The organism is Pseudomonas sp. S3_A09 (genome assembly GCF_054668065.1).
This window is the reverse complement of sequence record NZ_CP162752.1, coordinates 224292-281128: the sequence shown is the minus strand read 5'-3', so window position 1 is coordinate 281128 and position 56837 is coordinate 224292. Positions and strand designations below refer to the sequence as shown.

The following is a 56837-nucleotide window of genomic DNA, read 5'->3' as shown; positions in this document are numbered from 1 at the left end:
CATCGATCTGCCCATGCAGGCTGATCACTGCGCCTTTGGGGCGCATGGCCGCGGTGTCATCCAGTACCTTTTGCACATCGCGGGCCACGCCGCCGAGGTCGCGGCCTTGCACGTTGGCGTACAGGTCCAGGGTCGGTTCGATGTTGTAGTGGGTCACTACCGCGGGGCTTTCCACCCTGGAAATACTTGCCACACCGCCGAGGATCTGCGACTGACCACCCGCGCCGGTCACCGGCAAGGCTTCCAGTGACGGCAAGCTGTCGAGACGGTATTGCGGCGTCGCGGCGACGATTGAATACGACACGCCGTTGGCCGGATTGAGCCAAAAGGTCGGGGCCACTTGGGAGCTGCCGGCCAGGGAGGCGACCATGCTGTTGGTCACGTCACGCTCGGTGATGCCCAGGCCATTGGCGCGCAGTCGGTCGACGTTTACCTGCAGGGACGGATATCCGGTGGACTGCTGGATTCGCAGGTCGGCAATGCCCGGTACATGTTGCAGTCGTCGCTCCAGTTCCACCGCATAGGCCCGGTTTTCTTCATCGCTGCGCCCGGATATTTTCACGTCCAGCGGGGCCGGGGCGCCGAAGTTGAGGATCTGGCTGCTGATGTCTGCCGGTAGAAACGCGAAGTGGCTGCCGGGGAAACTTTGCGGCAGGGCTTCACGCAGCTTCTTCACGTAGTCGGCGGTGGGCGCGTGGTCTTTTTTCAGCGTGACCTGGATATCGCCGTCCTGCGGGCCGATGGTGCCGCTGCTGCTGTAGGCCATGTCGATGCCGCTGAGCGGGATGCCGATATTGTCGACGATAGTGTCGAGTTCCTCGGCAGGAATCACCTCTCGAATCCGCGCTTCGATACGGTCGAACGCGGCTGCGCTTTCTTCAATGCGCGTGCCCAGCGGCAACCTCACGTGAAGGGCCAGGGCGCCGGCGTCGGTGGCCGGGAAAAAGTCTTGGCCCAGACTGGGCAGCAGCAGGAACGACGCGAGCACGCAGGCGAGGAAACCGACGATAAAGCGCTTGCGATTGCCCAGCGCCAACGTCAATAGGCCATGGTACGTGTCGCGGATATTCGAGAAGTGCCGCTCGAAGCCCTGCTGGAAGTTCAGCACCCCTTGCAGCACGGCATTGCGTTGTTGGGTGTGCTGCTCGCCCTCGTGGTGGTTGATGAATTCATCTTCCGGGTGATGGCCCGCGCCTTGCTCCGGTACATGGGGCTTGAGCAGGAACATCGCCAGGGTCGGCACCAGTGTGCGCGAGAGAATGAACGAGCTGGCCATGGCAAAGATCACCGCCAGGGCCATCGGCCGGAACAGGTAGCCGGCGATGCCTTGCAACAGGAACATCGGCACGAACACGATGCAGATACACAGCAGCGAGACGAACGCCGGTCCGACTATCTGCGCGGCGCCGTCGAGGATCGCGGTCTTCACCGCCTTGCCTTGCTCCAGGTGCCAGTTGATGTTCTCGATGGTCACCGTGGCATCGTCCACCAGGATCCCCACTGCCAACGCCAGTCCGCCGAGGGTCATCACGTTGAGGGTTTGCCCGCTGACCGCCAGCAGCGCGATGGCCGACAGCACTGCCAGGGGAATCGATGCGGCGATAATGATCGTGGAGCGCCAGCTGCCGAGGAACAGCAGGATCATCGCACTGGTCAGCAACGCCGCGATGATACCCTCCTGGGCCACGCTGCCCACGGATTGCTTGACGAACACCGAGGCGTCACCCAGCAACGAGGTCTTCAGCGACGGCGGCAGGGTTTCGTTGATACGCGGCAGCATCTGGCGGATGCCGTCGATAATCGACAGGGTGGAGATGCTGCCGTTTTTCAGTGCCGGCATCAGTACCGCACGGTGACCGTCGACGCGCACGATATTGGTCTGTGGCGGCGAACCATCCCGCACGTGGGCGACTTGGCCGATGGTGATCAGCGCGCCGTCGACGGTCTTGATCGGCAGGTCATTGAGCTCATCAATGGCCTTGGGGCTGTTGTTGAGCAGGATCGTGTATTCGTTGGGGCCGAGTTTGGCGGTGCCCACCGGGATGATCTGGTTCTGCAACGCCAGGGCGTTGCCCACGTCCTGGGCTGACAAGCCTTTGGCAGCCAACGCCTGTGGGTCGAGGTCCAAGGTGATCTGGCGTTGCTTGCCACCCATCGGTGTGGGCATGGCCAGACCGGGCAGGGCGCTCAGGGGCAGGCGAATGTTGTTCTGCACCAAGTCGCGGATCTTTGCTTCCGAGAGGCTGGGGCTGGAGAACGCCATTTGCAGGATTGGCACCGTGGAGGCGCTGTAGTTGAGGATCAGCGGCGGCGTGATGCCTGGCGGCATCTGCTTGAGCACGGTTTGTGACACCGCCGTCACCTGGGCGTTGGCGGTGCGGATATCCACGCCGGGTTGGAAGAAGATCTTGACGATGCCCATGCCGGGCAGGGATTGCGACTCGATGTGTTCGATGTCGTTGACGGTGGTGCTCAGGGAGCGTTCGTAGGTATAGATCACCCGACCGGCCATGGCGTCCGGCGACAGGCCGTTGTACTGCCAGACCACGGCAACCACGGGGATGCCGATGTCCGGGAAAACGTCAGTGGGGGTACGCAGGGCCGCCATCGGCCCGATGATGCAGATGAATATGGCCAACACGATAAACGTGTACGGCTTTTGCAGTGCGGTCTTTACCAGCCCGAGCATGCGTGAAACCTCCGAAAGGAGCAGGATTGCAAACCTCGGCAGTCTCACGCGACCCACCTAACACGCACCTTTCAGTCAGGTGAAGGAACATTTAGGAAGGGGCTGAAGATCGTTTCATATGTATTCATTTGTTCTACACAGGGTGGCTCCTCAAGCTTGTAGCCCACCGGACACATAGTCCTTCTTTGGAGCCCTGCCATGTCACTCAAACCTCTTTTGTTGATCCCCGCCCTCGGTGCTGTGCTGTTGTTGTCGGCGTGCGCCGGCCCGATCCCCAAGGCGGACCCGAGCGAAGCGTGGATCGGTTTGAAAGAAGAAGCCCCCAACGACCTGATGGCTGAGCGCGTGGACGGTCATCGCGTGGATGACGGACGTTTCTTCGAAGTGACGCCGGGAGACCATCGCCTGGATGTAACGCTGTTCGAGGAAGAGCCAGGCGACGACAACCAGCAGGACTGCCAAGGGCGGGTCGAGTACAAGCACTTCAAGGCGGGTGAGCACTACACCCTGGTGGAGTCGAGCCTGGGCACCACCGTGCGCGCATCCTTGATGGATGGTCACGGCAAGGAAGTGGCGGCGACTCAGGACTTCAATTGCATGCCTGGCTAGGCGTGATGCGCTGCCACCTTATGGGGTTTGGCGGGTGCAGCGGGTCTGACCTGGGGGTGATGGTGCCGACGGGTGATGCGCAGCACCCCCCACAACATGGCGCCGGCCACCGCCAGCCAACCGCAGATCAACAGGACAATCGTTGTTGCAAGGCTCATTCGGGCCTCCTTTCGCCCCCTCGGGGCACACACAGTCTTCTCAATGGACAGTCTAGCTACCTGACGGTTGCCTGCTATTGACCAATGGTCGTGTCTGTCCAACTTCTTTGCTATATCCACGACCTTTGTAGGCGCGAGCTTGCGCGTGAAACACGTCAACGGTAAGGCGGGCTATCTGGATTGACCCGGCACCCTCAGGTTTTTCGCGAGCAAGCCCGCGCCTACTTAAACGTGATTGGGCTATGATCAGGCCCCTTACCGGCAGTTGATCAAGAGAGTCGAAAATTGCGGTTACGGTCGAACCTTAAAACATCCTTGTTCCTCGCGTGTGCCCTGGGCCTTGCGGCGTGTTCCTCCACCCCGTCCAGACTGGCGGGCCTGCCGGAGCGTGTCGAGCTCACCGGCGTGCCGACTTTTCGCAGCGAGGCATATCAGGGCGGTCCAACGTCTTTAGCCAGCATGCTGTCGCAACAAGGCATTGTCATGACACCGGGGCTATTGGATAAACCGCTGCATTTGCCGGGCGGCGAAGCGGACCTGGAGCGCAACATGCAGGTGTTGGCGCGTGAGTACGGCCTGATGGTGTATCCGCTGGATGCCAAGCTGACGGCAGTGCTGGCCCAGGTGGCGGCGGGATATCCGGTGATGGCGCGGGTTGGCGGTGGGTTGTGGTCGGATGCGCACTATGTGGTCGTGGTGGGGTTCAACCAGCAAAAAAGCACAGTGTTGCTGCGATCGGGAATGGATCGGCGTCTGTTGATGAGCTTCAGCGACTTTGAGTCCAAATGGAAAAGCGCCGGCAGTTGGGCAATCCTCACCCAGCGCCCGAGCCAGTTGCCAGCCAATGTGGATGCACAACGGTGGCGGGACTCGGCGAATGCGACGGCTCAAGCCGGTCAGGAGCGGGCGGCGGCGCAGGCGCTGAAGGTGTTGGCGGAGAAAAAGTAACAGCCAGCCCCGAGGTGCCAATGTGTGCACCGGAACCTGTGGGAGCCGGGCTTGCCCGCGATGCAGGCACTGAGGTGGTTCAGTTACACCGCCGTGATGCTATCGCAGGCAAGCCAGCTCCCACACAAGCCAGCTCCTGCATTAAGGTGGCTGCGGTTAGCGGCGTACTTCGGCGGCGTTGGGACGATTCTTCAGGTTCTTGTCAGCCTTGTAGCGCAGCGCCACATCCGGCACCGAACCGCTCTTGCCGGTCTCGACCCAATTGCGGATACGGCTGGCATCGGCAAAGTGGGTGAATTTGCCGAAGGCGTCCAGGATTACCAAAGACACCGGGCGGTTGCCCATGTTGGTCACCAGCACCAGGCAGTGGCCGGCTTGGTTGGTGAAGCCGGTCTTGGTCAACTTGATGTCCCAGTTGGCGCGGTTGATCAGGTGGTCTGTGTTGGAGAAGCCCAGGGTGTAGTTGGGCTTGCGGAACGACACGGTCTTTTCCTTGGTGGTGCTCAACTGGCTCAGCAACGGGTAGTGACGCGCGGCGGCGAGCAGTTTGCTCAGGTCACGGGCAGTGGACACGTTGTGGATCGACAGGCCAGTGGGCTCGACGTAATGGGTGCTGGTCATGCCCAACGCCTTGGCTTTGGCATTCATCGCCGCGATAAATGCCGGGTAACCACCCGGATAGTGGTGCGCCAGGCTGGCGGCGGCACGGTTTTCCGAGGACATCAGCGCGATCAGCAGCATCTCTTTGCGCGGCATCTCGCTGCCGATCTTCACGCGGGAAAACACACCTTTCATTTCCGGCGTGTCCTTGATGTTGATGTCGATGTATTCATCCATGTTCTGCTTGGCTTCCAATACCACCAGACCAGTCATCAACTTGCTCACCGAGGCGATGGGGACGACCACGTCCGGGTTGCTGGAATAGATGACCTTGTTGGTTTGCAGGTCCACCAGCATGGCGCTGCCGGAAGCGATTTGCAGTTTGGACGTGTCACGCGGGGCCTGGGTGGTTTCGGCGGCGTGCGCAAAGGTGCCTGTGAAAGCAAATAATAGGCTGACGAGAGAAAGACGAATTTTCACGCGGATGAACTCGCTAAAAAGTAAGGAAATACCGTTCGGGAACGGTTTTTTGATAAATGCCGTTACATTTTAGGAGTATGGATCAGAAACTGTCGAATGTTCTTCTAGAACCCGATGAAAGTTCTTAAAAACTAAGAAAAACAGGATTTATTGCGGGCAATAAAAAGCCCTGCGATAAAGCAGGGCTTTTTCAGTACGGCTGGTTATTAAGCGTGCAGGGTCTCTGCGGCGTACAGAGTGTTTTCCAGCAGGCAAGCGCGCGTCATCGGGCCGACACCACCGGGTACCGGGGTGATCCAGCCAGCGCGGGGCAGGGCGGTGTCGTACACCACGTCTCCCACCAGCTTGCCGTCATCCTGGCGGTTGATGCCCACGTCGATGACGATCGCACCTTCCTTGATCCATTCACCTTTGACCAGTCCGGGCTTGCCGGCGGCAACCACGACCAGGTCGGCGCGGCCGACGTGGCCTGCCAGGTCTTTGGTAAAGCGGTGGGTGACGGTCACGGTGCAGCCGGCCAGCAACAGCTCCATTGCCATCGGGCGGCCGACGATGTTGGAGGCGCCGACCACTACTGCATCGAGGCCATACAGGTCGACACCGGTGCTTTCCAGCAGGGTCATGATGCCTTTTGGTGTGCACGGGCGCAGCAGCGGAATGCGCTGGGCCAGGCGGCCAACGTTATAAGGGTGGAAACCGTCGACGTCTTTGTCGGGCCGAATGCGCTCCAGTAATTTGGAGGCGTCCAAATGCTCGGGCAATGGCAGTTGCAGCAGGATGCCATCGATCTTCGGGTCGTCGTTGAGGCCGTCGATCAGGTCGGTAAGGGCCTGCTGGGTGGTCTCGGAAGGCAAGTCGTAGGCCTTGGAAATAAAGCCGACCTCTTCACAGTCTTTACGCTTGTGCGAGACATAAACCTGAGAGGCAGGATCGCTGCCGACCAGGATCACCGCGAGGCCCGGCGTGCGCAGACCTTGCTGGCTGCGCTCGGTGACTCGTTTGGCGATCTGCTGGCGCAGGCTGGCGGCGATTGATTTGCCGTCGATAAGTTGTGCAGTCATTACGCGTGATTAACCATCGAGAGGGGGAAGAAAAGTGCGCGCATTCTCGCATGCCAGGACGTTAGGGCAAAGGCGCTTGGTCTGCAAATTGCCCTAACCCCTTAAATAAAATGAATTTTTTTCAAAAAAGATTTGACGGGTTTCGAGGGCGTCTATACTATTCGTCGCACTTGTCGGGCACAGCCTAGCACTGGTTAAGAAGGTCGAGCAGAATAACGTGTTGTTCTGTAAGGCTGGAAGCACTTAGTTTGTAATCCTCCAAGAGTACAGATTAATAAGGCGCCCGTAGCTCAGCTGGATAGAGCATCCGCCTTCTAAGCGGATGGTCGCAGGTTCGAGTCCTGCCGGGTGCGCCATTAGGCAGCTTTGGCACAAGTAGCGCTATATGGTGGGCGTAGCTCAGTTGGTAGAGCACGGGATTGTGACTCCCGTTGTCGAGGGTTCGATCCCCTTCGTCCACCCCATATTTTAAAAGGCGCCAGATTAATCGTCTGGCGCCTTTGCTTTAAGAGCTTCAAGCGCGGATGTGGTGGAATTGGTAGACACACTGGATTTAGGTTCCAGCGCCGCGAGGCGTAAGAGTTCGAGTCTCTTCATCCGCACCAAATAAAGCCTGGCCCTGTCGAAACGCAGGGTAGGGCTCAACAAAGAAGTGGTTTGGTTTCTTTGTTAACGCAATATGGTGGGCGTAGCTCAGTTGGTAGAGCACGGGATTGTGACTCCCGTTGTCGAGGGTTCGATCCCCTTCGTCCACCCCATATTCGAAAGGCGCCAGATTTAACAGTCTGGCGCCTTTTTTGGTTTCAGCGGTTCGAAATATCCAGCGGCTGCAGGTAATGAGGCGCGACGGCAGGGCGTTTCGTCGTATTTATGTATCTCGATGATGCTGCGCTGCCTGCCAGCCCTGTTTGCGGGGTTGGCCGTCAGGGAGATGCATGACGACTTCTTCTATATATAGAAGGGGCGGCGCAGAGCCCTGGCGTGATGGGTTGTATTTGTCACCGGGGCGAGGTGCAGCAGTGCCTTCGTACCGATAAATTGCCGGCTGTTTTCGGGCGTATTTCCAGTAGGGTGACTTCTTGAGTTTGACCCACTAGAATGCATGCCCTTGATTGGGGTCGGAAATGGCCGGCTAACGTCTGTGCAACGAGGAATATCCATGCAAGTTTCTGTTGAAAATACTACTGCTATCGAGCGTCGCCTGAGCATCACCGTGCCGGCCGAGCGTATCGAGACTGCGGTCAACAAGCGTCTGCAGCAGACTGCCCAGAAGGCCAAGATCGCTGGTTTCCGTCCAGGCAAAGTGCCAATGAGCGAAATCAAGCGCCGCTTTGGTGCCGATGCGCGCCAGGAAGCTGTAGGTGACGTGATCCAGGCTTCTTTCTATGAAGCCGTTGTTGAGCACAAGCTGAACCCAGCGGGTTCGCCTTCGATCGAACCTAAGTCCCTGGAAGCTGGCAAGGACCTGGAATACGTTGCAACGTTCGAAGTGTTCCCTGAATTTGAAGTGGCCGGTTTCGACGGTATCGAAATCGAGCGTCTGAGCGCCGAAGTGGCTGATTCGGACCTGGACAACATGCTGGAAATCCTGCGCAAGCAGAATACCCGTTTTGAAGTGGCCGACCGTGCTGCCCAGAACGAAGACCAGCTGAACATCGATTTCGTTGGCAAGGTTGACGGCGAAGTATTCGCTGGCGGCTCGGCCAAGGGTACTCAGCTGGTGCTGGGTTCCAACCGCATGATCCCCGGTTTCGAAGACGGCCTGGTTGGCGCCAAGGCCGGCGAAGAGCGCGTTCTGAACCTGACGTTCCCTGCTGACTACCAGAACCTGGACCTGGCTGGCAAAGCCGCCGAGTTCACCGTGACCGTCAACAGCGTTTCCGAGCCTAAGCTGCCAGAGCTGAACGAAGAGTTCTTCGCTCAATTCGGCATCAAGGAAACCGGCATCGAAGGCTTCCGCACCGAAGTTCGCAAGAACATGGAGCGCGAGCTGCGTCAGGCCATCAAGTCCAAGGTCAAGAACCAGGTCATGGACGGTCTGCTGGCCGCCAATGCGATCGAAGTGCCTAAGGCCCTGCTGTCCAACGAAGTGGATCGCCTGCGCGTACAGGCTGTTCAGCAGTTTGGTGGCAACATCAAGCCTGATCAGCTGCCCGCTGAACTGTTCGAAGAGCAAGCCAAGCGCCGCGTCGTGCTGGGCCTGATCGTGGCTGAAGTGGTCAAGCAGTTCGACCTCAAGCCTGACGAAGACCGCGTTCGCGAAATGATCCAGGAAATGGCTTCGGCCTACCAGGAGCCTGAGCAGGTCGTGGCTTGGTACTACAAGAACGATCAGCAGCTGAACGAAGTGCGTTCGGTTGTGCTGGAAGAACAAGTTGTGGATACTGTTCTGCAGAAGGCTAAGGTGACCGATAAAGCGGTCTCTTACGAAGAAGCAGTCAAACCGGCGGAAGCAGCACAAGCCGACTGATTGTCCAACTCGTTGGAAATTCAACCATAAGCCAGCCTCGCGCTGGCTTATGCGTTTTCAAGACATGACTATTTGGGAGTAACTGCAGAGCATGTTCCGTAATTCCTATATTCAGCAGAACTCTGATATCCAGGCCGCTGGCGGCCTGGTCCCGATGGTTGTCGAGCAGTCCGCTCGTGGCGAACGCGCCTACGACATCTACTCGCGCCTGCTTAAGGAGCGAGTGATCTTTCTGGTAGGCCCCGTAGAGGACTACATGGCCAACCTGATCTGTGCGCAGCTGCTGTTCCTTGAAGCGGAAAACCCGGACAAGGACATCCATCTCTACATCAACTCCCCAGGCGGTTCGGTGACCGCAGGCATGTCGATCTACGACACCATGCAGTTCATCAAGCCGAACGTGTCGACCACCTGCATTGGCCAAGCCTGCAGCATGGGCGCATTCCTGCTGACCGCCGGTGCCCAAGGCAAGCGTTTCTGCCTGCCTAACTCGCGCGTGATGATTCACCAGCCACTGGGCGGTTTCCAGGGCCAGGCGTCGGACATCGAAATCCATGCCAAGGAAATCCTGTTTATTCGTGAGCGTCTCAACACGCTGATGGCCAAGCACAGCGGGCGCACCCTGGAAGAAATCGAGCGCGATACCAACCGCGACAACTTCATGAGTGCCGAAGCCGCGCAAGCCTATGGCCTGATCGACGCAGTGATCAATCAGCGCCCCGCTTAATATAAGCCGCTCAAAATAGGGCTGGTCGGCATGTCCGACCACCGGCGGGCTTGAAAAAGCCCGCATAAGCCTTCATCTTGTGTTGCAAGCCTATCGGATTTGGATCGAACGAATGACTGACACCCGCAACGGCGAGGACAACGGCAAGCTGCTCTATTGCTCCTTCTGTGGCAAGAGCCAGCATGAAGTACGCAAATTGATTGCCGGCCCCTCGGTCTTTATCTGCGACGAGTGCGTCGACCTGTGCAATGACATCATCCGTGAGGAGGTGCAGGAAGCCCAGGCCGAAAGCAGCGCGCATAAATTGCCTTCGCCTAAAGAAATCAGCGGCATCCTTGATCAGTACGTGATTGGTCAAGAGCGTGCAAAGAAGGTTCTGGCCGTAGCGGTGTACAACCACTACAAGCGCTTGAACCAGCGTGACAAGAAAGGCGACGAAGTTGAACTCGGCAAGAGCAACATCCTGCTGATCGGTCCTACAGGCTCGGGTAAGACCCTGCTTGCAGAAACCCTCGCTCGCCTGCTGAACGTTCCGTTCACGATCGCCGACGCCACCACCCTCACCGAGGCTGGCTACGTGGGCGAAGATGTCGAGAACATCATTCAGAAGTTGCTGCAGAAGTGCGACTACGACGTAGAGAAAGCCCAGATGGGTATTGTCTACATCGACGAAATCGACAAGATTTCGCGCAAGTCGGACAACCCGTCGATCACCCGGGACGTTTCCGGTGAAGGCGTGCAGCAGGCCCTGTTGAAACTGATCGAAGGCACGGTCGCTTCCGTACCACCACAAGGTGGTCGCAAGCACCCGCAGCAGGAATTCCTTCAGGTCGATACACGCAACATCCTGTTTATCTGTGGTGGTGCGTTCTCCGGTCTGGAAAAAGTCATCCAGCAGCGTTCGACTCGCGGCGGCATCGGTTTCAGTGCCGAAGTCCGCAGCAAGGAAGAAGGCAAGAAGGTTGGCGAATCCCTGCGTGAGGTCGAGCCCGACGATCTGGTCAAGTTCGGTTTGATCCCGGAGTTCGTGGGTCGTCTGCCGGTCCTGGCCACGTTGGACGAGCTGGATGAGGCTGCTCTGATTCAGATCCTCACCGAGCCGAAAAACGCCTTGACCAAGCAATACGCCAAGCTGTTCGAGATGGAGGGTGTAGACCTTGAGTTCCGTACTGACGCTCTTAAATCGGTGGCCAAGCGGGCACTGGAGCGCAAGACCGGTGCACGTGGCCTGCGTTCGATTCTGGAAGGCGTGTTGCTCGACACCATGTACGAAATCCCCTCGCAGTCCGAGGTGAGTAAAGTGGTGATCGACGAAAGCGTCATAGAAGGTAAGTCCAAGCCACTGTATATCTACGAAAACAGTGAGCCGGCTGCCAAGGCTGCGCCCGACGCGTAAGCGTCTCGCAGTTTCGGTATAAACAAGGGGCCTTCAGGGGCCCCTTTGTTTTTACAACGTTTTTTGCCCCGAAGCGTTTACTGCGTTTAACTGCTGGCAATAAGCTTGTTTTTTTTGCATGCAGCCCCCATCTTGGCTTCAAGCTTATTTTTCATCTGTCATAGAGGCGAAATCATGAAGACCACCATCGAATTGCCTCTCCTGCCGTTGCGTGATGTCGTCGTCTATCCGCACATGGTTATCCCGCTGTTCGTGGGGCGCGAGAAGTCTATCGAAGCCCTCGAGGCCGCGATGACGGGCGACAAGCAGATCCTGCTGTTGGCCCAGAAAAATCCTGCTGATGATGATCCAGGCGAAGACGCCCTGTATCGCGTTGGTACCATTGCTACCGTGCTGCAATTGCTCAAGCTGCCTGATGGCACCGTCAAGGTGCTGGTGGAAGGTGAGCAGCGTGGTGCGGTTGAGCGCTTCATGGAGGTGGATGGCCACCTGCGCGCTGAAGTGGCGCTGATTGACGAAGTCGAGGCCCCTGAGCGCGAGTCAGAAGTGTTTGTACGCAGCCTGCTCTCGCAATTCGAGCAGTATGTGCAGTTGGGCAAGAAAGTCCCGGCTGAAGTCCTGTCGTCCCTCAACAGCATCGATGAGCCAAGCCGCCTGGTCGACACCATGGCGGCGCACATGGCGCTGAAAATCGAGCAGAAGCAAGACATTCTCGAAATCATTGATCTGTCGGCGCGTGTTGAGCACGTGCTGGCGCTGCTGGATGCCGAAATCGACCTGTTGCAGGTCGAGAAGCGCATCCGTGGTCGCGTGAAGAAACAAATGGAGCGCAGCCAGCGCGAGTACTACCTGAATGAGCAGATGAAGGCCATTCAGAAAGAGCTCGGCGACAGCGAGGAAGGCCACAACGAAATCGAAGAGCTGAAAAAGCGCATCGATGCCGCTGGCCTGCCGAAAGATGCCCTGGCCAAAGCCACTGCCGAGCTGAACAAGCTCAAGCAGATGTCGCCGATGTCGGCCGAAGCCACCGTGGTGCGCTCCTATATCGACTGGCTGGTACAGGTGCCGTGGAAGGCCCAGACCAAGGTGCGTCTGGACCTGGCCCGGGCTGAAGACATTCTCGACGCCGACCATTATGGCCTCGAAGAAGTCAAAGAACGCATCCTCGAATACCTCGCCGTGCAAAAGCGCGTGAAGAAGATTCGTGGTCCGGTGCTGTGCCTGGTCGGGCCGCCTGGCGTGGGTAAAACCTCCTTGGCTGAGTCCATTGCCAACGCCACCAACCGTAAATTCGTGCGCATGGCCCTCGGCGGTGTGCGTGATGAAGCGGAAATCCGTGGTCATCGCCGGACTTACATCGGTTCGATGCCAGGAAGATTGATTCAAAAGATGACGAAAGTCGGCGTGCGCAACCCGCTGTTCCTGCTCGATGAAATCGACAAAATGGGCAGCGACATGCGTGGCGATCCGGCGTCGGCGTTGCTCGAAGTGCTCGACCCCGAGCAGAATCACAACTTCAACGACCATTACCTGGAGGTCGACTACGACCTGTCCGACGTAATGTTCCTGTGCACCTCCAACTCCATGAACATCCCGCCAGCGTTGCTGGACCGGATGGAAGTGATTCGTCTGCCGGGTTACACCGAAGACGAGAAGATCAACATCGCCGTCAAATACCTTGCGCCCAAGCAGATTTCGGCTAACGGCCTGAAGAAGGGCGAGATCGAGTTCGAAGTTGAGACGATCCGCGACATCGTGCGCTACTACACCCGCGAGGCCGGTGTACGGGGCCTGGAGCGCCAGATTGCGAAGATCTGCCGCAAGGCGGTCAAGGAGCATGCACTGGAAAAACGCTTCTCGGTGAAGGTGACGGCCGACTCCCTGGAACACTTCCTGGGCGTGAAGAAATTCCGCTACGGCCTGGCTGAGCAGCAGGATCAGGTAGGGCAGGTGACTGGCCTGGCGTGGACCCAGGTGGGCGGCGAATTGCTGACCATCGAAGCCGCGGTGATCCCTGGCAAAGGCCAACTGATCAAGACCGGTTCCCTGGGTGACGTGATGGTCGAATCCATCACCGCCGCGCAGACCGTGGTGCGCAGCCGCGCCAAGAGTCTGGGGATCCCCCTGGACTTCCACGAGAAGCACGACACCCACATCCACATGCCGGAAGGGGCGACCCCGAAAGACGGCCCTAGCGCTGGCGTAGGCATGTGCACGGCCCTGGTGTCGGCATTGACTGGCATTCCGGTGCGTGCCGATGTCGCCATGACCGGGGAAATCACCCTGCGCGGCCAGGTATTGGCCATCGGTGGTCTGAAAGAGAAATTGCTTGCCGCACACCGGGGTGGTATCAAGACGGTGATCATTCCTGAAGAGAATGTTCGCGACTTGAAGGAAATTCCTGACAATATCAAGCAGGATCTGCAGATTAAACCCGTTAAATGGATTGACGAGGTCCTGCAAATTGCGCTGCAATACGCGCCGGAGCCCTTGCCGGATGTGGCTCCGGAGATAGTTGCTAAGGACGAAAAACGCGAGTCTGATTCCAAGGAAAGAATTAGCACGCATTAATGTGTTAAAGCCTGGGAGCTTCCTTGACAGCATTTTAGAGCCCTTGTTATAAAGCGGCTCTTAAGTGTCTGTAGGCCATTCAGCACTGGTTTTTGCTTTCATCAAAAAACTTAGAATCATACTCAATAGATATATAAGGGGACTTAGAGTGAACAAGTCGGAACTGATTGATGCTATCGCTGCATCCGCTGATATCCCGAAAGCTGCTGCTGGCCGTGCGCTGGATGCAGTAATCGAATCCGTCACTGGCGCTCTGAAGGCCGGCGACTCCGTGGTACTGGTAGGCTTCGGTACTTTCTCTGTGACTGACCGTCCAGCTCGCACTGGCCGTAACCCACAGACTGGCAAAGCACTGCAAATCGCTGCTGCCAAGAAACCAGGTTTCAAAGCCGGTAAAGCCCTGAAAGAAGCTGTTAACTAAGCTTCGATCCAGCCTTACCTACCCGGGTCGAACGTAGGTTCAACCTGGGAGCGGAGCGGCAGCAGACCCATGTATGCATCGGGTCGCCAAGCCGGGGGGAGAACCAAAGCCCCCGTCCGCTCCGCCAGTTGCGAGAAGGCGCATCCTTGGATGCGCCTTTCTTATATCCGTACTCTACCCACGCTCCACGGTTGCCTATTATTGAAGTTCAACCGTTTCTGGGGGACGCATGCTGCAAAATATCAGGGACAATTCACAAGGCTGGATTGCCAAGACCATTATCGGGATCATCGTCGCATTGATGGCGTTCACCGGTATCGAGGCCATTTTCCAGGCTTCGGGTAACAGTAAGCAGGACGTGGCCAAGGTCAACGGTGAAGAAATCACCCAGACCGAGCTGAGCCAGGCCGTCGACATGCAACGTCGTCAGCTGATGCAACAGCTGGGCAAGGATTTCGATGCCTCCCTGCTGGACGAAAAACTGCTGCGCGAAGCGGCCCTCAAGGGGCTGATCGATCGCAAGCTATTGCTGCAAGGTGCTGCCGACTCCAAGTTTGGCTTCTCTGAAGCTGCACTGGACCAAGTGATCCTGCAGACGCCGGAATTCCAGGTGGACGGCAAGTTCAGCGCCGAACGCTTTGACCAGGTGATCCGTCAACTGGGCTACAGCCGTATGCAATTCCGTCAGATGCTGACCCAGGAAATGCTAATCGGCCAGGTTCGCGCAGGTATTGCCGGCAGCGGTTTCGTCACCGATTCCGAAGTGCTGGCATTCGCGCGTCTGGAAAAACAGACTCGCGACTTCGCCACCGTCAACATCAAGGCCAACCCTGCCGCGGTGAAACTCACCGACGACGAGGTCAAGGCTTACTACGACCAGCACGCCAAAGAATTCATGACCCCGGACCAGGTGGTCATCGACTACCTGGAACTGAAGAAGTCTTCCTTCTTCGACCAGGTCAGCGTGAAGGACGAAGAGCTGCAGGCGGCCTATCAGAAAGAAACCGCCAACCTCGCTGAACAGCGTCGTGCGGCGCACATCCTGATTGAAGTCAACGACAAGGTCACCGACGCGCAAGCCAAGGCGAAGATCGAAGAAATCCAGGCGCGCCTGGCCAAAGGTGAAAAATTCGAAGCCCTGGCCAAGGAGTTTTCCCAGGATCCTGGTTCGGCCAACATTGGCGGCGACCTCGGTTTTGCTGGCCCTGGCGTCTACGATCCAGACTTCGAAACCGCCTTGTACGCGTTGAACAAGGACCAGGTCTCGGCACCGGTACGCAGCACTTTCGGTTGGCACTTGATCAAGCTGTTGGGCGTTGAGGCACCGCAAGTGCCGACGTTCGCTAGCCTTAAAGACAAGCTGACCAAGGAGCTGAAGACCCAACAGGTTGAGCAGCGTTTTGTTGAAGCGACCAAGCAATTGGAAGATGCGGCGTTCGAAGCTTCCGACCTGGCCCAGCCGGCGTCCGACCTGAAACTGACCGTGCACACCTCCGCGCCGTTTGGCCGTGAAGGTGGCGAAGGTGTTGCGGCCAACCGTGCCGTGGTCACCGCTGCGTTCAGCCCGGAAGTGTTGGATGAAGGTGCCAACAGCACCGCCATCGAACTGGATCCGGAAACCATCATCGTACTGCGTGCCAAAGAGCACCTGAAACCTTCGCAACTGCCGCTGGAAAGCGTCAGTGCGGCGATCCGTACGCAGATGGCCAAGGAGCGCGCCAGCGCGGCTGCCAAAGCTCATGCTGACGAACTCATCGCCAGCCTGCGTGATGGCAAGACTCCACTGAACCAGCCGGTCGACGGCCAGGCATGGAAGGTCACTGAAGCGGCTACCCGTAGCCAGGAAGCGATCGATCCTGCCGTGCTGCAAGCCCTGTTCCGCATGCCCAAGCCTGCGACCAAGGACAAGCCGACCTTCACCACGGTGACTCTGGCGGATGGTAGCCTGGTGATCGTGCGCTTGAACGGCGTCAATGAAGCCGCTGCCCCAACGGACGAAGAAAAGGCGCAATATCGCCGTTTCCTCGCCTCCCGTGTCGGTCAGCAGGACTTCGCGGCTTACCGCAAGCAGTTGGAAACCAAGGCCGACATCAAGAAGTTCTGATGGCGGCTTGAAAGAGAAGCCCCCGGCCTGAAAAGACCGGGGGTTTTTTTATGTGCGCTAGACTGCGCGTACGTTATCGCCGACCAGGGAGTTTCAAGCGTGTCTATTCATGGAAGAGAGGACTGGATAATCCGTCGTGCCAGCGCATCGGACGCCCCGGCAGTGCTGCAAGTGTTTGACGAGGTGATTGCCTGGTTTGTAGGGATAGGGAATACCGCCCAATGGGGCACCGAGCCCTGGTCGGCATTGCCCCGGCGAGTGGCGCAAGTCACAGAAGCGTGTGCGATGCCGGATGCGTGGGTGGTCGAGGCTCCCGAGGGGCGGGTCCTGGCGGCACTTGTGCTGGGCGAGCCCATGCCTTACGTGCCGCCAGCGTCCGGGCCGGAGGTCTATGTGCGATTGCTGATTGCCGCACGTGATGCGCGTGCGCGTGGGTTGGGCCGGCATCTGTTGGCCTTCGCCGATGAGCGGGCCCACGCTGCCGGGGTGGGGCGCCTGCGCGTGGATTGCTACGCCGGCGGCACGGGTGACCTGGTGCGTTTTTATGAGGCTTGCGGGTATCAGCGTATTTCAACGTTCGATCTTGAAGGGTGGCCGGGCCAGTTGTTGGGGCGCTGTCTGTAACCCACCGGCCACAGCCAGTAGCATCAGCAATACAACGGCCCAGGCAAATGCGCAGGCCCCCCAGCCCTGAAGTAACACGCCACCTACCAGGCCGCCGCCTGCGATGCCCAGGTTCCAGACGGTCACCAGCATCGATTGCGCGGCATCGGCCGACTCGCCCGCCGATTGGGCCAGTGCCGTTTGCAGCAAGGCAGGTAACCCGCCGAACGCCAGACCCCATAACGCCACGGCGACGTAGATGACCGCTGGCAGGTTGATCCAGAACGCCAGCGCCAAGGCGATCAGGCCAAACATCGTGCAACTGATCAGCAGCAGTACGCGCAGCCATCGATCAATCAGCACACCGGCCATCCAAATGCTCAACAACGCTGTAAGGCCGAACACCAGCAGCACCTGATCAATGTCGGCAGCAATCCCTGCCGGCACCAGCAGCGGTGCGATGTAGGTGTAGAGAATGTTGTGGGCCAGTACATAGGTGAAGGTCACCCACAGCACCGGACGAATCCCCGGCAAGGTCAGCACTTGATGCAATCCCAGGCGTTTTCCTGCCGGCTCGCCCGCAAAGTCCGGGAGTTGCCAGCGCGCCCATGCCAGTAGCACCAGTGTCAGTCCAGTCATGATCGCAAAGCTCAGGCGCCAGCCAACAGCGGCCCCGAGGAAGGTGCCTGCTGGTACACCCAACGACAGCGCCAGCGGTGCGCCAAGCATTGCCACCGCAATTGCCCGGCCTTGCAGGTGTGGCGCAACCATCCGGCTGGCATAACCGGCCAGCAGCGCCCACAGCAGTCCGGCCCATACACCGGCTAAAAAGCGCGCCACCAGGGTCAACCCGTAATGACTGGAAAGGGCGGTCACGCTGTTGACCAAGGCGAAGCCGCCAATGGCTAACAGCAACAAGGGGCGTCGTCGCCAGCCACGGGTCAGCAGCGTCAGTGGAATGGCTGCCAGCAGTGACCCCAGGGCATACACCGTGACCATTTGACCGACTAAAGCGGGTGATACGCCCAGCCCTTCGCCTATTTGCGGCAGGAGCCCGGCGGGCATGGCTTCGGTGAGGATGGTGATAAAACCGGCGCTGGCCAAGGCCAGTAAGCCGCTCAACGGCAAGGTGTCCCGCCGGTCTGTCACTGCGGGGTCGGTAAGGGAGGTCATCGCGCTCTATCCATGCAAAAGGGTAAGCAGGCAGGGTAGGGGGCTGTGGTCAGCGGAAAAACAGGCTAAGGTTCCGGACTTATCGGACTTAAACGTCCGTAATCATCAAGGACCCTTCCATGGACAGTCTGGGCAGTCTTTCCGTATTCGTGCAGGTGGCGGAGACCCGTAGCTTCACCGCCACCGGGCGGGTGCTGGGCGTCTCGTCGTCGGCCGTGGGCAAAAGCATCGCACGGATGGAAGAGCGCCTGGGTGTGCGGTTGTTTCATCGCAGCACCCGCAGCATCACTTTGACCAGCGAAGGCGCGCTGTTCCTTGAGCGTTCGCGGCGCATCCTGGCCGAGGTCGAAGCTGCCGAGCAAGAACTGAGCGACGCCAGCGCAACCCCTCGGGGCAAGTTGCGTATCAGCGTGCCGCAAGTGCGCGGCTTGCTGATGCCGGTCCTCAGCGACTTCATTCGCGCCTACCCGGACATCGAGTTGGATGTGGATTTTTCCGACCGCATGGTGGATGTGATCGAAGAAGGGTTCGACGCGGTGATTCGTACCGGCAAGCCGGAAGATTCGCGGCTGATGGCCCGTCATCTGGGGCATTACCAGTTGGTGCTGGTGGGTACGCCGGGTTATTTTCGCGAATATGGCACACCGCAACAGCCGCAGCACCTGAGCGACCATGCCTGCCTGCGTCACAAGTTCTGCGCGACCGGCAAGCTGGAGCCCTGGCCTTTGCGGCGTGCACCGGGCGCCCCCGAGTCCATCTTGCGTGGGCCGTTCGTCAGCACCACCATCGAGTCCCTCAACCATGTCGTGCACGAAGGCTTGGGCATTGCTTGCCTGCCGGACTATATGGTCAACCAGGCTGTCGCCGAAGGGCGTCTGCAGAGGGTGCTGGATGATTACCTGGAGCATCGCGGCAGTTTCTGGATGCTCTGGCCATCAAGTCGCCACGCCTCGGCCAAACTGCGCGTGTTTATTGATCATATGTGCGCAGGGCTGTTTCCTACAGGTGGCGTCGTGTAAGGCTGTGACGTTTTACCGACAGGAATGCGCGCGCCAAGGCAGCGTTCTGTTGCACAATACCGCCCGGACTGTTTTCCTCAGGATTTTCAATGTCGACATCATTTCACTTGCGTAGCCTCGGGCTGGCGCTGGTGCTGGCGGGCGCCGCGGGCTGCTCGTCACCCAAGACCGCCATTTATGAACATGAGAATTTCGACGACTCCGGTACGTTTTCCCGGGATTACCCCGTCACTGACGTCGCCGCGTGCGAAGCCGCGCGACGCGCCTTGCTGAGCCAGGGCTACATCATCACCAGCAGCGATCCGAAACTGGTGGTGGGTAACAAGAGCTTCCAGCAGACCGGCGAGACCCATCTGCAGATCAGCTTCAACGTGGTGTGTGCCGATGATGGCAAAGGCACCAACCATTCGACGATGTTCGCCAACGCATTGCAGGATCGCTACGCGCTGAAGAAGGTCAACAACTCCGCGAGCCTGGGTGTGGGCGTGCTGGGCTCGGTGTCGATGCCGATCGGTTCCACCGATGACTCCATGGTGAAAGTAGCGAGCGAGACCGTGTCCGCGCCGAAGTTCTACGAGCGTTACTTTGCGCTGGTGGATGTGTTCCTACCGCAGGAAGTGAAGAAGGCCGAGCATATTCCCGAGCAGCCGAAAGCCGAGTTGGGGGTGCCGGAACCCAAGGCAGCTCCGGCTGCCGAGAAGGTTGAGCCGCCGAAGGAAGAGCCTGCGGTCTCCCAGCCTGTCGCTCCACCTGCCGAGTCCGCGCCAATTGCGCCGCAGGCAGAGCCCGCTCCAGCCACCAGCAACCCGGACCTGCCACCGCCGACAGAAGCGATTCCGCCCCTACCGGCGCCGTCGCAGTAACTTAGACCGCTACGGGGTTGGCCTTGTCGACGTTGATCCCGTAGCGGCTGATGGCTTCACTGACTTTCTCGCGTCCGATCACGCCGTCATCCGCCAAGGCCTTCAAGGCCGCCAGCACGATGAAATGCCGGTCCACTTCGAAGAACGCCCGCAAGGTTTCACGGGTATCCGATTGCCCGAAGCCGTCCGTGCCCAGCGCCACAAAGCGCCGGCCGGGTACGAAAGGTCGGATCTGATCGGCGAACAGCTTCATGTAGTCCGTCGCCACCACCACCGGCCCCGTTTCACCGGCCAGGCATTGCTCCACGTAGCTCACCCTTGGCTCGCTCTGCGGGTGCAGCAGGTTCCAGCGCTCCACTGTATGACCGTCACGGCGCAATTCGGTGAGGCTGGTTGTGCTCCACACATTACTGTGCACGCCGAAGTCCTCCTGCAGCAGCTCAGCCGCCGCGATCACTTCGCGCAGGATTGAGCCACTGCCCATCAATTGCACCTGGGCCTGCTGGCTGGTACTGAGCCGGTACATGCCCTTGAGAATGCCGTCTTCCACGCCTTCGGGCATCGCCGGGTGCGGGTAGTTTTCGTTGAGCAGAGTGATGTAGTAGTAAATGTCCTCTTGTTGCTCATACATCCGCCGCATGCCCTCGCGAATGATCACCGCCAACTCGTAGGCGAACGTCGGGTCGTACGACACGCAGCACGGGATCACCGACGACAGGATATGGCTGTGCCCATCGTCATGCTGCAAGCCTTCGCCCATCAACGTGGTGCGGCCGGCCGTGGCCCCCAGCAAGAAGCCGCGCGCGCGTGCATCGCCTGCTGCCCAGGCGAGGTCGCCGACCCGCTGGAAGCCGAACATCGAATAGAAGATGTAGAACGGCACGGTCATCAGACTGTGGTTGCTGTAGGACGTACTCGCCGCGATCCACGAGGAAATGGCGCCGGATTCATTCAGGCCTTCCTGCATGATCTGTCCGTCCTTGCTTTCCTTGTAGTAGCTCAATTGCCCTGCGTCCTGTGGAGTGTAGAGCTGGCCTACGGCGGAGTGGATGCCGATCTGACGGAACAGGCTTTCCATACCGAAGGTGCGCGACTCATCCGGTACGATGGGCACGATCAGTTTGCCCAGGTGCGGGTCCTTGAGCAGGGTGCCGAGGATGCGCACGAAGGCCATGGTGGTGGAAATCGCCCGTTCGCCGGTGTCCTTGAGCTGTGTGGCGAAGGCGGCCAGTTCGGGAATCTGCAAAGGCTCGACCGCACTGTGGCGCGCAGGTACGTAGCCGCCCAGGGCCTGGCGGCGTGCGGCGAAGTAGCGGGCTTCTTCGCTGTCGGCGGCGGGCTTGAGGTAGGGGATGTCGGCGAGCTGATCGTCCGCGACGTCCAGGTCAAAGCGATCTCGGAAAGCTCTTACCGCATCGGCGCCCATTTTCTTCAGTTGGTGATTGATGTTCTGGCCTTCGCCTGCTTCACCCATGCCAAAACCCTTGACGGTTTTCGCCAGGATCACGGTGGGCTGGCCGTTATGGCGCACGGCCGCCGCATAGGCGTTGTAAACCTTGTCCGGGTCATGCCCGCCCCGCGAGAGTTTCCAGATTTCGTCGTCGGACATGTCCGCAACCAGTGCGAGTAATTCCGGGTATTTGCCGAAAAAGTGTTCGCGCACATAGGCGCCGTTCTGCGACTTGTAGTTCTGATAGTCGCCGTCCACGCATTCCATCATGCGTTGGCGCAGCAGGCCGCTCTGGTCTTTGTCCAGCAGGGCGTCCCAGCCACTGCCCCAGATCACTTTGATCACGTTCCAGCCGGCAGCGCGGTACAGGCTTTCGAACTCCTGGATCACCTTGGCATTACCACGCACCGGGCCGTCCAGGCGTTGCAGGTTGCAGTTGACCACGAAGATCAGGTTGTCGAGTTTCTCGCGCCCGGCCAGGGAAATGGCGGCCAGGGATTCCGGCTGGTCCATTTCGCCATCACCGAGGAAGGCCCAGACCTTGCGCCCTTGGTGCTGTTTGAGGCCGCGCAATTCTAGGTAGCGCATAAAGCGCGCCTGATAAGCGGCGGTGATGGGGCCGAGGCCCATGGACACGGTAGGGAATTGCCAGAAGTCCGGCATCAGCCTTGGGTGTGGGTAGGAGGAAATACCGTCGCCACCGGCCTCGCGGCGGAAGTTGTCGAGTTGCGCTTCGCTGATGCGGCCTTCCAGGTAGGCGCGGCCATAAATGCCGGGGGAAGAGTGGCCTTGGATATACACCAGGTCGCCATCAAAGCTGTCGGTGCGGCCACGAAAGAAGTGATCGAAGCCTACGTCGTAAAGTACTGCGGCTGACGCATAGGTCGCGATGTGCCCACCGACCCCCGAGTGTTTGCCTGCACGCAACACCATCGCCATGGCGTTCCAGCGGATAAACGCGTTGGTACGCCGCTCGATAACGACGTTGCCGGGGTAGGGCAACTGACGGTCCACCGGGATTGTATTGACGTAGGGCGTGGTCACCCGCCCGTAGAAATCGCCATGCCGCGCCACGTCGAAATCCAGCAACTGATCGATCAGGTAGTGGGCGCGCGGGCGGCCTTCGGTGGACAGCACCGATTCGATGGACTCCAGCCACTCGCGGGTTTCCTGTGGATCGTCGTCGCGTCTGACTGCGTTGTTCGGGGTCATGTGAGGCTCCAGGGTAGGCGGATTTCAAGCGGCGTGCTCCTTGTGGGAGTGCCGGCAAATGTAATTGCAATTGCAACTACATGGCCGAATCTAGCGCGGGATGAGCTACTATTGCAACCTTCTTGAAATTGCCCGGATGGTGTTGCATGTCGTCGAAAGAGCCTGATGTCTGGTTTCGGTTTGTCAGGGCCCACAGGACGGTCATCCGCGAGATCGAGCGGCGCCTGGCAGAGGCGGACCTGCCGCCCTATGCCTGGTATGACGCGTTATGGGGCCTGGAAAGCGGCCCCGACGGTACTCGCCGCATGCACGAATTGGCTGATGTGCTGGCCATCGAGCGCTACAACCTCACGCGCTTGGTCGACCGCCTGGAAAAGGACGGCCTAGTGGTGCGCTCCCGCTCCGACGGCGACGGCCGTGCGGCATTTGCCTCGATCACCGGGTCGGGCCGGGAGCTGCGTAAAAAGATGTGGAAGATCTACGAAAGCACGGTGGATGAGCTGTTCCTGTCACAGATCGAGCCTGAGCAGCGCCAGGCTTTCGCCGACGCGCTGGAGCGCACCGCCGGGCTGGCGATGGAGGCGGGCGCCCAGACCCGCAGCCGCCGCAAAGTCTGAAGGCCCTCGACAAAACCTTGTAGGCGCCGGCAAGCCCGCGCCTACAGTCCATCGTATACCAATGCATAGCGATTCATCGCTGCCTCCACTTGCAGTGCATCGATGCACCCTTCATCCGCCAACGCCCTGAGCGCAGCCACCACAATCCAATACCGACTCGGCGCCGACGCCTGCACCGAGCCCGCGCCCAACGCTACGAACCGCGCATCCACGTGTGCCCCTAACTGGTCGACAATCGCTTGCGGATAGCCGGTCACCGCAATCACCGGTGCTGCACTTCCGGTCAGACAATTGCGCAAATGACAGCTGCGCTTGGGCACTCCGGGGTGCAGGCGATTCCAGCGTTCAACCGCAGCAGCCTCGCGGGCCAGTCGTGTGTAGCTGGGGCAGCTCCACAGTTGCGCGGTGATGTTCCAGTCCTGTGCCAATAAGCGCTTGGCCTGCACCACCTCTGCAAGCGCCCGGCCTGCGCCGAGCAATCGCACATCCCCCCGCGTGTCCTGCTGCAGCGGGTACATGCCCTCGAGCACGGCTTCACGGTCCTGCTCGCTCAGGGGCGTTGCGCCTTCATGATCATGCAGGGCCAGGTAATAGAACCCGGGCTTGCCGTCGACGTACAGGCTACGCAACGCCGCCAGCACAATCGCACGGGCCTCTTCGCCCGAGGCCGGGTCATACGGCGTACAACACGGGTGGGTGGCCAGCCACAACGGTAAGGAAGGTTGCGCACCCTTGGGCCAGCGGGAGGGCTGGTTTTCAATGTCGTTGCACAGAATGCCGCGCTGTTGGGTGACGTCCGACAGCGCACTCAGTTGCGCGGACGATTGCGCACTGTGCAGGTACAGCAAAGGTTTTTCGGTGGTATTACGGGCGAACCAGCCAGGCCAGTTACCCATGCGCCGGGAGCTTGACTGGCCGCGGATCACCCAGGCCTGGCGGCTGAGTTCAAGGGTATTGGCCATGTTGATGACGGTGTACAGCGGTGAGTGGCGGGTGGGGGCGGCTGTGCTCAAGGCGTTGATGCAGAGCTGCGCGGCGTGTGCGGTAGCGGCGGTCATGGAGAGGATCACCTGGCGACGAATGTCATTACCTTAACGGAAACTTACATATGATTGCAATTGCAATGATTGCAATAGTTCCTCTAAGGCCAAGTGCTAAATCCATATGGCGCTGCTACGTTTAATCCTTGAGTGCAGGAACGTCATGACGTCGACATTTTTTCGTCATCACGGCACTTTAGGCTGGTGATGCAGGTCATTTATCTGCAGCCACTCTTAACTCAAAAAGGAGTCCACCATGGACGATTACCAGGAAGAACTGCTCGAGTACCACGCGATTGAGTTGGACCCGCTGGAACCGGCTGACGATGCCACTGAGCTGTAAGACCGACTTCAGGCGGAATGCCGCTGACTGCGGCGAAATTCCCCTGGGGTCTGGTTGTTCCACCGCCTGAAGGCCCGTTGAAACGCCTGGGCCGAGGCAAAACCGAGCAAGTAGGCGATCTCGCCGAATGCCAGTTCCGTATCGCGAATGTAGGTCATGGCCAGGTCGCGGCGGGTGTCGTTGAGAATCGCGCGGAACTGAGTGCCTTCGTCGGCCAGTTTGCGGCGCAGCGTCCAGGTGGGCAGCTTCAAGCGTGCCGCCACTTCTTCCAGGTCGGGTTCCCGGCCGCCATTGAGCATAGGCCCGAGCAACCGGGTAATGCGCTCGCGCAGGCTGCGGGTGCGCGTCAATTGCTCCAACTCTCGCTCACAAAGTTGTAACAACAGGTTCCAGGTACTCGGGCAGTGCTGCGGGTTGCGCAGGGCCAGGGTCTGCTGGTTGAGGCGCAACTGGTTGGCCTCGGCACCGAAGTGGACGTCGCCCAGCACGCTGTATTGATCGCTGTACTCCGGTGCTTCAAATTCGATGTCGATGCGCTGCGCCTCCACCGGTTGCTGGGCCAGGCTCGACAACTGGTGCAGCCAGCCGGCGATGATCGAGTCCACCACAAAGCGGTTGTAGGCGTTGTAGGGGCTGATGGAATAGAAGCGCAGCCAGGCGCCTTCGGCATCTTCGACAAAGCTCGACTGCCCGCGATAATTGGAGCCGTACAGCGCTTCGAAGCGGGTGAGCGCGCGCGCAGCTTCGCGCACGTTGGGGGCTTGAGCGGCGGTCACGCCCGCCAACCCGCCTTGGCTCAAGCGGCTGAGCTGGCCCATGCGCAGACCCAGGCCCGGGTCGCCGGTGAGTTGGATAGCGGCATGGCCAAGACGCATGTAGCGCGGGATCGACAATCGTGCACCGGCCTCGGCCAGGCGCGCCGGGTCGAGGCCGTATTGCAGCAGCAGTGGCTGCGGGTCCAGGCCGTGGCTGTGGATGGCGTCGGCCAGGGCGTGCACGAAGCCCACCGACAAATCCCCCAGCCGTACGGGCTTCACAGCCAGATATTCAACAAGCGCGCGCCACGGGCTTCGCCATCGGCGCTGACTTGCCCGTTGCTGCTGAGAAAGCTGTGCCCGGCAGTGCCCAGGTCCCAGAACTGGCCGCGCAGGAACACGCTCATGCCGGCGCTGGCCTGGCTGATGGGGGGCTGGCTGATCAATGTAAGACGGCGCCAAGCCTCGCCCTCGCTGAGTTCTTCGGGCTTGAGGCTGATTTCTGTCGGGGTGGACACGCTTTTGAATCCACGCCAAGGACGGTCCCAGGTATCACGGCCAAGCACGAAGGCCGGTACCGCGATCAATTGCGCGCCTTGTTCGTTGAGTTTGCGGTAGTTGTCCGGGTACCAGCTGTCGCTGCCTACCAGTACACCCAGTCGACCAGCCGGCGTGTCGACCACGCTGACGACGTTTTCATCACCGGGCTCGATAAAACCGCGTTCATCGTAGATCGGGTAGAGCTGGCGCTGCGGATCGCCGATCGGCAAGCCATCGGCGGCAAACACCACGCTGGCGTTATACAAGGCACCATGGCCGACGTGCAGCTGGCCTTGGCTGACACTTGGGTTGGGCAGGGTGATGGAGCCCGCCACCAGCGTGACGCCGAACTCCTTGGCGAGGCCGCCGAACAGCACTTGGTAATCCCGTGCCATGCCGTCGGCTTTCATGCGCAGGTAGGCATCGTCGGTGCGGTTGTCGCCAGTGGCGCTGATCCAGGCGCGGGCGAACAGCAGCGGATTGCTCACCGACAGCCAGTTCATCGCATCTTTAGCGTGGAGAGCCTGGTACACCTCGTTCTTTTCGCCGGTCAGCATCAGCCAGGTACCGATGTGCTCAGGTAGCACCACGATGGTCTTGTCGTTGATCAGCCCCTGGTCGCGGGCGTTTTGCAGGTAGGCCGCAAGCTTCAGGTGCAGGCGTTCCAGGCTCTGGTAGTCGGCGGGGAACAGCTCTGGCTGGATGCCCAGCAAGTTGCCACGGTCGGCAGGCAGGCCTTCGTTGACGGCAAGGGTAATACGCAGGTCCGACAGGTAATGCGCCACGGGGCGCTCCTGGGTCCAGACCAGATACGCGGCGACGGCGGCAACCAGGGCCATGGTGACGGTAAAAGCTAGAAGTTTACGCATGGGGGAACAGACAACAGACCGGGTGCAGGGTTCGCCGACTAGGGTAGGGCCCATGGGCCGGCTTGCCAAGGGGGGCTGTGCATTTGGATCAATAACTTGTCAGTTTCAGTCATTGAGCCGTTGTCCACCGCCTCTTAGTCTGTGGGACATAAACCGATGGCAGGCCATTCGAGCCTTCCACGTCCCGTGATGATCCGTTGTGGAGCTTGACCATGACCGCTGTTGCCTACCCGCACCTGCTGGCCCCGTTGGACCTGGGTTTTACCACCTTGCGCAACCGTACCCTGATGGGGTCGATGCACACCGGCCTGGAAGAAAAGCCCGGCGGTTTCGAGCGCATGGCGGCCTACTTTGCCGAGCGCGCCCTGGGCGGCGTCGGCCTGATGGTCACCGGCGGCATCGGCCCGAATGACGAGGGCGGTGTGTATGCCGGTGCGGCCAAGCTGACCACCGACGAAGAAGCACAAAAGCACAAGATCGTGACCAAGGCCGTGCACGAAGCGGGCGGCAAGATTTGCATGCAGATCCTCCACGCCGGCCGGTATGCCTACAGCCCCAAGCAGGTTGCGCCCAGTGCGATCCAGGCGCCGATCAACCCGTTCAAACCCAAGGAGCTGGACGAAGAGGGCATCGAAAAGCAGATCCAGGATTTCGTCACCTGCTCGTTGCTGGCCCAGGTCGCCGAGTACGACGGCGTGGAAATCATGGGGTCCGAAGGCTACTTCATTAACCAATTCCTGGCAGCTCACACCAATCATCGCACCGACCGCTGGGGCGGCAGCTACGAAAACCGTATGCGCCTGGCCGTAGAAATCGTGCGCCGTGTGCGTGAAGCCGTGGGCCCGAACTTCATCATTATCTTCCGTCTGTCGATGCTCGACCTGGTGGAAGGCGGCAGCACCTGGGAAGAAATCGTGCAACTGGCCAAGGCCATCGAGGGCGCCGGTGCGACCCTTATCAACACCGGGATTGGCTGGCACGAAGCACGCATCCCGACTATCGCCACCAAGGTGCCCCGTGGTGCGTTCAGCAAAGTCACCGCCAAGTTGCGCGGTGCGGTGCAGATTCCGCTGATCACCACCAACCGTATCAACACCCCGGAGATCGCCGAGCAGATCCTCGCTGAGGGCGATGCCGATATGGTGTCCATGGCTCGCCCATTCCTGGCCGATCCGGACTTCGTCAACAAGGCCGCCGCCGGGCGCGCCGATGAGATCAACACCTGCATCGGCTGCAACCAGGCCTGTCTGGACCACACCTTCGGCGGCAAGTTGACGACCTGCCTGGTCAACCCTCGAGCGTGCTACGAGACTGAACTCAATTACCTGCCCGTCAAACAGATCAAGAAGATTGCCGTGGTGGGTGCCGGCCCTGCGGGCTTGGCGGCGGCCACTGTGGCGGCAGAGCGCGGACATCAAGTGACCCTGTTCGATTCCGCCAGTGAAATCGGGGGCCAGTTCAACATTGCCAAACGTGTACCGGGCAAAGAAGAGTTCTTCGAAACCCTGCGCTACTTCAAGCGCAAATTGCAGACCACTCACGTCGAGCTGTGCCTCAACACCCGCGTTAATGTGGCGCAACTGACAGCAGGCGGTTACGACGAGATCATCCTGGCCACCGGTATCGCACCGCGTACCCCGGCGATTCCAGGCGTCGACAACGCCAAGGTGCTGAGCTACCTGGATGTGATCCTCGAACGCAAGCCCGTGGGCAAGCGCGTCGCGGTGATCGGCGCGGGCGGTATCGGTTTCGACGTGTCGGAATTCCTTGTGCACCAGGGCGTGTCCACAAGCCTGGACCGCGAAGCGTTCTGGAAGGAGTGGGGCATCGACACCCAACTGCAAGCCCGTGGCGGCGTGGCGGGGATCAAAGCCCAGGTGCATGCTCCGGCGCGTGAGGTGTTCCTGCTGCAACGCAAGACCTCCAAGGTCGGTGACGGCCTGGGCAAGACCACCGGTTGGATCCACCGCACCGGTTTGAAGAACAAACAGGTGCAGATGCTCAACAGCGTCGAGTACCTGAAGATCGACGATGAAGGCCTGCACATCCGCATCGGTGCCGAGGGCGAGCCCCAGGTGCTGGCGGTGGACAACATCGTCATCTGCGCCGGCCAAGACCCACTGCGCGAATTGCAGGACGGCCTGGTGGCGGCCGGCCAGAACGTGCACCTGATTGGCGGCGCCGACGTGGCGGCCGAACTGGACGCCAAGCGCGCCATCAACCAGGGCTCGCGACTCGCGGCCGAGCTGTAAGACCCGAAGCGGGGCGGTGTTAGACTACCGCCCCGTTTTTCATGCAGATTCCTCCCGATGGGTCCCTTCGATTGGCTTCCCCACGCCCCGCTTGAACCTTTGCGCCTGGACTGGCTGAGCGGTGTCGAGTTGGCCGTGCTGCGCCTGGACCGCATCGACCCGCTGATCAGCGGCAACAAGTGGTTCAAACTCACAGGGCATCTGGCGCAGGCGCAAAATGCTCGCGGCATCATTAGCCTGGGGGGCGCGTACTCCAACCATCTGCACGCGCTGGCGGCGGCGGGAAAGCGGTTTGGTTTTCCTACCGTCGGCCTGCTGCGCGGACATCCCCAAGACACCCCAACCGTCCTCGACCTGAAAGCCTTCGGCATGCACCTGCATTGGCTGGGTTATGGCGGCTATCGTGCGCGGCATGAGCCGGCGTTCTGGCTACCTTGGCGCGAGCACTATCCGCATCTTCATCCCGTGCCCGAAGGCGGTGGCGGGCTTGCCGGCGCGAGTGGCTGTGGTGTGCTGGTCGAACAGGCTCGCGCGCAGTTGCAAGCGCTGGGCTGGGCTGATTACGACGCTTGGTGGTTGGCGGCGGGTACGGGGACCACGTTGGCGGGGTTGGTGCTTGCAGAGGCGGGGGCGCATCCGGTTTACGGCGCCTTGGCCGTGCCGGATGATCACGGTGTGGCACAGAACATCGGTGCCATCGTACAGGCGGGCTATGAGTTGCTGGACGCCAGCCGAGGTGGCTTCGCCAAAGTCGATCCCGTGCTGCTCGACTTCATCGACACCACGCAGCAAACGTGTGGCCTGCCCTTGGAGCCGCTCTACACCGGCAAGGCGTTAATGGCCTTGAAGGCGCAGGTCGAGGCCGGGCGCTTCACCCCCGGCACTCGCCTGATCTTCGTTCACACCGGCGGCCTTCAGGGCCGTCGAGGCTTCACGGGTTAGCGCGCTTGCCCGGCATCATGCGCAATGCCGTGTTGTCCCGCAGGATGTAGTGGTGGGCGATCCCCGCCAGTGCATGCAGCCCGATCAGCCAATAACCGACCTTGCCAAACCACACATGCCACCCCTCGATCTGTTTGGCCAGGTCCTTGTTCTCGCCGATCAACGGCGGTAATTCCATCCCGTAGAACATCACCGAATGACCCTCGGCACTGACAATCAGCCAACCCGCAATCGGCATGCCGATCATCAACGCGTACAGCGCAACGTGCATCAGGGTCGCCAACAGGGTTTGCCATTGCGGCGGCGCCGGCACGATCTTCGGCGCCACGCCCAGGCTGCGTGCGAACAACCGCAGCCACACCAGCACAAACACGGTGAGGCCGAACATGAAGTGCATCTCCACGATCAACGTTCGCGCACCGCTGCCTTTGGGAAACTGGCCGCGTAATTCAATGCAGGCGTACACCACCGCCAGCAGCACCACCATCAACCAGTGCAGCGCGATCGACATGCTGCTGTAGCGTGTATCGGAGTTTTTCCACGGCATCGCTGGGTTCCTCACTCATCAGGGCAAACCTCCATTCTTGGGTGATGGAGTCCTTTTACTGTATGCCGGTTTTGAGCGGTTTGCCTGGCGTAAGTGGCGTAGTTTTGACCTCGATCAGTAGCTCTGTGGCATTTCTCCACGGGCCAGCCGTGCATTGATGTCGAGGATGACCGCAGGCAGGTCATTGATCGTGTCGATCAGGTAATGCGGGCGCGAGCCTTCGAACATCGCCTCGATACGCTTGCGTTCGCTGGCCAGGGCGGCGCCGTCCAAGGCGCGGAACTGCTCGTAGGTCAGGCCCAGGGCATTGCCGGAGCAGGTCAGGGCCACGGTCCACATCCCGGCGCGGCGGCCTTCGAGGATACCCGGCACGGTGTCGTCGACCTTCACGCACGCCGCCACATCGTCAATACCCAGCGCAATCACGTTGGCCAGCGCCTGGGCTGGCCATGGGCGGCCATTGGGCACTTCGTCGGTAGCGACCACATGGTCGGCGATATAGCCGTTGGTGGCCGCCAGGGCGACGACTTTATCCATGACTTGCTTGGGGTAGCCGGAGCAGGAGCCGATCTTGATGCCTTGCACGCGCAGCCGGGCAATGGTGTCGAGGGCGCCGGGGATCAGCGCCGAGTGTTCGGCGATTTTCTCGATCTGCAAGGGCATGAAGCGCTGGTAGATGGCAGTCACGTCGTCATCCGTGGGCGTGCGGCCGAAGGCTTTGCGGTAGCGTTCGGCGACCTGTGGCTGGTCGCAGAGGGTGCGGATGTGGTCCCACTTGCCCATGCCCATCGGGCCACGGGCTTCTTCGATGGAAACCTGTACGTCGAACTCGGCAAAGGCCTCGACAAAAATCTGCGTGGGGGCGAAGGAGCCGAAGTCGACCACGGTGCCGGCCCAGTCAAGGATGACGGCCTGGAGGGTGTTGGGGGTTTGATAGTTCATCATTCAGATCCTGTGGGTTATGGGGAAATCAAATGTCCAACACTTCCATTTCTTGCAGCACGTCGGCGATCGCTTTGACCGCCGCTCGCATCCCTGCCGCGTCGACATGGCCAATGCAGCCCACACGGAAGGTTTCCACCTGGGTCAATTTGCCGGGATACAGAATGAAACCCTTGGCCTTGACCCGCTCGTAGAAGTCTTTGAACTGATAGCGCGGGTCTCTCGGTGCATGGAAGGTGACGATGATCGGCGCCTGGATGTCAGCCGGCAGGAAGCTGCGCAGTCCCCGTTCGGCCATGCCGTCGAGCAACGCCTGGCAGTTGCTGGCGTAGCGTTTATGCCGCGCGATCAGGCCGCCTTCCTCCTGGTACTGCAGCAGCGCTTCGTGCAGGGCGGCGACTACATGGGTAGGAGGGGTGAAGCGCCACTGACCGGTCTTGGCCATGTAGCTGTGTTGGTCGAACAGGTCCATCGCCAGGGAGTGGCAATTGCCTTGGGCGGCGGCCAGCGCCTGTTTGTTGGCGAAGACGAACCCCATGCCCGGCACACCTTCCAGGCACTTGCCGGAGGCGGCGACCAGGGCGTCGAATGGCACTTCGCGGGCGTCGATCGCCAGCGCGCCAAAAGAACTCATGGCGTCGATGATCAAGCGTTTGTCGTGGGCTTTAACGACCTGAGCGATCTCCGGCAATGGGTTGAGGATGCCGGTGCTGGTTTCGCAGTGGATGAGCGCGACGTGGGTGATGGCCGGGTCGGCGCGTAGCAGACGGTCCACATCGGCGGCGGTCGTGGGCTCATCCTCGGCGGTTTCAAAGGTGCTGAACGCGCGGCCCAAGACTTCGCAGATTTTCGCCAGGCGCTTGCCATACGCGCCGTTGATCAGCACCAGCACCTTGCCGTCACGCGGGACGAGGGTGCCGATGGCGGCTTCGACGGCGAAGGTGCCGCTGCCCTGCAAGGGGACACAATGGTGGCTGCCTTCGCCGTTGAGGATCGCCAGCAATTGCTCGCACACGCTGGCCGTGAGTTGGTTGAAGCGGTCGTCCCATGACCCCCAGTCCACCATCATGGCTTGGCGGGTGCGGTTCGATGTGGTCAGGGGGCCAGGGGTCAGCAGGATCGGCGCGGCAGTGGTCATCTCAAGTCCTCGCAAGGCATCGGGGGTTGAAGCTACGGCGCTTAAATTGCAGTTTGGCTTGTTATCAATCAAATTGTTTGTTGTTATGCGAGCTATCAGTGAGGCCGATAGCCATGAATTTGTTCCAACTGCGTGCATTCGATGCCGTGGCCCGCGAGGGCAGCTTTACTCGTGCCGCCGCACGGCTGTTCATCAGCCAGCCGGCGGTGACCGGGCACATCAAGGCCCTGGAGGAGTACTACCAGATCCCGTTGCTGCGGCGCACCGCGCGACGGGTTGAGTTGACCGAGGAGGGCGCACGCCTGGCGTCAATCACCCGGGCGATCTTTGGCCTGGTGGACGAAGCGCAGACGATGCTGGAGGCCAACCGTCAATTGCTCACCGGGCGGCTGGAAGTGGCAGCGGACGGCCCGCACCTGGTGATGCCAATGATCGCCAGCCTGCGAGCGCGTTACCCGGGGATCACCGTGAACCTGCGCCTGGGCAATGCCCAGGAAACCCTGGCGGCGCTTATGTCCGAGCATGCGGATGTGGCGGTGCTCACCGAAGTGGCGCCGCGCAATGGCCTGCACCTGCAACCGTTGAGTGAGTCGCGGATCTGCGCGCTGGTGCCGGCTGCGCATCCGTGGGCGATGCAATCCGGGGGCATTCGCCTGGCGCAATTGAATGAGGTGATCATGGTGCTGCGCGAACCCAGCTCGATCACCCGGCGTACGTTCGATGAAGCGTGTGCCGCGACCGGTGTAAAACCCAAGGTGCTGCTGGAACTCGACAGCCGTGAAGCGGTGACCGAGGCCGTCGCCGCCGAGTTGGGCGTCGGTGTGGTCTCGTCCATGGAGGTCAGCCAGGACCCACGCGTGCGGGCGGTACCGCTGCTGGGTGATGGCCTGGTGAACCGGCATGTGCTCGGTTGCATGGAGCGGCGCCGGTCGCTGCGCCTGATTCAGGCGTTCTTCGAGCTGGCGCCGGGCTGAAGACTCTCGCGCATGATGTCGAGGAACGTCGCCACCACCCGCCGTGAGCTCTGCTCCTTGAGGCACACCAGGGTTTCTTTCATCCGCTGGCTGCAATCGCGGATCGGCATGGCGTAGACCCGTGAGTCCGCGCCGAACTCCGCCGCCGAGACCACCCCCACGCCAATCCCCACCACCACCGCTTCTCGTGCGGCTTCACGGCCTTCGACCTGGATCGCCGGGCGAATGCGCAGCCCGGCCTGGCTCATCTCCTGCTCCAGGGTCTGGCGGGTGACAGAGCCGGTTTCCCTGAGCACCAGGGGCGTGCCGTCCAGGTCGGCCAGGCAGATAGATTCGCGCCCGGCCCACGGGTGGTTGCGCGCGACAAAAGCCAGTAGCTGGTCGTCGGGCAGGGGCAACGACAAGAGCCGTTCGTCATCGACATCGCGCCCCAGCAAGGCCAGGTCGGCCTGGTAGTTGTACAGGCGAAACAGTGATTCGTCGGTATTGCCGGTTTCGATCTTCACGCTGATGCCCGGGTAGCGCTCGCAAAAACGCGCGATCTGCGGCAGCACGTGGACCGGTGCGTCCACCGCCAGCGTCAGGGTGCCGGTGAGCAGGGCGCGCGAGTCTTGCAGCAGTTCCTCGGCTTCGGCCTGGATCACGAACAGGCGCTGGGTGATGGCGAGCAGGCGTTCACCCAGGTCGGTCAGGCGCACTGCACGTTTGTTGCGATGAAACAGCAACACCCCAAAGCGCTCTTCAAGTTTGCGCACCTGGTCGGAGATCGCCGGTTGCGTGAGGAACAGCCGTTCGGCGGCCTGGGTAAAGCTGCCGTGGACCGCTACGGCGTGAAAGGCTTTGAGTTGCGCATGAGACACCGACATGAACAGACCTCCTACAAGCTCAGCTTATATTTGAAATACGATAAATCGATTTTACCTATTAGTCTGCCGTTGCTTTTATACGCCTCAGTCGCCGTAGGTTGAGTCCTACAACCGCGGTGACCATGAGCCCTGGCAAACAGCGCTCATCTGACCAATGCCGTTCCCCTGGGACCGGTGTTGCAGTGCTCAACAATAAAAAAACAGGCATTTGCTTCGCGATTCTGCCGGCACACTCAACCTGAGGTCAGAACCACCATGAATATCCCTATGGGTAGCATCAAGCGTTGGCGCGTGCAGATTTTCGCCATCACCTGGCTGGCGTACGCCGCCTTTTATTTCACTCGCAAAGCGTTTTCGGTGGCCAAGCTGGGCATTGGCGACGACCCGAGTTTCCCCCTCGATAAAATGATGATGGCCAACCTGGACGGTCTCTACCTGGCGGCGTATGCCGTCGGGCAATTCACCTGGGGGATGTTGGCCGATCGCTTCGGGCCACGGGTCGTGGTGCTGGGCGGCTTGTTGATTTCCGCTGCCGCCGCCCTGGTCATGGGCACGTTCGCGACCTTGCCGATCTTTGTCACATGCATGTTGATCCAAGGCCTGGCGCAGTCCACCGGCTGGTCGGGGTTGTGCAAGAACCTCGGTAGTTTCTTCCCGGCGCAACAGCGCGGACGGGTACTGGGGTTGTGGAGTTCGTGCTACGCGTTCGGTGGCTTGGTAGCCTCACCCTTTGCAGGGTGGTGGGCCTACACCTTGATAGGCAGCTGGCACGCGGCGTTTATCTCCAGTGCGGTGGTGGTGGCGCTGGTGGCGCTGCTGTTCTTTATCTTCCAGCGCAACACGCCGCAGGATGTGGGCTTGCCCGCCGTCGAACCGGAGCCGGCGTTGAGTGCGGAGGAGGCCGCCGCCGAAAAACGCATCAGCGTGCTGGAGCCATTACGCGCGATCTTGCGCAACCGCACGGTGCTGACCCTGGGGCTGGCGTATTTTCTGTTGAAACCGGCGCGTTACGCGATCCTGTTGTGGGGCCCGGTGATCGTCTACGAACAGATGCCGTCGGTGGGCAAAGTGGGGGCGGCGATCGTGCCCACGGCGTTCGAGCTGGCGGGCTTGCTCGGTCCGGTACTGATCGGCCTGGCTTCCGACAAACTCTTTGGTGCCCGCCGCATGCCCGCCTGTGTGCTCAGCCTGCTGGCCCTGACCGTGGCCCTGGCCTTGTTCATGGGGGCGCTGCATACCGGCAGTGTGATGCTGGTGATGGCCTTGCTGTTTGTCATGGGCCTGACCCTGTACGGGCCGGACTCGATGATCAGCAGCACCGCTGCCATCGACTTCGGCACCGCCAAGGCCGGTGCCACCGCGGCGGGCTTTGTGAATGGCTGCGGCTCGGTGGGCGCGATCCTCGGCGGGCTGCTGCCGGGGTACTTCGATACCGTAACGGTGTTTATCGTGTTTGCCGGGGCCGCGTTGTTTTCTTCGCTGGTGTTGATGCCGTACTGGAACGCCCGGCCGGCAGTGCTGGCCCAGGTCGGGGATTTCGTGCCGGACTGTAACGTGGCGGTCAAACCCTTGCGAACCTGAGGGGTATGGCCGGTTTTTTGGTGGATTAGAGCGTTTTTGCCCTATAAACTCTGCCCCCAAAGCGCCGGCCAGTAGACGTTTCGGCGCGATGGATAGAAGAGAGTGAGTCATGGGCGCACAGTGGAAAGTCAAACATAAAGAAGCGGCAGCCAATGCCAAGGGCAAGATCTTCGGCAAGCTGGTGAAAGAAATCACCATCGCCGCGCGCAACGGCGCCGATACCTCGACCAACGCTCACCTGCGTCTGGTGGTGGAACAGGCCAAAAAGGCCTCGATGCCCAAGGAAACCCTGGACCGCGCCATCAAGAAAGGCGCCGGTCTGCTCGGCGAAACCGTGCAGTACCATCGCGTGACCTATGAGGGGTTCGCCCCGCACCAGGTGCCGCTGATCGTCGAGTGCGTGACCGACAACATCAACCGTACCGTGGCGGAAATCCGCGTGGCATTCCGCAAGGGCCAACTCGGTGCTTCCGGCTCCGTGGCCTGGGATTTCAACCACGTCGGCCTGATCGAAGCCTCGCCGGACAGCCCGGACGCCGATCCGGAAATGGCAGCCATTGAAGCCGGCGCCCAGGATTTCGAAGAGGGTGAAGAAGAAGGCACCACCCTGTTCATCACCGAGACCACCGACCTCGACGCCGTACAGAAAGCCTTGCCGGAGCAGGGGTTCACCGTGCTGTCGGCCAAGTTGGGCTATATCTCGAAGAACCCGGTGAGCGGGTTGAGCGATGAGCAAATGGCGGAAGTCGAAGCCTTCCTCGAAGGCTTGGACAACCATGATGACGTTCAGGACATGTTCGTCGGTCTGGCGGGCTAAAACACGCTAACAAATGTGGGCGCTGGCGGGCCTGCGATGAGGTCGTGTCATTCACTTTTTCAGTGATCGATACACCGCTATCGCAGGCACGTCAGCGCCCATATTTGGATTGGGTTTCAGCCCCCGGCTCAGCAGTGCCTCGATTTCGTTGAACCCCGGTCGTGCCAGCACATCAGGCTGACAGCAGCTTTTTTGCAACGCTGCCAGTCCATCACTCAGCTGTTCCTCAACCCGCTCCAACAATTCCCCCAACAATACCCCAAACGCCCGCACTTCAATCCGCTGCAAGGCCCTGGCTTCCACGCTATCGGCCGTGGCATGGAACGACGCCGCGCCAAAATCCCCCAGCAAACAGTCTCCCGCCTCATTCCACAGAATATTGTGGCCGTACAGGTCGCCATGGGTGATGCCGTGGCGATGCAGATGCGCCGCGACCGACGCGATGCCCCGTGCGATGCGCAGCGCCACATCAAGGCTGAAGCGCGTACCCGGTTCATAGATGTCGCGGGTGCACGAAGCCAGGCTGGGCAGGGCTGCGAGGTTGCGGTAGCTCGGGTCGATCAGGTCCATCACCAGCGCGGCCTGGTCATCCGGGTGGCCGACAACGCGGCCTTCTACCTTGATCAGGTTAGGGTGCAGCCCGGCGGCGATGCAGGCCTGCATTTCGTGCAGCGGCGAACCATCGCTGGTGATGCTGCCTTTATACAGTTTGACTGCGACCGGTTTGCCTGACGGTTTCCACAGGGCCTTGCGGATAACGCCGGAGGCGCCTTCGCCAAGGACTTCGGCCAGTTCCAGCTGGGCCCAGGGAATATCCGGCGTGGCGACATCACCTGTCACCTCCACCGCCATTTCCACCGGGTTACCGGCATAGGCCAGCCAAGTCAGGCTTGGCAGGGCCAGCAACCACGCCGGCAACTGGGCGAAACGGTTGGAGGCGATGCGCAGCAATTCAAGGTTGTGGCAGTTGGCCATGCTTTCCGGCAGCTGCGACAGTTGATTGCCGGCCAGCATCAGCTTTTGCAGCAGCGGGCGTTTGCCCAGTTCATCGGGCAATTGGTGGATGCGGTTGTCGGTCAGGATCAGCCAGCGCAACAACGGCGGCAACGCGGCGGCGGGCACGTGGCTGATCTGGTTGGCCTTGAAGCCGATCATGCTCAGCTTGGCGCACAGGCCCAGGCAAGTCGGCAGCTCGGTGAACAGGTTGTCTGAACAGAACAGCACACGCAGGTGGGGCAGGCGATGCAGGTCGTCGGGCAGGCTGCTCAGGGCGTTACCGCTGAGGTTGAGGATCTCCAGGGAGTCGGCCAGTTCGAAGATTTCCTGGGGAAATTCGGTCAGCCCGCAGGACAGGTCCAGGCGCGTGATACCGGCCAGTTGGCCGGCCTTGAGTTGGGCGAGAGTATTCATGAACGCAGCGGTTACTCGGTAAAGGGGCGCAAATGGCGCTCATGATACCGGGTCGTGTGCAGGTTGCGGGTCAGCCTGTTGCAATTGGCCGAGACGGCTGGCGGTGCGGGCGAGGTCGATGGCCTGGCCACTCAGGGCCAGGTCGAGGGGTTGCTCGCCGATCAGGATCAGGTGCTTGTCCCGGTCGTAGAGCACATCCACCAGGTTGATAAAGCGTTGCTGTACGGCAATCGGGCAATCGGCCAGTTGCGGCAGGCCGTCGATGATCCAGTGATCATAGTCTTGGCACAGCAGCAGGTAGTCCATCACGGCGGTCAACTGTTCACAAAGATCGCTGAAGGTGAAAGCAATGGTGCGGCCTGCGTGGTGGCGGCAGATCAACGTCCGGTTGCCGACGGCCAGAGGGCGCGGCGGGCAGTCGGCGGCGGGAAGCCCCAAGGCTTGGCGCTGGCTTGCGTTTGCGGGCCAAACGTACCGACCGCTGGTAAAGCGTTGTGCGCTCTGGGCTTGAGGCAGGCTGCGAAAATCCTGGGGCGAGCTGACTTCCAGCACCGCCATGCGCGCATCGATCAGGTCGATCACCGGCTTGAAGCGCTCGTGGTACAGCGGATTGGGCAGCAGCCCCTGCGGCGCATAGTTGGACGTCACCAGCACCAGCACACCGCGCTCGAACAAGGCTTTGAACAGCCGCGTGATCAGCATGGCATCGCCGATATCGTGGACGTGGAACTCGTCAAAACACAGGACACGGCAGTCCGTCAGCAGTTCATCGAGGGTCACAGCCAGGGCATCGTCCTGCTCACGGTGCGTGAACATACCGCGATGCAGGCGCGCGAAAAAATCATGGAAGTGCACGCGCTGCTTCTCGGCAATCGGCAGCGCTTGGAAAAAGCCGTCCAGCAACCAGCTTTTGCCGCGCCCCACCGGCCCGTGCAGGTACAGGCTGCGGGTAGGTTGGCCGGCGAGCAGGTGCTGGGTTTCTCGGGCCAGGGCAGCAATGGCTCGGGTTTGACCGGCACTGAGGGTATAACCCTGTTGCTCGGCTTTTTGCTGAAAGAACGCGGGGATAGGCGAGGCGTCCAGGGCGTCGGTTTTCTTACCGAGCAGGCGACGGATCAGGGAAAGCGCGGCCAATGCAAGTCACTCTGTATTTCAGTGGTCGCTCACTTTAGGGCGCCCGCCGCGTTTTGACCAATAGAGAAGGGCACTGCCAGCTATCTCGAAAAAGCATGTCACGAGGGTAATCCTGTCCAGACTGGCAGTTTCTCGTTGAGTGACTAACCTTCTACACAGCAGTCACCCCTGTAAAAGGATCTGGGGCAGTGAAGGGACGAGCAGTATTGGCAGTCATGGGCGCGATGCTCTGCAGCACGGCTTACGGTGCACAGCTTCAGGTGGAGGTGCGTATCGACGTGCAGCGGGGCTGCCAACTGGTGGGCACGACCCGCCAAGCGGGCATCGAGCAGCTTGGCGTATTGGATTTCGGCAGCGGCCCGCGTCTGGATGACCCGGCCGGGCCCCTGAGTGCGGCACTGATCAGCCAGCGCCAGCCGCGCCTGGAGTGCAACCCCGACACGCCGTATCAAGTGCGCGTGGATGGCGGCCTGCATGGCGGCACCGGTGAACTTCGTTACCTCAGCGCCACCCCTTCGACCCGACCCATTCCCTATCGCATCTATGCCGACGCCGCGCGGCGCGTGCCGTTGCCGGTGGATGTGCCGCTGAGTGGCCGGGTGCCTGACGCCGGTTTCGTCGACCTGCCGCTGTATGGCCGCATCGAGCCGCTCAAAGACATACCCGCCGTCGGCCGCTACACCGACCTGCTCAAGGTGACGGTCACGTGGTAAGCCGCTATCTGGCCGCGGTGGCCATGGGCGGCCTGCTGGTGCTGGCGGATGACGCGCAGGCGGCTGTCGCCACCGGGTTTATCCAGGCGCGGCTGGTGATCACCGCCAGTTGCGAAGTGAGCAAAGGCGTCGAAAGCGCACCGGTCAACCCCACGGGTGGCACGGCGATGCTCGACTTCGGCAGCCAGGGCCCGACCTGGAACAGCACGCTGGGCGCAGCGGTCTCCGACGGCGACAAGGCGCCGCTGGCGGTGTCGTGCAACCCTTCGGTCTCGAGCTTTACCGTGACCATCGACGGCGGCACCAATGGCGATGGCACTACACGACGCCTGAGCAATGGGCGCCAGATGATTCCGTATCGGCTGTCTGCCGACCCGCAGGGCCGCAGCGCTTACAGCATCGGCCAACAACGCAATTTTGTCGTGGCCAGGGGCACCCAGATACCGATTCCGGTGTTTGGCTCCGTGGTGGCAAATACCAGTGCCTTACCGGCAGGGATCTACACCGACACGTTGACGGTGACACTGGACTGGTAACTCAAGAGGATGAAAACCATGCATGTACTTGTTTCGCGATTAGGTGTCTGTGCACTGGGCCTGGCCATGGCCTCCAGCCTCAACGCGGCGACCACCGTGACCGGGCAGATCACGTCCAGCCTGATATTGATCGCCAGCTGCCAGGTCAACGGCTCTGGAGCCGCCAGCGGCCTTAACTTTGGTAGCTTGAACTTCGGCACCACCAACAGTCTGTTCACCAACGCCGATGCCCAGTTGCTCGGCGGCACCGGCACCGGTGGGGCGCTGTCTATTCTGTGCTCCAGTGGCACCACCCCAGCGGTCAAGGTGCGCGCCGGTGCCCATGACGGTGCGTCTCCGGGTGGCAGTCGTGCGTTGGCCGACGGTGCAGGCAACTTCGTGCCCTACGACTTCTATACCGACAGCGGCCACTCCGCGCTGTTGGCGATTGACGACGTGATCACACTCGCCACCAGTACCGGCGTAGCGCAGACCGTCAACCTCTACGGTCGAGCGGTGGGCAAGGCGGGGCTGCCAGCCGGCACCTACACCGACACCGTGGCCGTGGAACTGACGTTCTAGCGATGTGGCTCAGAGCGTTGCTGGCCTGTGGGCTGGCGGTGCCGCTGCCGTTATCGGCGGTGACCAGCCAAAGCTTCCAGGTGAGCGCGACTATCACACCAGGTTGCCTGGTTGTGGGCGCAGGCTCCAATTATGGCGCGCTGACCTACGGCAGTTACTCGGCCCTGGCTACCAGCACGGTCACGGCGGCGCTGACGGGGGGTGTGACTTTGCAATGCACGCCTGGGGTGACGCTGAGCATGAGCGTCAACGGCGGCCTGCACAGCGGCACCGGGCGCAATTTGCAGCTCAACAGCGGCAGCGCGCGAGTGGCTTACCAGTTGTTTCGGGATGCGGCGTTCAGCCAGAGCCTGGGGATTGGCCAGAGCGTCAACGTGGCCTACAGCGACGCGAATAACATCAACCTGCCCATCTACGGGCGGGTGCAATTGCCGGGCAATCAGCCTGGGGGGGACATACAGCGACACGCTGCAGGTGCAGCTGACGTGGTAAGGCTATCGGTATAAGGAGTGGGGTTATGCGTTCACCTTCCCGGCGGTTGTGGGCCGCGGGTATTGCCTTGAGTGCGGTGTGCACGGCGGGGGTCGTACAGGCGGCCAGCTCGGTGCTGATCTGGCCCATCGATCCAGTGCTGGAGGCCGACCAACAGGCCAGCGCGCTGTGGCTGGAAAACCGTGGGACCGAAACCGCGAGCCTGCAGATACGCGTGTTCGCGTGGAGCCAGAGCGGTTTCGATGAGCAATACCAGAACCAGCGCGATGTGATCGGCAGCCCGCCGGTGGCGCGAATCGAGCCAGGGCAAAAACAACTGGTACGCCTGACCCGCACCCGCGAAGTGCCGCCGGGACAAGAGTTGGCCTACCGCATCATCATTGATGAAATCCCTTCGCCGCTGCAGGTGCCGGCGCCGCCAGAGGGCAAGAATACGGCGGCGGCTATTCGCTTCCAGATGCGTTACTCGGTACCGCTGTTTGCCTACGGCGCGGGCCTGTGGAGCAAGGAAGACAGCACACGCCAGCGTGATCCCAAGGGCGCCGGCAAGCCGGACTTGAGTTGGCAGAAAGTCACGGTGGCGGGGCGCAATTACCTCGAAGTACGCAACCAGGGCGCCGTGCATGCGCGCCTCACCGATGCTTCATTCAAGCAGGGCGGGCAGACACGGCCCTTGGTGGACGGTTTGCTTGGCTATGTCTTGCCGGGCGCGACCATGCGCTGGCCGGTGCCGGATGGGCTGTCGGCTGACCAGCCCCTGCAGGTCAGGATCAACGGCGCGCAGCAGTTGGAGAACCTTGCGCCGACACGGTAACCGGGTGTAACGGGGCGGGAAGCTCCGGGATTTAAACGGATGGAGATGTCCATTGAAGGACACAACGCCATGTGTGAGTCGTGGTTGGACTCGAGGTCTATGGCCGTCGGTAGCAATGGTAAGCGGGCTATGGGGCGCAATGATTGCGCCGCAGGGCGTGGCTGGCGACCTGCCACCGCCCCCGAGCAGTATGGAGGCTGTCGCCGATGCACAGTTGTTTCTGGAACTGGTGGTCAATCAGATGGACACCGGCCGCGTCATCGCGGTCGATCAACGGGCCGGGCAGCTCTATGTGCCGGCCAGTGCGCTGCAGGATGTGGGCATGAAGCTGCCCGGTGAACTGAGTGGCAGCGTGGCGTTGGACACGCTCCCGGGTCTGCACAGTGACTACGACAGCAACGCTCAGCGCCTGCTGCTGGATGTGCCGCCTGCGTGGTTGAAAGAGCAGTTCATCGGTAACCGCAACGCCTATCCGCGCACCCAGGCGATGAGCAGTTTCGGCGCCTTGCTCAACTATGATCTGTATTTCAGCGACACCGACGAAGGCGGCAGCTACCTCGCCGCCTGGAACGAAGTACGGCTGTTCGACAACTGGGGCACCTTGTCCAATACCGGCCAGTATCGCCAGACCCTGGCCGATGGCGTGAGCAGCAGTACGTTCAACAATGGCTATCGGCGCTATGACACCACCTGGCGTTTCTCCGATGACGAACGGCTGCTGACCTACGAGGCCGGTGACGTGATCAGCGGCGCCTTGCCCTGGAGCAGTTCGGTGCGCCTGGGGGGGGTGCAGTTTTCCCGTGACTTTGCCGTACGCCCGGACCTGGTGACCTACCCGCTGCCGCAATTTGCCGGTGAAGCCGCTGTGCCGTCGTCGGTTGACCTGTTCATCAACGGCTACAAATCCGACAGTGCGCTGCTGCAACCGGGGCCTTACACCCTGACCAACGTGCCGTTTATCAACGGTGCAGGCGAAGCGGTCGTGGTGACCACCGACGCCCTGGGCCGCCAGGTGTCGACCACGGTGCCGTTTTATGTAACGAGTACGCTGCTGCAAAAAGGCCTGACGGATTTCTCGGTGGCTGCCGGTTCCTTGCGCCGGGAATACACCTTGAAAGATTTCGCCTACGGGCCTGGCGTTGCCAGCGGTACCTTTCGTTATGGTTATTCCGACAACCTGACCCTGGAAAGTCACGCCGAAGCCTCCAGTGACCTGACCCTCGGCGGACTGGGTGGCAACCTGCGGCTGGGCAACTTCGGCGTGCTCAATACCGCCGTCAGCCAAAGCCAGTTCGAAGGCCGCGGCGGCCAGCAACTGAGCCTGGGCTATCAATACAACAGCATGCGCTACAGCCTGTCGTACCAGCGGGTCGAGCGGCGCGACGAGTACGCCGACCTGACCCTGGTCGACACGCCCTATGCCAGCCTCAGCAAACGCAGCGAGCAAGTGACCTTGAGCCTTAACCTTGAGCGCTTCGGCAGCCTGGGCGTAGGTTACTTTGACGTGCAGGCAGCGGACGATTCTCGAACGCGCTTGCTCAACCTCAGTTGGAGCAAGCCGCTGTGGCGCAACACCAGCTTCTACCTGTCGGCCAACCGTGAGATCGGCGACAGCAACTGGGCGATGCAGGCGCAGTTGGTGATTCCGTTTGATCTCAACGGCAGCCTGGCCTTGAGCACCGAGCGCAGCAAGGATGGCGCCAGTCGCCAGCGCCTCAACTACAGCAGTGCGGTGCCCAGCGAGGGCGGGGTGGGTTACAACCTCGGTTATGCCCAGGGTGATGGCCCGGCGTACCGGCAGGCCGATCTGACCTGGCGCTTGCAGTCGGTGCAGTTGCAGGCCGGTGTGTACGGCAGCAGCGACGCCGAGACGCGTTGGGCGGATGCCAGTGGCTCGCTGGTGTGGATGGGCGGCGACACTTTTGCTGCCAACCGTATCAATGATGCCTTTGTGGTGGTGAGTACTCAGGGCTTCGCCGGGATTCCGGTGCGCTATGAAAACCAACTGGTGGGTGAAACCGACCGCAACGGTCATCTGCTGGTGCCGTGGAGCAGCGCGTATTACCGCGCCAAGTATGAAATCGATCCGCTGAACCTGCCGCTCAACGTGCAGAGCCCGAATGTGGAGCAGCGTGTATCCGTGCGGCGCGGCAGCGGTTATCTGCTGGAGTTTCCGCTGCGCCGGGTGCTTGCGGCCAGCGTCACGCTGGTGGACACCCAGCACCAGGAATTACCCCTGGGCAGCCTGCTGGTGCACGAGCAAAGCAACCAGCAGGCGGTGGTCGGCTGGGATGGCCTGGTGTACCTGGAAAACCTCTCGGCGCATAACACCTTGCAGGTCACACTGGGGGACGGGCGCACGTGTCAGGCGCGATTCGATATCGACGAGCAGCAGCAGGGCATGCCGTTGATCGGGCCGTTGGTGTGCCAATGAGAGGTTTGGGATGGCTGTCGCTCACCGGGCTGTTGTGTTCGGGGCAGGCGATGGCGCTGTGTTCGACGGTGGCGACTGCTCCGGTGAGTTTTGGCTCGGTGAGTTCGATCAACGTGCGCACCGCGACGCAAAACAGTTCGACCCTCAATGGCGGTTTGAGCTGCACGGCCTCATTGATCGCCCTCGGCACCAATGACCACTTCTATGCCACGATCACTTCAACCACCAGCGGCATGGTCGGCCCCACGGGGGATGTGATCGGTTATACGATTTATGGCAATAACACCACCACGTTCCCGATTAACCGGGGGATCCAGTTCGATTTCGGTCCCAATGGCATTGCGACCAGCGCGGGGCTTTTGACGGGGCCGGGCAGCAAGAACCTGCCGCTTTACGTGGGCAGTATTACTGGGACGAATGTAGCGGCCGGGGTGTATACCGAAGTCTTGAGCGTCGCGTGGACCTGGGATTATTGCATCGGCCTGGGCGTTGGCAACTTGTGCATATTGCGTGACAAGAACCTCACCCCCCAGGTCAAGCTCCTGACCGTGAGCATGACCGTCACCAACGACTGCCAGATCACTGCACCCAATATCAGTTTTGGCAGCGCGCCCGTCATCAGCGGCTTTACCCCGGTCACCGGCCAGACCATCAGCATTTCCTGCACCAAGGGCAGTGCTTACAGCGTAGGTTTGAGCGATGGCCAGAACGCCGTCAGTGTGGGCGGGCGACGCCGGATGGTCTCAGGCAGCAACTACTTGGCCTATGACCTCTTCAAAAGCGCCGGTACCACGCGCTGGGGCAGTGTCGGCGCTGCGCGTCGCGACAGCTCCACCGCCGAGATCAACCCCGGCAATGGCCTGGGCATTGGCAGCCAGGTGTTCAACTATAACGCCCGGATCTACACCGACCAGTCCACCCCGCCCGCGGGCACCTACCTGGACAACGTGGTGCTCGACGTCGGCTTCTAGAATTTCAGCAGCGGCGGGCCGGGCTGATCCACCGGGCTGACCAGCGCATAGTTATAGCCGGCACCGGACCAGTATTGCGCTTGCAAACCATCGGCGCTGCGGCTGCCCCGAGGCAGGAAGCCGTTTTCCGGGCCTGGCGGGCGGATATAGAAACTGATGCGCCGGCCTTGCGGGTCCTCGTACAACACCATGGCGGCGGCGCCTTGCTCGGTGGTGAGCAGGCGCCCGCTGACCGGGGTGAACCCGGAGGTGCTCAAGTCCGGCAGGCGGTGTGCCTGGTTGAAGTAGCGATCGAGCCAGGCCTGCATCGTGCCGCCGCCCTGCACCTTGTAGTCGGCGGGCATGATGCCGTCCTGGGCAAACAAGCGGAACGCCTGCATGGCATCGGCCATGGGCAGTTGGGCGGGCTGGGTGGCTTCACGGGCGTGCCAGCCGCCGATACCGCCGAGGCTGACGGCGAGAAGCAGCACGGCGGCCGTAGCAAACTGTCGACGCGATTGGCGCTTCATGCGCTGGCGGATCAGGGCCGGGTCCAGGTCCGGGTTGGCCGGCTGCTGCAGGGCGCCGCCCAGCGCTGCACGCAGCAACTGCGCGTCGTGTTGCCAGGCATGGACCTGCGCGGCGACGTCCGGGTGCGCCGCCAAATAGGTCTCAAGCACGCGGCGATCACTCTCCAGCAGTTGGTGATCGACGTAGGCATGCAAATCGCGTTCGCTGGGGGGCAGGCTGATCATTTGAGTATCCGCAGGGAAGGGCTGGCAATTTCGCCATCACTGAGTAGACGCAGGGCTTGGCGCGCACGGGACAGGCGCGACATCACGGTGCCGATGGGCACCTCAAGGATCTCGGCGATTTCCTTGTAGCTCAGGCCTTCGACCGAGACCCACAGCAGCAGCGCACGCTGCTCGGTGTTGAGTTGATCGAAGGCTTGCAGGGTCGACTGGGCGATCACCGTACGTTCCACCGACGGCTGCGCATCGTCGCGTCCGGTGAAAAATTCGAGCATGCGAGCGTAGCGCCGGGTACGGCGGTGGGCATCGAGGAACTGCCGGTAGAGGATCGAAAACAGCCAGGCGCGCAAATCGCCTTCGACGCGTTTGTCGGCCCAACTGATGATTGCCCGTTCCAGGGTCGACTGCACCAGATCGTCGGCGCTGCTGGCGTTACGGGTCAGGGACACGGCAAAGCGCCGCAGCCTGGGGATGAGTTCACGTAACTGTTCGTCGAGTTCATGCATGGGTATCTGGCTGGTCACTACGCTGGGACTAGAGAGACGTGCGGCGTTGACGATTATTCCGCGTGCCAGGAAATAAATCCGAGGCCAGGGAATAGAGCCGATCGGCGTTCGTCTTAATGCTCCGACCTTATGTTCATCCCTAAGGCCTTTGGCCCTGGAGTTCCTTCATGGTAGATCACTCATCACCGCCCCGTCCTCCGCTGAGCACTGCGAGCCTGATCGCGCGCCTGGCGGGTATCGGTGCCGTGGTTGCGGTTGTGGCGGGGGCTTTTGCCTACGTCAATGGCAGCCTCGACCCGCAGCGCCTGCGCCCTAAAACCCTGGTCAATGCCTTGGAAACCAACAATGGCGTGCACCCTGGGTTCCGCCGTAACCACGCCAAGGGCGTGTGCGTGGCCGGGTATTTCCAGAGCAGCCCCGAAGCCCGTGCCTACTCCAGTGCCCAGGTGTTCAGTGAGGCCAAGACCCCACTGATTGGCCGATTTGCGCTGCCCAGCGGCAACCCCTATGCGCCGGACAGCAGTGTACCGATCCGCAGTTTTGCCGTGCAGTTCAGCCAGGCCAACGGCCAACAGTGGCGCACCGGCATGAACAGCATGCCGGTGTTCCCAGTGGGCACGCCTGAGGCGTTCTACCAACTGCTCAAGGCAGGTGCGCCGCAGCCCTCCACCGGCAAACCGGACCCGGCGAGCATGCCGGCATTCTTTGCCGCCCATCCCGAGACCGCGCCGTTCCTGGCGTGGGTCAAATCCGCCAAGCCTTCGGCCAGCTATGCGACCGAAACCTACAACGGCATCAACGCGTTCTTCCTGGTGGGGGCCGATGGCAAGCGCCAGGCCGTGCGTTGGGGCGTAGTGCCGCAGAGTCAGGACGCAGCGGGCGATACTGCGCCTGCCGGCAGTGATTTCCTGGAAAAGGACCTGGTACAGCGCCTCGCTACCGGTCCGTTGCGCTGGCAGTTGAACATGACCCTGGCCAATCCCGGCGATCCTTTGGACGATGCAAGCAAAGCCTGGACCGGCGAGCATAAAGTCATCAACGCCGGCACCCTGGTGTTGCAAAGCAGCCAGCCGCAAGCGGACGGGGATTGTCGCGATATCAACTTTGATCCACTGATTCTGCCCAGCGGCATTGAAGCCTCCAATGACCCGTTGCTGGCGGCACGTTCGGCGGCGTACGCCAGCTCGTACCTGCGTCGCGCCGGTGAAGTCAGCCCGTTGCACAGCGCCCCTCAGGAGTTGAAGCCATGAATGTCCAACCACGGTTTTTTGCCCCCCTGGCGCGCCTGCTGCATTGGCTGATGGCGCTGATGGTCATCGCCATGCTGTTTATCGGCGCGGGGCTGGCGGCTTCTGTTTCGCAGCGGCATGAGTGGCTGATCCACCTGCACAAGCCGTTGGGTATCGCGATTCTGGTATTGGTGATCGTGCGCTTGGTGGTGCGCTTTTCTACTCGCCAACCGCCGTTGCCTGCCGACTTGCCGCTGTGGCAAGTGCTGGCGGCCAAGGCCTCCCACCTGGTGTTGTATGCCCTGATGCTGGTCTTGCCGCTGCTGGGCTGGGCGATGATCTCTGCGGCGGGTGATCCAGTGATGCTCAGCAGTTCGGTGCAGTTGCCAGCGCTGGTGGGAGCGAACGCGCCACTGTTCGCGGTGCTGCGCAGGGCCCATGGGTTCCTGGCCTATCTGCTATTCCTGACGGTGCTGTTGCACCTGGCGGCGGCCTTGTTCCACGGGTTGATCCGTCGTGACGGCGTGTTGCAAAGCATGACCGGCAGCCAGGACTGAAACAGCTTTCGGGGGCAGTGTGGCCAGCCAGTAGACCAGCGCCAGCAGGTTGATGGCTGCGCCGAGGACACACACCCCGATCCAGCCGCCCCAGGCATACATGGCCGTTGCGCTGATGGAGCCCAGCGCACTGCCCACCGAGTAAAACAGCATATATCCGGCCACCAGCCGACTCTGGGCATTGGGGCGCACGGCGTAGATCAGGCTCTGGCTGGTGACATGCACGGCTTGCAGGCCCAGGTCGAATACAATCACGCCGAGCAACAAGGCCCACAACGAGGATTGGGTGAAGCCGATTGCGACCCATGACAGCAGCATCAGCAGCAGGGCTGTGCCACTGGTCCATTGGGCCAGCCCTTGGTCGGCCAGGCGCCCGGCGCGGGCGGCACCTAAGGCTCCGGCGGCGCCGGCGAGTCCGAACAGGCCGATTTGCGTGTGGGAAAGCGACAACGGCGGGGTGCTCAGGGGCAGTACCAGCGGCGTCCACAAGACAGTGCCGGCGGCGAAAATCAACATCGCCAGCACGGCGCGGTCACGCAGGACTTTCTCCTCCTTGAACAAGCTGAACACCGAGCGGATCAATGCGCCATAAGTGCCGCTGGCGCGCGGTGGCTCGGTGCTTGGCAATACACGCCACAGCAAGATCGCCATCAAGAGTGTCAGGCCTGCCGACAACAGGTAGACCGAGCGCCATCCCGCCAGGTCGGCCATCGCGCCGGAAACCGAGCGGGCCAGCAACAAACCGACCACGATACCGCTGGTGACCAACCCCACCACATGGCCGCGCTGTTCAGGCGATGCCAGATGAGCGGCCAGTGCCACCAGCACCTGGGCGACCACTGCCAGCAGCCCGGTCAGTGCCATGCCGGCCAGCAGCCAGAAACTGCTTGACGACAATCCCACCATCAGCACGGCCAGGGTGGAAAGCAGCAGTTGGCTGACGATCAGTCTGCGCCGGTTGAGCAGGTCCCCCAGTGGCACCAGCAACAACAGGCCCACCCCATAGCCAACCTGGGTGAGGGCGATGATGATGCCGACAGTGGCGTGGTCCATGGCAAAGGTTTCAGCCATGGCGTCGAGCAGCGGCTGGGCGTAGTAGACATTGGCCACCGACAGGCCACAGGCGACGGCGAGCAGCAATACTACGGCGCCGCTCAAAGGGGATGACGACATGCGAATAATCCTTGTGTGGTTTCAAAATGAAACTCGTTGTACGGTAAGGATTCTGGTTTTATATTGCAACTACATAACTGGTCGACGACAGGCAGCCCGATGGTCAAGCTCACCCGCTTTGAAAGCGCCGAATGCCCGGTGGCGCGCTCGTTGGACGCAATTGGCGATGGCTGGTCGCTGCTGATCATTCGCGATGCATTCGACGGGATTTGCCGTTTTGGTGAGTTTCAGCGCAGCCTCGGAATGGCCAAGAACATCTTGTCCACGCGCTTGCGCAGCCTGGTCGCCCATGGGGTGCTGGAGATCGTGCCGGCGTCGGATGGCAGTGCGTATCAGGAGTACGCCCTGACGGAAAAGGGTCGAGGCCTGTTCCATGTAATCATCGGATTGCGGCAGTGGGGCGAGGGATTTTTCTATGGGGCAGAGGAGAAGCATTCGGTGATGGTGGACCGCGCCAACGGCGAGCCGCTGCGAGCGCTGGAGTTGCGCTCGGCGGATGGGCGCTTGCTGGGGCCCGAGGATTGTCGGCGGGTGCCCGCCGACTCGGTTTAGCGTAAGACGTCGACGATATCGGCTACGCTGCTCAACACATCCTTGCCCAGTTGCATCGAACGTTTACCTGACCAACCGGTGAGCAGGTTGGGGGCGTCGTCGTTGTCCTTGAAGGGCATTTCCAGGGTCAGGGACAGGCAGTCGTACTGCTGACCGACTGCATTGCACGCCAGGGTCATGTTGGCTTCGCCCGGCAGGTCGCGGGTGTAGCCGTAGGTGGTCTGGAAGTCGCGGGTCAGGCTGCTCAAGTGGCTGCGGAAGTGTTTTTCCAGCGTCTCGATGCGCGGCGTGTAGCCGGGGTTGCCTTCGCATCCGGCGGTGAAAACGTAGGGGATTTCCTCGTCGCCATGGATATCGAGGAACAGGTCTACGCCGTATTTCTCCATCTGTTGTTGCACGAACAACACTTCCGGGCTGATCTCCTGGCTGGCGCTCTGCCACGCACGGTTGAGGTCCTGGCCCGCGGCATTGGTGCGCAGGTGGCCATGGAACGCCCCGTCCGGATTCATATTGGGCACCAGGTACAAGTCGGCGACTTTCAGCAGTTTTTTCAGCTCGGCGTCACCGTCCTGTTGCAGGCGTTCGATGATGCCTTCCATAAACCATTCGGCCATGTGTTCGCCGGGGTGCTGTTGGGCGATGATCCAGACCTTGCGGCGGCCTTTGCCGCCTTTGCCGCGACGCAGCAGTTGGATATCACGACCTTCGACACTTTTACCGGTCGCCAGCAATTGGGTGCCGGCGCGAGTCAGGGCCTGCTCGATCAGCCAGTCGTGGCGCTCACGGCTGTAGGGTTCGAAATAGGCAATCCAGGCGTGCTTCTCGCGGGTCTCAAGGCTGATATGCAGGATTTCCCCATCAAAGCGCGAGGGCACCCGAAACCAGTTGATATTGTCGTAGGAGGCCACGGCGTTGTAGCCGCTCCACGCGTGCGGGTAAGACGACTTGCCCGCATTGCTCAGGCGAAACGTGTGGGTGTGGCCCACGTGCATGCCTTCGGCCTTGAAGTGGAACCATTGGTAATGTTGGCTACGGGTGTCGGGTTTGATTGCCAGCAACAACTGATGGGAATCGTGGGCATCCAGTACCTGGATATTGCCACTGTCGAAGTCGGTGCTGATCTTGATGGAGGTCAAGGCCACGGTCATAGTCTGGTTGCCTGATTATGAGTGTTGTGGCGGCTATATTACACAGGAGTCCGGTAAAGACTGGATGCAAAATTGTTGCACGGGGGGAGGGGGCGTCATCCTTGACGCCGCAGCAGCTTAGAATCTATGAGATTGATTCTCAAGCGCTATTTCGCAAAGATCTGGGCTAGAGCGGTCGACTGGCTTTCTTTTGACGATGGTCTTTTGCTACCATGCGCGTCATCAAGCAACACACAGTCTTCATTAGCCTGAAGCCATGCCAGGGAAACTGGCAAAAAAAAGACCCGGCCAAAGAGCCGGGTCAAAAACCGTGATTAGCCTGATGAGGAGATATTCCAAGAGTCCGACCTAAGGTCCCTTGGTCTATCGACTGATCTCGCGATCAGCTAGGTCCAATAATAATCATTATCATTTGCAAGTCAAATGTTTTTATCCGTCAGATAGAAATATTTTTCTCTGTGCCTGTTATCCGTTCGCGTGAGCCGCTGGCACTTGCAACGACCGCTCCACCATCGCCTTCGCCATATCAATCAAATACACCACCGAAAACGCCAGGTCGCGATGATTGCCCTGATGGTTGTTCGCTGATTCATAGGCCGTGGCTGCGGCACTGCGCAACAAGTCCGAGGCGTGCACCAGGGCTTCCTCCTGGCTGATGCCTGGCTTGATGGCGAACAGGGCGTCGTCAGGGGCTGCTGCCGACATCTCCTCTTTCAAGTAAAAGTCCAATGCGCGCCGGGCGGCACCGCTGCTGCGTAGCACGTGCAGGTCGTGTTCTTCTGGGGTTTCGGGTAGCAGATACGGGCTGGTCGTCATAAGGGGCGGTACTCTGTTGTGGGTGTCGAAAACCTTATGTTCGATGATAGTACGTATCGTATTTGTGTCGTTTTATGGATTACTACAAACTGTTTATTGCCCTGAACACTGCATGACGTATTGTCAGCTCCATGGATAACTGGATAGCGTTGGTCAAGGCCAACATGGAAGACCGCAAGGTCACGCAGGGTGAATTGGCTGAACGCCTGGGCATGTCCCAGGGCGGCGTTGGCCACTGGCTCAACAAGCGCCGTGCGCCGAACCTGACGGACATGAACCGGGTACTGACGGCGCTGGGGCTGGGGTACCTGGAAGTTGCGCTGGATATTCGCGAGCGGGCCGAAGAAGCGCTTCCGGAGAAAAACTACAACCCGTATTTCCGCTACCCGGTCAGCGATTGGAAAGGGCTGTGCGAGGTCCGCGAAGAGCGGGCGACCTATGGCGCGGCCCGTTTCGAATTGAGCGATTATCATGCCCAGGGCGACGCTTTCTGGCTGCCGGTCACAGGCGACGCCATGACCGCGCCCAGCGGCCTGAGCGTCAGCGCGGGCATGATGATCCTGGTCGACCCGGCCATCAAGGCCGAGCCCGGTAAACTGGTGGTCGCCCAAGGAGCTGCGAACCCCCAGGCGACCTTCCGCCAGTTGCTGGAAGAAAGCGGCCAGCTCTACCTGGTGCCGCTCAATCCCACCTACCCAAAGCAGCCCTTCACTGACGACTGCCACATCCTTGGCGTCGTGGTTCAGGCCATGGCAAAGTTCTAACCGGCCGGTTCGAGTTCCACCAGCGCGCAACCTTCTGCAACCATTTCACCTTCCTGGCAGAACAACGCCATGACCACTCCAGCCTGGGGCGCGCGAATGCTGTGCTCCATCTTCATGGCCTCCAGCACCACCAGTTGCGTGCCGGCGTCGACGTGTTGGCCCACCTCCACCAGCACACGTACGATGCTGCCGTTCATCGGTGCCGTCAGGCCGCCCTGGTGCGACTGGTTGGCCTCAACGGCCGCAATCGGGTCGAACAGCGTCACGCCGTGCATCTCGCCGTCCCAGCGCAAAAACACACTGCCTTCGCTGCGCACTGCCAGGTGGCTGCGACGTACGCCCTGTCGCTCGATCAGCAGCTGCTCGCCGCGCAATGGCGGCGCATCCGCGGCCAGCGTCACCAATCGATCCTGGCCAGTGCAGCTCAAGTGCAACGACACTTCGGCAGGTAACCCAGCACGAAATCCGCGCTTATCCCCCCAAGGCCCATCTTCCGGCGGCAAACTCTGTATGAATGCCGATCCGGCCGCCTGCCAGAATTCATCACTCAAGTCCCCTGGGGCCGGCAGCAACTCCTCCTGATAGCGCGGAATAAACCCGGTATCCAATTCGGCTGCCGCAAACGCTGGATGCCCGATAATGCGCCGCAAAAAGCCCAGGTTGGTCTTGAGTCCGCCGATGGCAAACTCATCCAGCATGGCCAGCAACCGCAATCGCGCCTGCTCACGGTCTTCGCCCCAGGCAATCAGTTTGCCGAGCATGGGATCGTAGAACGGCGACACGCTGTCGCCTTGTTCGACACCGCTGTCCACACGACGCCCCGGCCCCGGTGCGGATTCGCGGTACAGCGCCAGGCGTCCGGTGGCGGGCAGGAAGTCATTGGTCGGGTCTTCGGCATACAGCCGCACTTCGATCGCATGGCCCGTCAGCGGCACTTGCTCTTGATTGATCGGCAACGCCTCGCCCTGGGCGACACGGATCTGCCAGGCCACCAAGTCCAGGCCGGTGATCGCCTCGGTCACCGGGTGCTCCACCTGCAGCCGCGTGTTCATCTCCATAAAGAAGAATTCGCCACGCGCGTCCAGCAAGAACTCCACGGTGCCTGCGCCGACATAGCCGATGGCCTGGGCCGCACGCACGGCGGCTTCGCCCATGGCCTTGCGTTGTTCACCACTCAATCCCGGTGCCGGGGCTTCTTCGACGACCTTCTGGTGGCGACGCTGGATCGAGCAGTCTCGCTCATTGAGATACAGGCAATGCCCGTGCTGATCGGCAAACACCTGTATCTCCACGTGACGTGGCTTGAGCAGGTACTTTTCCACCAACATCTGCCCGTTGCCGAAGGACGACAGCGCCTCGCGCTGTGCCGAGGCCAGGGCCTCGGCCAACTGGCTGACATCCTCCACCACCTTCATGCCCTTGCCGCCACCACCGGCCGTGGCCTTGAGCAGCACGGGGTAGCCGATGCGCTCGCAGGCTGCGCGGAAGGTTTCCAGGTCTTGGGCTTCGCCGTGGTAACCCGGCACCAGAGGCACGCCGGCGGTTTCCATCAGCGCTTTGGCGGCCGATTTGCTGCCCATGGCGTCGATGGCCGAGGCGGGCGGGCCGAGGAAGATCAAACCAGCCGCTTCAATCGCGCGGGCAAAACCGGCGTTCTCCGACAAAAAACCGTAACCCGGATGAATCGCCTGGGCGCCGCTGGCCTGGGCTGCGGCGATCAGTTTGTCGATTTGCAGGTAGCTATCAGTGGCCTTGCTGCCGCCCAGGTCGACACGGATATCCGCTTCGCGGCTATGGCGCGCATCGCGGTCGATGGCGCTGTGCACCGCCACGGTGGTCAGGCCCATGGCCTTGGCGGTGCGCATTACCCGGCAAGCAATCTCGCCACGGTTGGCCACCAGCAGAGTTGTCAACGTGCTCATGAACGCGGCTCCTGGGATTGCCAGCTGGGTGGACGTTTTTGCAGGAAGGCACGCAGGCCTTCCTGGCCTTCAGGGCTGACACGTATGCGCGCAATGGCATTTTCGCAATAGCGGCGCAGGGCCGGGGTGAGGGCGCCGTGGCCCACTTCGCGCAGCAAGTCCTTGCTGGCGCGCATTGCCGCCGGGCTGTTCTGCAGCAGGTTGGCGATCCATTGCTCGACTTGTTGATCCAGTTCGTCGACTGGATAGCTTTCTGCCAACAAACCGATCTCCCGTGCCCGCGGGCCGCCGAAGCGCTCAGCGGTCAGCGCATAGCGCCGCGCTGCACGCTCGCCGATGGCCTGTACCACGAACGGGCTGATCACCGCCGGTGCGAGGCCGATACGCACTTCCGACAGGCAGAACTGCGCATCGTCGGCGCCAATCGCCATGTCGCAGCAACTGATCAACCCCAGCGCACCGCCATAGGCCGCGCCTTGCACCACCGCGAGGGTGGGAATCTTCAGCTTGGCCAGGTTGTACATCAACTCCGCCAGTTCGCGCGCATCGTCCAGGTTGGTGTGGTAATCCAGCTCGGCGGATTGCTGCATCCAGGCCAGGTCGGCCCCGGCACTGAAGTGCTTGCCGCGCCCGCGCAGCACCAGAAAACGCAATGATGAATCACCTTGCACCTGGTCGAGGGCGATGATCAGTTCGCGGATCATTTCGGCATTGAACGCGTTGTTCTTGGCTTCGCGACTGAGCCACAGCGTGGCAAAGCCACGACGGTCGGTGATCAGTTCGAGGGTATTGAAATCGCTCATGCAGGGAGCTCCATGATGATAAGAGGTCTCCTGTAGGCGCGAGCAAGCTCGCTCCTGCAGGTTACATGCGGAACACGCCGAAGCGGCTCGGCTCGATGGGGGCATTCAGCGAAGCGGACAAGGCCAGGGCCAGCACGTCTCGGGTCTGCAGCGGGTCAATCACACCGTCGTCCCACAGGCGTGCGCTGGAATAGTAGGGGTGGCCCTGGGTTTCGTACTGGTCGAGGATCGGCTGCTTGATCGCGGCTTCTTCTTCAGCGCTGAAACCCACGCCGGCGCGCTCAGCCTGCTCACGCTTGACCTGCACCAGCACGCCGGCGGCCTGTTCGGCGCCCATCACGCCAATGCGTGCATTCGGCCACATCCACAAGAAGCGTGGGTCATAGGCGCGGCCACACATGCCGTAGTTACCGGCGCCAAAGCTGCCGCCGATGATCACGGTGAACTTTGGCACCTTGGCGCAGGCCACTGCGGTGACCAGCTTGGCGCCGTGCTTGGCGATGCCACCGGCTTCGTATTTCTGGCCGACCATGAAGCCGGTGATGTTCTGCAGGAACAGCAGGGGAATCCCGCGCTGGCACGCCAACTCGATAAAGTGCGCGCCTTTTTGCGCGGCTTCGGCAAACAGGATGCCGTTGTTGGCCAGGATCGCAATCGGGTAGCCGTGCAAGTGCGCAAAGCCGCATACCAGCGTGGTGCCAAACAGCGCCTTGAACTCATCGAACACCGAACCGTCCACCAGCCGCGCGATCACTTCGCGCACATCAAAGGGTTGCTTGGCGTCGGCGGGGATC

The 56837-nt window shown here is 60.9% G+C and carries 50 protein-coding genes, 4 tRNA genes and 1 pseudogene (2 of these 55 cut by a window edge); 32 read left to right on the top strand and 23 right to left on the bottom strand.

Annotation, left to right across the window (positions count from 1 at the left end; genetic code table 11):
- Window positions 1-2689, bottom strand: the 5' portion of a protein-coding gene (locus AB4N92_RS01350; RefSeq protein WP_010209403.1) for an efflux RND transporter permease subunit. Its footprint begins 533 nt before the window's first position; 2689 of the gene's 3222 nt are visible here — the first part of the coding sequence; the start codon lies at window positions 2687-2689; its stop codon lies beyond the left edge, outside the window.
- A 198-nt stretch (window positions 2690-2887) separates the two neighbouring features.
- Between AB4N92_RS01350 and AB4N92_RS01345 the strand changes: the two genes are divergently transcribed.
- Complete coding sequence (locus AB4N92_RS01345; RefSeq protein ID WP_010209405.1) at window positions 2888-3298, top strand: PA0061/PA0062 family lipoprotein; 411 nt, start codon at window positions 2888-2890, stop codon at window positions 3296-3298.
- Here AB4N92_RS01345 and AB4N92_RS01340 read toward each other — a convergent pair.
- Window positions 3295-3456 carry a hypothetical protein gene (locus AB4N92_RS01340; protein ID WP_010209406.1) on the bottom strand — a complete coding sequence of 54 codons (162 nt, stop codon included), beginning with the start codon at window positions 3454-3456 and terminating at the stop codon, window positions 3295-3297. The two genes, AB4N92_RS01345 and AB4N92_RS01340, sit on opposite strands and share 4 nt — an antisense overlap.
- A gap of 285 nt (window positions 3457-3741) precedes the next feature.
- Between AB4N92_RS01340 and AB4N92_RS01335 the strand changes: the two genes are divergently transcribed.
- Complete coding sequence (locus AB4N92_RS01335; protein WP_031291166.1) at window positions 3742-4404, top strand: C39 family peptidase; 663 nt, start codon at window positions 3742-3744, stop codon at window positions 4402-4404.
- A gap of 156 nt (window positions 4405-4560) precedes the next feature.
- Here the strand turns inward: AB4N92_RS01335 and pbpG are convergent, their stop codons facing one another.
- Window positions 4561-5484: a D-alanyl-D-alanine endopeptidase gene (pbpG, locus tag AB4N92_RS01330; protein WP_010209408.1), complete on the bottom strand. Its 924-nt coding sequence runs from the start codon at window positions 5482-5484 to the stop codon at window positions 4561-4563.
- Window positions 5485-5690: 206 nt separating this feature from the next.
- Window positions 5691-6545, bottom strand: coding sequence for a bifunctional methylenetetrahydrofolate dehydrogenase/methenyltetrahydrofolate cyclohydrolase FolD (gene folD, locus AB4N92_RS01325; RefSeq protein ID WP_010209410.1), 855 nt, complete (start codon window positions 6543-6545; stop codon window positions 5691-5693).
- A gap of 279 nt (window positions 6546-6824) precedes the next feature.
- Between folD and AB4N92_RS01320 the strand changes: the two genes are divergently transcribed.
- From AB4N92_RS01320 to AB4N92_RS01270, 11 genes are all read left to right on the top strand, one after another.
- Window positions 6825-6901, top strand: a tRNA-Arg gene (locus tag AB4N92_RS01320).
- Window positions 6902-6933: 32 nt separating this feature from the next.
- A tRNA-His gene (locus AB4N92_RS01315) sits at window positions 6934-7009 on the top strand.
- Window positions 7010-7065: 56 nt separating this feature from the next.
- Window positions 7066-7150 (top strand) — tRNA-Leu (locus AB4N92_RS01310).
- Window positions 7151-7227: 77 nt separating this feature from the next.
- Window positions 7228-7303, top strand: a tRNA-His gene (locus AB4N92_RS01305).
- 401 nt (window positions 7304-7704) lie between these two features.
- Entirely contained in the window at window positions 7705-9015 is a 1311-nt protein-coding gene (gene tig, locus AB4N92_RS01300; RefSeq protein WP_010209411.1) for a trigger factor, read from the top strand.
- Between the two features lie 91 nt (window positions 9016-9106).
- On the top strand, window positions 9107-9742 hold the full coding sequence (clpP, locus tag AB4N92_RS01295) for an ATP-dependent Clp endopeptidase proteolytic subunit ClpP (protein WP_021492827.1): 636 nt from the start codon (window positions 9107-9109) through the stop codon (window positions 9740-9742).
- A 112-nt stretch (window positions 9743-9854) separates the two neighbouring features.
- Window positions 9855-11138: an ATP-dependent Clp protease ATP-binding subunit ClpX gene (clpX, locus tag AB4N92_RS01290; protein ID WP_010209414.1), complete on the top strand. Its 1284-nt coding sequence runs from the start codon at window positions 9855-9857 to the stop codon at window positions 11136-11138.
- 174 nt (window positions 11139-11312) lie between these two features.
- Entirely contained in the window at window positions 11313-13709 is a 2397-nt protein-coding gene (gene lon / locus AB4N92_RS01285; protein ID WP_010209415.1) for an endopeptidase La, read from the top strand.
- Between the two features lie 148 nt (window positions 13710-13857).
- Window positions 13858-14130 carry an HU family DNA-binding protein gene (locus AB4N92_RS01280; protein WP_003174819.1) on the top strand — a complete coding sequence of 91 codons (273 nt, stop codon included), beginning with the start codon at window positions 13858-13860 and terminating at the stop codon, window positions 14128-14130.
- A 229-nt stretch (window positions 14131-14359) separates the two neighbouring features.
- Window positions 14360-16234 carry a SurA N-terminal domain-containing protein gene (locus AB4N92_RS01275; protein ID WP_154973355.1) on the top strand — a complete coding sequence of 625 codons (1875 nt, stop codon included), beginning with the start codon at window positions 14360-14362 and terminating at the stop codon, window positions 16232-16234.
- Between the two features lie 99 nt (window positions 16235-16333).
- A complete protein-coding gene (locus tag AB4N92_RS01270; RefSeq protein ID WP_081489126.1) occupies window positions 16334-16858 on the top strand; it encodes a GNAT family N-acetyltransferase in 525 nt (174 codons plus the stop codon).
- Here AB4N92_RS01270 and AB4N92_RS01265 read toward each other — a convergent pair.
- Window positions 16805-18010: an MFS transporter gene (locus AB4N92_RS01265; RefSeq protein ID WP_021492825.1), complete on the bottom strand. Its 1206-nt coding sequence runs from the start codon at window positions 18008-18010 to the stop codon at window positions 16805-16807. The genes AB4N92_RS01270 and AB4N92_RS01265 overlap by 54 nt on opposite strands.
- A 119-nt stretch (window positions 18011-18129) precedes the next feature.
- On the opposite strand from AB4N92_RS01265, the gene AB4N92_RS01260 reads away from it, so the two are divergent.
- Together AB4N92_RS01260 and AB4N92_RS01255 are read left to right on the top strand one after the other, a co-directional pair.
- Entirely contained in the window at window positions 18130-19029 is a 900-nt protein-coding gene (locus AB4N92_RS01260; protein ID WP_236266924.1) for a LysR family transcriptional regulator, read from the top strand.
- Window positions 19030-19118: 89 nt separating this feature from the next.
- Window positions 19119-19892, top strand: coding sequence for a DUF2242 domain-containing protein (locus AB4N92_RS01255; protein WP_010209420.1), 774 nt, complete (start codon window positions 19119-19121; stop codon window positions 19890-19892).
- A gap of 1 nt (window position 19893) precedes the next feature.
- On the opposite strand, the gene aceE is transcribed toward AB4N92_RS01255, so the two are convergent.
- Window positions 19894-22554 carry a pyruvate dehydrogenase (acetyl-transferring), homodimeric type gene (aceE, locus tag AB4N92_RS01250; protein ID WP_042572099.1) on the bottom strand — a complete coding sequence of 887 codons (2661 nt, stop codon included), beginning with the start codon at window positions 22552-22554 and terminating at the stop codon, window positions 19894-19896.
- Between the two features lie 146 nt (window positions 22555-22700).
- Between aceE and AB4N92_RS01245 the strand changes: the two genes are divergently transcribed.
- The gene (locus AB4N92_RS01245) at window positions 22701-23171 is read left to right on the top strand and encodes a MarR family winged helix-turn-helix transcriptional regulator (RefSeq protein WP_010209424.1); all 471 of its coding nucleotides are present in this window, start codon (window positions 22701-22703) and stop codon (window positions 23169-23171) included.
- A gap of 41 nt (window positions 23172-23212) precedes the next feature.
- Here the strand turns inward: AB4N92_RS01245 and AB4N92_RS01240 are convergent, their stop codons facing one another.
- The 3 genes from AB4N92_RS01240 to AB4N92_RS01230 form a co-directional block, all read right to left on the bottom strand.
- A complete protein-coding gene (locus AB4N92_RS01240; RefSeq protein WP_236266925.1) occupies window positions 23213-24229 on the bottom strand; it encodes a transketolase-like TK C-terminal-containing protein in 1017 nt (338 codons plus the stop codon).
- 333 nt (window positions 24230-24562) lie between these two features.
- The gene (locus AB4N92_RS01235; protein ID WP_042572100.1) at window positions 24563-25591 is read right to left on the bottom strand and encodes an AraC family transcriptional regulator; all 1029 of its coding nucleotides are present in this window, start codon (window positions 25589-25591) and stop codon (window positions 24563-24565) included.
- Window positions 25588-26718 (bottom strand): carbon-nitrogen hydrolase family protein, encoded by a 1131-nt coding sequence (locus AB4N92_RS01230; RefSeq protein ID WP_021492821.1) that lies wholly within the window; start codon window positions 26716-26718, stop codon window positions 25588-25590. Before AB4N92_RS01230 ends, AB4N92_RS01235 begins: the two co-directional genes overlap by 4 nt.
- 212 nt (window positions 26719-26930) lie before the next feature.
- Between AB4N92_RS01230 and AB4N92_RS01225 the strand changes: the two genes are divergently transcribed.
- Both AB4N92_RS01225 and AB4N92_RS01220 read left to right on the top strand, forming a co-directional pair.
- Window positions 26931-28970 (top strand): NADPH-dependent 2,4-dienoyl-CoA reductase, encoded by a 2040-nt coding sequence (locus tag AB4N92_RS01225; protein WP_021492820.1) that lies wholly within the window; start codon window positions 26931-26933, stop codon window positions 28968-28970.
- 57 nt (window positions 28971-29027) lie between these two features.
- On the top strand, window positions 29028-29912 hold the full coding sequence (locus AB4N92_RS01220; protein WP_042572102.1) for a 1-aminocyclopropane-1-carboxylate deaminase/D-cysteine desulfhydrase: 885 nt from the start codon (window positions 29028-29030) through the stop codon (window positions 29910-29912).
- Here the strand turns inward: AB4N92_RS01220 and AB4N92_RS01215 are convergent.
- The 3 genes from AB4N92_RS01215 to AB4N92_RS01205 all read right to left on the bottom strand — a co-directional run bounded on the left by AB4N92_RS01215 (window position 29902) and on the right by AB4N92_RS01205 (window position 32539).
- Window positions 29902-30459, bottom strand: coding sequence for a cytochrome b (locus tag AB4N92_RS01215; protein ID WP_021492818.1), 558 nt, complete (start codon window positions 30457-30459; stop codon window positions 29902-29904). The two genes, AB4N92_RS01220 and AB4N92_RS01215, sit on opposite strands and share 11 nt — an antisense overlap.
- A 114-nt stretch (window positions 30460-30573) precedes the next feature.
- On the bottom strand, window positions 30574-31401 hold the full coding sequence (gene phnX / locus AB4N92_RS01210) for a phosphonoacetaldehyde hydrolase (RefSeq protein WP_010209432.1): 828 nt from the start codon (window positions 31399-31401) through the stop codon (window positions 30574-30576).
- 28 nt (window positions 31402-31429) lie between these two features.
- Window positions 31430-32539 (bottom strand): 2-aminoethylphosphonate--pyruvate transaminase, encoded by a 1110-nt coding sequence (locus AB4N92_RS01205; protein WP_010209433.1) that lies wholly within the window; start codon window positions 32537-32539, stop codon window positions 31430-31432.
- Window positions 32540-32652: 113 nt separating this feature from the next.
- Here AB4N92_RS01205 and AB4N92_RS01200 point away from each other — a divergent pair, with 113 nt between their 5' ends.
- Complete coding sequence (locus AB4N92_RS01200; RefSeq protein WP_010209434.1) at window positions 32653-33513, top strand: LysR substrate-binding domain-containing protein; 861 nt, start codon at window positions 32653-32655, stop codon at window positions 33511-33513.
- Here AB4N92_RS01200 and AB4N92_RS01195 read toward each other — a convergent pair.
- Window positions 33483-34379: a LysR substrate-binding domain-containing protein gene (locus AB4N92_RS01195; protein WP_045791908.1), complete on the bottom strand. Its 897-nt coding sequence runs from the start codon at window positions 34377-34379 to the stop codon at window positions 33483-33485. The genes AB4N92_RS01200 and AB4N92_RS01195 overlap by 31 nt on opposite strands.
- Window positions 34380-34634: 255 nt before the next feature.
- Between AB4N92_RS01195 and AB4N92_RS01190 the strand changes: the two genes are divergently transcribed.
- The gene (locus AB4N92_RS01190) at window positions 34635-35960 is read left to right on the top strand and encodes an MFS transporter (RefSeq protein WP_042572105.1); all 1326 of its coding nucleotides are present in this window, start codon (window positions 34635-34637) and stop codon (window positions 35958-35960) included.
- Between the two features lie 109 nt (window positions 35961-36069).
- Window positions 36070-36777, top strand: a complete 708-nt coding sequence (locus AB4N92_RS01185) for a YebC/PmpR family DNA-binding transcriptional regulator (protein ID WP_010209440.1) — start codon at window positions 36070-36072, stop codon at window positions 36775-36777.
- A 51-nt stretch (window positions 36778-36828) separates the two neighbouring features.
- Here the strand turns inward: AB4N92_RS01185 and AB4N92_RS01180 are convergent, their stop codons facing one another.
- Complete coding sequence (locus AB4N92_RS01180) at window positions 36829-38187, bottom strand: protein kinase (RefSeq protein ID WP_236266926.1); 1359 nt, start codon at window positions 38185-38187, stop codon at window positions 36829-36831.
- A gap of 39 nt (window positions 38188-38226) precedes the next feature.
- Complete coding sequence (gene zapE / locus AB4N92_RS01175) at window positions 38227-39321, bottom strand: cell division protein ZapE (RefSeq protein ID WP_021492814.1); 1095 nt, start codon at window positions 39319-39321, stop codon at window positions 38227-38229.
- Window positions 39322-39536: 215 nt separating this feature from the next.
- Here zapE and AB4N92_RS01170 point away from each other — a divergent pair, with 215 nt between their 5' ends.
- The 7 genes and pseudogenes from AB4N92_RS01170 to AB4N92_RS01140 all read left to right on the top strand — a co-directional run bounded on the left by AB4N92_RS01170 (window position 39537) and on the right by AB4N92_RS01140 (window position 45842).
- Window positions 39537-40034 (top strand): Csu type fimbrial protein, encoded by a 498-nt coding sequence (locus tag AB4N92_RS01170; RefSeq protein WP_010209444.1) that lies wholly within the window; start codon window positions 39537-39539, stop codon window positions 40032-40034.
- On the top strand, window positions 40028-40570 hold the full coding sequence (locus tag AB4N92_RS01165; protein ID WP_010209445.1) for a Csu type fimbrial protein: 543 nt from the start codon (window positions 40028-40030) through the stop codon (window positions 40568-40570). The genes AB4N92_RS01170 and AB4N92_RS01165 overlap by 7 nt, the downstream gene beginning before the upstream one ends.
- 18 nt (window positions 40571-40588) lie before the next feature.
- On the top strand, window positions 40589-41131 hold the full coding sequence (locus AB4N92_RS01160) for a Csu type fimbrial protein (protein ID WP_010209446.1): 543 nt from the start codon (window positions 40589-40591) through the stop codon (window positions 41129-41131).
- 2 nt (window positions 41132-41133) lie between these two features.
- A pseudogene (locus tag AB4N92_RS01155) lies at window positions 41134-41623 on the top strand (Csu type fimbrial protein).
- 25 nt (window positions 41624-41648) lie between these two features.
- Window positions 41649-42437 carry a fimbrial biogenesis chaperone gene (locus AB4N92_RS01150; protein WP_021492811.1) on the top strand — a complete coding sequence of 263 codons (789 nt, stop codon included), beginning with the start codon at window positions 41649-41651 and terminating at the stop codon, window positions 42435-42437.
- A gap of 115 nt (window positions 42438-42552) precedes the next feature.
- Window positions 42553-44871, top strand: coding sequence for a fimbria/pilus outer membrane usher protein (locus tag AB4N92_RS01145; protein WP_069672527.1), 2319 nt, complete (start codon window positions 42553-42555; stop codon window positions 44869-44871).
- On the top strand, window positions 44868-45842 hold the full coding sequence (locus AB4N92_RS01140; protein WP_236266927.1) for a Csu type fimbrial protein: 975 nt from the start codon (window positions 44868-44870) through the stop codon (window positions 45840-45842). Before AB4N92_RS01145 ends, AB4N92_RS01140 begins: the two co-directional genes overlap by 4 nt.
- Here AB4N92_RS01140 and AB4N92_RS01135 read toward each other — a convergent pair.
- Window positions 45839-46576, bottom strand: coding sequence for an anti-sigma factor family protein (locus AB4N92_RS01135; protein WP_044287385.1), 738 nt, complete (start codon window positions 46574-46576; stop codon window positions 45839-45841). The genes AB4N92_RS01140 and AB4N92_RS01135 overlap by 4 nt on opposite strands.
- Window positions 46573-47079, bottom strand: a complete 507-nt coding sequence (locus AB4N92_RS01130) for an RNA polymerase sigma factor (protein ID WP_010209455.1) — start codon at window positions 47077-47079, stop codon at window positions 46573-46575. Before AB4N92_RS01130 ends, AB4N92_RS01135 begins: the two co-directional genes overlap by 4 nt.
- Before the next feature lie 167 nt (window positions 47080-47246).
- On the opposite strand from AB4N92_RS01130, the gene AB4N92_RS01125 reads away from it, so the two are divergent.
- Entirely contained in the window at window positions 47247-48329 is a 1083-nt protein-coding gene (locus AB4N92_RS01125) for a catalase family peroxidase (RefSeq protein ID WP_010209457.1), read from the top strand.
- Window positions 48326-48865: a cytochrome b gene (locus AB4N92_RS01120; protein WP_010209458.1), complete on the top strand. Its 540-nt coding sequence runs from the start codon at window positions 48326-48328 to the stop codon at window positions 48863-48865. Before AB4N92_RS01125 ends, AB4N92_RS01120 begins: the two co-directional genes overlap by 4 nt.
- Here AB4N92_RS01120 and AB4N92_RS01115 read toward each other — a convergent pair.
- Window positions 48767-50038 carry an MFS transporter gene (locus AB4N92_RS01115; RefSeq protein WP_236266928.1) on the bottom strand — a complete coding sequence of 424 codons (1272 nt, stop codon included), beginning with the start codon at window positions 50036-50038 and terminating at the stop codon, window positions 48767-48769. The genes AB4N92_RS01120 and AB4N92_RS01115 overlap by 99 nt on opposite strands.
- Before the next feature lie 99 nt (window positions 50039-50137).
- Here AB4N92_RS01115 and AB4N92_RS01110 point away from each other — a divergent pair, with 99 nt between their 5' ends.
- Complete coding sequence (locus tag AB4N92_RS01110) at window positions 50138-50590, top strand: winged helix-turn-helix transcriptional regulator (RefSeq protein WP_021492806.1); 453 nt, start codon at window positions 50138-50140, stop codon at window positions 50588-50590.
- Here AB4N92_RS01110 and AB4N92_RS01105 read toward each other — a convergent pair.
- Together AB4N92_RS01105 and AB4N92_RS01100 are read right to left on the bottom strand one after the other, a co-directional pair.
- Complete coding sequence (locus AB4N92_RS01105) at window positions 50587-51738, bottom strand: M14 family metallopeptidase (RefSeq protein WP_021492805.1); 1152 nt, start codon at window positions 51736-51738, stop codon at window positions 50587-50589. The genes AB4N92_RS01110 and AB4N92_RS01105 overlap by 4 nt on opposite strands.
- 465 nt (window positions 51739-52203) lie before the next feature.
- Window positions 52204-52554, bottom strand: a complete 351-nt coding sequence (locus AB4N92_RS01100; RefSeq protein ID WP_010209462.1) for a DUF6124 family protein — start codon at window positions 52552-52554, stop codon at window positions 52204-52206.
- A 131-nt stretch (window positions 52555-52685) separates the two neighbouring features.
- On the opposite strand from AB4N92_RS01100, the gene AB4N92_RS01095 reads away from it, so the two are divergent.
- A complete protein-coding gene (locus AB4N92_RS01095; RefSeq protein WP_021492804.1) occupies window positions 52686-53318 on the top strand; it encodes a LexA family protein in 633 nt (210 codons plus the stop codon).
- Here AB4N92_RS01095 and AB4N92_RS01090 read toward each other — a convergent pair.
- From AB4N92_RS01090 to AB4N92_RS01080, 3 genes are all read right to left on the bottom strand, one after another.
- On the bottom strand, window positions 53315-55240 hold the full coding sequence (locus AB4N92_RS01090) for an acetyl/propionyl/methylcrotonyl-CoA carboxylase subunit alpha (RefSeq protein WP_236266929.1): 1926 nt from the start codon (window positions 55238-55240) through the stop codon (window positions 53315-53317). The two genes, AB4N92_RS01095 and AB4N92_RS01090, sit on opposite strands and share 4 nt — an antisense overlap.
- Window positions 55237-56043: a gamma-carboxygeranoyl-CoA hydratase gene (locus AB4N92_RS01085; RefSeq protein WP_236266930.1), complete on the bottom strand. Its 807-nt coding sequence runs from the start codon at window positions 56041-56043 to the stop codon at window positions 55237-55239. Before AB4N92_RS01085 ends, AB4N92_RS01090 begins: the two co-directional genes overlap by 4 nt.
- Window positions 56044-56104: 61 nt before the next feature.
- Window positions 56105-56837, bottom strand: the end of a protein-coding gene (locus AB4N92_RS01080; RefSeq protein ID WP_236266931.1) for a carboxyl transferase domain-containing protein. Its footprint extends 875 nt past the window's final position; the window shows 733 of its 1608 coding nt (coding positions 876-1608); its start codon lies off the right edge, out of view; its stop codon occupies window positions 56105-56107.

Coding starts and splice junctions, on each gene's coding strand:
- AB4N92_RS01345 (WP_010209405.1), top strand. CDS start 2,888: ATGTCACTCAAACCTCTTTTGTTGATCCCCGCCCTCGGTGCTGTGCTG.
- AB4N92_RS01340 (WP_010209406.1), bottom strand. CDS start 3,456: ATGAGCCTTGCAACAACGATTGTCCTGTTGATCTGCGGTTGGCTGGCG.
- folD (WP_010209410.1), bottom strand. CDS start 6,545: ATGACTGCACAACTTATCGACGGCAAATCAATCGCCGCCAGCCTGCGC.
- tig (WP_010209411.1), top strand. CDS start 7,705: ATGCAAGTTTCTGTTGAAAATACTACTGCTATCGAGCGTCGCCTGAGC.
- clpP (WP_021492827.1), top strand. CDS start 9,107: ATGTTCCGTAATTCCTATATTCAGCAGAACTCTGATATCCAGGCCGCT.
- clpX (WP_010209414.1), top strand. CDS start 9,855: ATGACTGACACCCGCAACGGCGAGGACAACGGCAAGCTGCTCTATTGC.
- lon (WP_010209415.1), top strand. CDS start 11,313: ATGAAGACCACCATCGAATTGCCTCTCCTGCCGTTGCGTGATGTCGTC.
- AB4N92_RS01275 (WP_154973355.1), top strand. CDS start 14,360: ATGCTGCAAAATATCAGGGACAATTCACAAGGCTGGATTGCCAAGACC.
- AB4N92_RS01265 (WP_021492825.1), bottom strand. CDS start 18,010: ATGACCTCCCTTACCGACCCCGCAGTGACAGACCGGCGGGACACCTTG.
- AB4N92_RS01260 (WP_236266924.1), top strand. CDS start 18,130: ATGGACAGTCTGGGCAGTCTTTCCGTATTCGTGCAGGTGGCGGAGACC.
- AB4N92_RS01255 (WP_010209420.1), top strand. CDS start 19,119: ATGTCGACATCATTTCACTTGCGTAGCCTCGGGCTGGCGCTGGTGCTG.
- aceE (WP_042572099.1), bottom strand. CDS start 22,554: ATGACCCCGAACAACGCAGTCAGACGCGACGACGATCCACAGGAAACC.
- AB4N92_RS01245 (WP_010209424.1), top strand. CDS start 22,701: ATGTCGTCGAAAGAGCCTGATGTCTGGTTTCGGTTTGTCAGGGCCCAC.
- AB4N92_RS01240 (WP_236266925.1), bottom strand. CDS start 24,229: ATGACCGCCGCTACCGCACACGCCGCGCAGCTCTGCATCAACGCCTTG.
- AB4N92_RS01230 (WP_021492821.1), bottom strand. CDS start 26,718: ATGCGTAAACTTCTAGCTTTTACCGTCACCATGGCCCTGGTTGCCGCC.
- AB4N92_RS01225 (WP_021492820.1), top strand. CDS start 26,931: ATGACCGCTGTTGCCTACCCGCACCTGCTGGCCCCGTTGGACCTGGGT.
- AB4N92_RS01220 (WP_042572102.1), top strand. CDS start 29,028: ATGGGTCCCTTCGATTGGCTTCCCCACGCCCCGCTTGAACCTTTGCGC.
- AB4N92_RS01215 (WP_021492818.1), bottom strand. CDS start 30,459: ATGCCGTGGAAAAACTCCGATACACGCTACAGCAGCATGTCGATCGCG.
- phnX (WP_010209432.1), bottom strand. CDS start 31,401: ATGAACTATCAAACCCCCAACACCCTCCAGGCCGTCATCCTTGACTGG.
- AB4N92_RS01205 (WP_010209433.1), bottom strand. CDS start 32,539: ATGACCACTGCCGCGCCGATCCTGCTGACCCCTGGCCCCCTGACCACA.
- AB4N92_RS01200 (WP_010209434.1), top strand. CDS start 32,653: ATGAATTTGTTCCAACTGCGTGCATTCGATGCCGTGGCCCGCGAGGGC.
- AB4N92_RS01195 (WP_045791908.1), bottom strand. CDS start 34,379: ATGTCGGTGTCTCATGCGCAACTCAAAGCCTTTCACGCCGTAGCGGTC.
- AB4N92_RS01190 (WP_042572105.1), top strand. CDS start 34,635: ATGAATATCCCTATGGGTAGCATCAAGCGTTGGCGCGTGCAGATTTTC.
- AB4N92_RS01185 (WP_010209440.1), top strand. CDS start 36,070: ATGGGCGCACAGTGGAAAGTCAAACATAAAGAAGCGGCAGCCAATGCC.
- AB4N92_RS01180 (WP_236266926.1), bottom strand. CDS start 38,187: ATGAATACTCTCGCCCAACTCAAGGCCGGCCAACTGGCCGGTATCACG.
- AB4N92_RS01170 (WP_010209444.1), top strand. CDS start 39,537: ATGGGCGCGATGCTCTGCAGCACGGCTTACGGTGCACAGCTTCAGGTG.
- AB4N92_RS01160 (WP_010209446.1), top strand. CDS start 40,589: ATGCATGTACTTGTTTCGCGATTAGGTGTCTGTGCACTGGGCCTGGCC.
- AB4N92_RS01150 (WP_021492811.1), top strand. CDS start 41,649: ATGCGTTCACCTTCCCGGCGGTTGTGGGCCGCGGGTATTGCCTTGAGT.
- AB4N92_RS01145 (WP_069672527.1), top strand. CDS start 42,553: ATGGTAAGCGGGCTATGGGGCGCAATGATTGCGCCGCAGGGCGTGGCT.
- AB4N92_RS01140 (WP_236266927.1), top strand. CDS start 44,868: ATGAGAGGTTTGGGATGGCTGTCGCTCACCGGGCTGTTGTGTTCGGGG.
- AB4N92_RS01135 (WP_044287385.1), bottom strand. CDS start 46,576: ATGATCAGCCTGCCCCCCAGCGAACGCGATTTGCATGCCTACGTCGAT.
- AB4N92_RS01130 (WP_010209455.1), bottom strand. CDS start 47,079: ATGCATGAACTCGACGAACAGTTACGTGAACTCATCCCCAGGCTGCGG.
- AB4N92_RS01125 (WP_010209457.1), top strand. CDS start 47,247: ATGGTAGATCACTCATCACCGCCCCGTCCTCCGCTGAGCACTGCGAGC.
- AB4N92_RS01120 (WP_010209458.1), top strand. CDS start 48,326: ATGAATGTCCAACCACGGTTTTTTGCCCCCCTGGCGCGCCTGCTGCAT.
- AB4N92_RS01115 (WP_236266928.1), bottom strand. CDS start 50,038: ATGTCGTCATCCCCTTTGAGCGGCGCCGTAGTATTGCTGCTCGCCGTC.
- AB4N92_RS01110 (WP_021492806.1), top strand. CDS start 50,138: ATGGTCAAGCTCACCCGCTTTGAAAGCGCCGAATGCCCGGTGGCGCGC.
- AB4N92_RS01105 (WP_021492805.1), bottom strand. CDS start 51,738: ATGACCGTGGCCTTGACCTCCATCAAGATCAGCACCGACTTCGACAGT.
- AB4N92_RS01100 (WP_010209462.1), bottom strand. CDS start 52,554: ATGACGACCAGCCCGTATCTGCTACCCGAAACCCCAGAAGAACACGAC.
- AB4N92_RS01095 (WP_021492804.1), top strand. CDS start 52,686: ATGGATAACTGGATAGCGTTGGTCAAGGCCAACATGGAAGACCGCAAG.
- AB4N92_RS01090 (WP_236266929.1), bottom strand. CDS start 55,240: ATGAGCACGTTGACAACTCTGCTGGTGGCCAACCGTGGCGAGATTGCT.
- AB4N92_RS01085 (WP_236266930.1), bottom strand. CDS start 56,043: ATGAGCGATTTCAATACCCTCGAACTGATCACCGACCGTCGTGGCTTT.